Genomic DNA, 56,999 nt, shown 5'->3' on the forward strand with positions numbered 1-56,999 from the left:
CGATTCCGAGTGCCGCTGCCACGCTCTGATCCATGCTGCTCCCTGCTGTTCGGTGTGACTTTGTTGCCGTCCATGTGTGCAAACAGCCGTCGGGCCGTCCCCGGCCGGGCAGAACAAAAGACCGGCCCGAGGACCGGCCTCCGCCTTGCGTCCTAGTCGCAGCCGCCTCCGCCGGCGTCTCCGCTGGAGTCCGAGGAGCCGGCGAAGACCGCACCGCCCCACGAACTGTCGGAGTCGGACGGATGGGGCCGCCGTCTGGCTGATCGCCGGCCCCGCTTCTTCCCAAGGTCCTGCCGGGTGCCTTTGAGCCGGACGGCCACGATGATCGGCAGTGCGATGGCGACGATGATGAGTACCGCTCCGATGGCCTCCATGCCTTGTTCCTTCCCCACGGACCAGACGGGCCTGCACGCCCTGCGGCGGATGCCTGCGCCCTTGATCGGCACGCTACCAGCTGCCCCGGCTGCTATCCGGCGGTGGCACGCCGGGATCATCCTTCGATGCACATCCGCGGCGGAAGATTCAGGAAGTTACGGGGCTTCGGTCGGTGCAACCGCAACCGCCCACTGGCCTTCGGCACCAGTGCCGTCGACAGTCACATTCACCATGCCGGCCGGGAGCTTCATCCGGGTGTTGACGGCCGGGCCGCAGTCGGCGCTGCCGGCGCCGAGCGGGCCGTCGGCACTGGAGACCTTGAGGTCAATCGAGCTCGCACCTTCGCACACCATCCCGATGCGGTACCAGCCGGCCTTCGCGGGTGTGAATTCGAGGCCTCCATCCTGGCCGGGTCCGATGCCGCCCGCCGCCTTGAAGGCTCCCGGAGACCCCCAGATTTCTTCGTCAAAAGCCTTCTGGGCCCAGTCCTCCAGCGCCGGCCCGGACATGGTCGGAGTGGACGGGGCGGTAGAGGTGGAAGGTGCCGCCCCGGGTTCCTCCCCGGCCCCTGTGCACGCGGATAATGACATGAGCAGGGCCGCTGCCGCGCAGGCGACGAACACCGAATGACGCATCATGGCGCCAGCCTAGCCTTCAATGCGCAGCCGCGGCGGCAGCTTCGCCGCACCGGCGGCGCCGACGGCCTCGCCGAGCGCGCGGCCCGTGGCCTTCTCCGGGCGTACCGGGTCCTTGTGGATCGGCTCGATCCCCGCGCGATGCGAGGGCGAACCGATGAGCCGGGTGTGGTCACCCTTGCGCATCCAGTACGGGGTGGCCGCCAGCAGCGGGGCGTTCTCGATGACCGCGGTCGCGTCGAAGGTTTCCCCCCCCCGGGGCGAACGGGAGGTCCCGGAGCATGTCCCGCGACACCCACTTGTCCGGGCCGGGCGCGTCGTTGAGGGCGAAGTCGGCGCGCAGCCCGTAGAACGCCTCGCTCATTAGGTGCCGGCCGGGGAACCATGCCTCCCAGGAGGCGACGCCGATCCTGGCGGCGGGGGAGTCCGCCCCGGTGCCGGGGTAGGAGCGCAGCGCCTCGGCCAGGCTCCGGTAGATGCCGGCGCGTGGGTCCTTGCCCCGGCGGTGTGGTCCGGGTGCGGGGCCGCCGGGCACCAAGTCTGCGCCGTGACGGTCACCAAACTGCTCCGGGGCAGGGGGGCCAAGGTGCAGGACAACGCCAACACGATGGAAAGCGACCAGCATCCGAACCGGGACGGGTGCCCTTGTTCTAAGAGCCGGAGTTCGACTCAGTATTCGTTCTGGCTATCATCCAACCCCTACGGAACACTGTCCCCTCAGACTTGTCTTCCGGGGTATTTTGACGGCAGTGGGGAAGGCCGGGTCTGGCGACGGCGCGGAGACCATGCTGGCGTTCGAACACCGGGCGGTAGAACTGGCCTCGACCGCGGCGGACCGTGGACCGGGGCCGTGGCCTCGTCGGCCAAGGGAACCCGGTGGACAATATGTTCGGCGGTCCGATGGGGAAATCGGGGGATTAGGCGACGTCGGCGGCCGCGGTCAGGTACTGGGCCGCCGTGGGCCACATATGGGCGGACGGGCATAGTCCGGTCACCGGATGGGCCGACCGCGGCCCGGTGGGTACCGTGATGGGGTGGGTGTGAACGAACTTAGCGCCCGGATCCAGGACAGATACCGCGTGGAACTCGCCGGCTTCCGGCAGGAGGTCTTCGGCCCGGAGGGCCGTACCTGCGCCCACGACGAAACGACCAGGACCGGCGGATACTGAGGCCGGAACCCTGAGCGGCGTTGCCCAACGCCTCAGCACGGTGTAGTACCGGCTGTTCCTGGGCGGGGATGGAAAGCCCATGCCGAAGCCGGACTACTCTCAGGACCTGGGTCTGCGGATCGACGAACTCTGACCAGGGCCAGCGCCGCCGGGAAACACTGGGCCGTTGCGTATCAGGGCAAGTTGAATTCCCAGGAGCCTTCGCAGTCGGCCGAGGGGTCCGGGTTGACCGCTTCTCCGGTTTCCGCATCGGTGTACATGATCCTGGACATTTCGGCACCGGTCCTGGCCTCGAACAGCCGGTCGTGGAAGAACCAACCCCGCACCATCGTGTATGGGATGCCCCGGCCGGGCCGGAGGAGGTAGGTCCGGCTGTCGTCAATGGTCCGCAGAACAACGCCCCCGGTCGCGCCGGCGGCAACTTCCCGCTCCAGCCTGGACATCAGCCCGGGCAGTTCGATGTCGCAGCTCAGGTCGGCCCGGACGCGAACGGCCGAGGAGCCGGAGACCCGGCCGTCGATGGACACGGTGATGATGTGCTCAAGGTCCGGGCCCAGGGGAGCGGTGAGCTTCTCGGTCAGACCTTTGGTCGGCATGAGACCTTCAGGGATTTCGAATGGCCAGGATCCCGTGTCCTCGGGGTCGATCCCTGCCCAGGTCAGGGCCGCCAGGTCCAGATCGCTTAGCCACGTCACTGACCCTCCGGAGAGGCAGAGGTCGCGGGCTGCCTTAAAGGCAAGATCTGTTGCCGCTGTCTCCTCAAGACGCCCCCCGATCCTGCTGCCGTTGAGCAGTTTCTGCCCCACCTGCTTAAAGACCCCGCCCATCTCTTCCCGACGTCCGCGGACCTGATTGATTAGTTCGGTCATCCATACCGGTGCCGGTGCTTCCCCGGTCTGCCACCTCAGGGCGTCCGCGTAGGTGACAGGCCTGGTGATGTGGCGATTCCGCATGTGGTCGGCAATTACGGACTGCCGGACCTTGAGGAGGGCGGATACTCCGTGCTCGACCAGCGCGCGGTCAGCGCGCTGGCGGTACTGGCGGCGCGCCTTGCGCGCTGCCTTATCTTTTGCTGACTCGGTCGGATGCTGGTTGTCCATGGATACCCCGTGTTCCGATCCCTGAAAATACTTAGCCTATGGCCGGGCCTGCCCTCGCCGGTAGGGGAACAAGACAGTGGTTACGACCTGCATGCGCGCCCCGGCACTCGTTACGACACGCCCTGCGCCCAGGCTCACCACGGTAAAGGTGCTAGCTGGCGCTGTTATCGGCTCCATCAAGTCCTGGCCGAACTCTGAGTGGAGACGGATGGATTGCGCCCGGGTGCCTGATAGCTTTCGAGGGACGGGGCCCGGCGTGTCATCGGACGATCGCTGGTGGAAGCCATAGATGTCGCCAACGCCCTCGATGAAACCAGTGGATTTTTGAGGGGCAGTTCCAAGGGCCCGGTAGGGGGTGTGCACAACGTGCACACTTATGCCGCCGTACTGCCCCGTATATCGGCCGGACCGCGCCGGATCCGGCCGGTTTCCGCGGGTGGCCTGTATCCGCGGGGGAGGCCGGTTCGATTCCAACCTCGGGCACAGTGTTTCCCAACGTCAGAGGGGTTTCTCCTCGATGTGTGCGTGCACTTTGTGTGCGGATCTCTCGGACTTCGGTTCCGGGGGTGGGCGGGGTCCAGGCGGGCTATGGAGTTGTCCGGACGGGGAGTTGGTGATCTGTCCCGCGGCGGCCCCGGTTGCGGCGGGGCCGTTGGTGGTTTGAATCCCTTTCTTTTCTGCCGGTGCCCGTGGTTTTCCTGCAGACACCTCTCCATGCGCTCGGACCGCTCGGGTGACATGACCGGGGCACGGACAGGCGTCGGCTGCTTCGCGGGCCCTCCCGGGGTATGGCCGCTGCCGGGCTGCATCGTGCCGATCGCCGGTCCCGCTGCCTGCCACGTCCTGATCCCGGCCGAATGCGTATCGCCACAAGTTTTCCCGACTAGGCTTTTGCGGGCGGAATTGAATTGATGCGAATCCCAGTCGCCGGCTTCCGCAAGGAATTTTCGCCAGTGGGGGGGCGCGATCGGGAGTGTCAGGGTGGGGGACCGGCTGACGGGACAGCAATCACCGGTCGAGCGGCAGCAGCAATATGGGCAGTGACGCCGCCTTGGTCTCGGCTATGTCCACTAGTCCGATGCATTGACCTCTTCGCTTTCGCCAGCCCGAAGGACAGCATTCCATACGTCCGACCACGGTGTGGCACCCGGGATACTGTCGTCGCAGTCGATTTGCCGGACACGCCGTAGTGCCGCAGCGGGTCCGGCCGGCCGCGGACGTAGCATGGGAGATCCTGCGCCGCGGGGACGCAGGTTTGGGGAAAGCAGGCGGCATTATGCGCGGTCGCACCGCCATCCGGTTTGTCCTGTCCGTCCTGTCCGCGGCCGCACTGGCCCTGGGCCTGCTGGTCCCGGCCGGGCCGGCCTCGGCTGCCGTGGCCTACAACGTGTACCGCGGTCCGAACCTCAGCCGGCGCGTCATGCTCACCTATGATGACTGTCCGCGGACGCTGGGCGCCTTCAAGAGCGTTGTCGGTTACGCGAAAAAGAAGAACATCGGTCTGGTCATCGCGCCGACCGGCAACTGCATCCGCCGGTTCCTGGACCGCACCGGCGTTAACATCGCCCAGTACGCCCGCGACCGCGGCCAGTATGTGATCAACCACAGCATCACGCACCCGGACCTGCGCAAGCTCAGCTGCGCCGCCGTCGCCCGCGAAATCTCGCGGGCCCCCGGAGCGGGAAGCAACTACGGCCGCCCGCCCTACGGCGCGGTGAACGCCAAGGTCCGCTGCGGTTATGCCCGCGCCGGGATGAAGATCTGGCTCTGGGGCACCGATACCCGGGACTGGACCGGCAAGAGCCGCGCGCAGGTGGTGGCCGCTGCGGCCGGTGCCGGCTCCGGCGGGACCGTCCTGATGCACATGGCCTGGAACGGCTTCAGCCCGGCCGCCATCGGGCAGATCAGGGCCCGGCTCGCCGACCGCGGCCTGAAACCGTGCCGGGCCTACCGGGGCATGGACAACCGGGGCCGGATCATTCCCACTACCAAGAAGCTGCCCTCACGCCTGCCCTGCTGAACTCCCTGCAGGCTGCAACTTCCGCCCCCCGGCGAAGCCGCGTGTGTGGCAGACCCCCGGACCCGTCTCGGACGCCACGGTCATGGACGATTCGAAGACCAGCCGCTAACCGATCTGGCACGGGCAGGCCTCCTATGTTGTCGGGGACCGGATTGTCGAAATCTACGACATCCGCCACCCGCTCGAGCCCCGGCAGTCACCGCGGAACCTGCGCGTCTCCCCATTCCACCGGCGCCAGACAGACCTGGGCGCCTTCTTCCTTGAAACCGCCGGGTGGGAGCGCCCGCACTGGTACGAGGCGAACGCGGGCCTGCTCAAGACCCTGCCGGAGGACTGGCAGCCGCCGGCCCGCGACGACTGGTCGGCGCAGTTCGACTCCCCGATCGCCGCCGCCGAGGCCCACGCCACCCGTACCAACGTGGCGATGTACGACATGACCGCGCTGAAGCGGCTGGAGGTCTCCGGGCCCGGGGTGCTGCAGTTGCTGCAGCACCTGTCAACCGGCCAGCTGGACAAGACCGTCGGCTCGGTCACCTACACCCTGATGCTGGACGAGGCGGGCGGCATCAAGAGCGACCTAACCGTGGCCCGGATCGAGGACACACTCTTCCAGGTCGGCGCCAACGGCGGGCTGGACCTGGACTACATCGCCCGGCGGGCCGCCGCGCAGACCGAGACGGACCCGCTGCAGTGGGTCCAGGTCCGGGACACCACCGGCGGCACCTGCTGCATCGGGGTCTGGGGTCCGCGCGCCCGCGACATGGTCCAGCCGCTGACCCCGCAGGATCTGTCCAACGAGGGCCTGAAGTACTTCCGCGCCGCCAGCACCACCATCGCCGTCGTGCCGGGCCGGATGCGGCAGGTTACCGGGCGATCCCTTTATTTGCAGGGCGGGAAACCGGTTCGAGTCCCATCTCGGGCACAGAGTTTCCCCAAGTCAGAGGGGTTTCCTTCACACCTGAACCAAGGTTTTCAGGCTCGTCCTGTCGGACAGGCACTCTTCCAAGTACTGGGGTCCGGTGCCGGCGGCGTGTCCTCGACGGATTCTGGACATAGAAACCCGCTGTTCGATGTCGCGGACCGAACAGGGCCGTCAACGACGCGGACTACCTGAAGACCTGGAGGTTCGGGCCGGAATGCGGCGCCAGTCTCGTGGACAAATGCAATAAGTGACTGCTCCGGGCCGCGGCCGGCACGGACGGACCCCGCCCATCAGCGTCCCTAGCCGGATCGGCCTTCGCGGCCTAGGGTGATCGTGTAAGGACTATCAGGAAGGAACGCTGTGTTTACCCTGCGGATAGAGCACACCGTCAGAGACTTCCGGATGTGGATGCGGGCGTTCGACAGGGACCTGCTTGGCCGCGGGGCCGCCGGTGTCAGGTCGTACAAGATCTCCCGGCCGCTGGATGAGAAGAACGTCGCGATCCTGGAACTCGACTTCGACACCGAAGAGGCTGCCGCAGAATTCCTGCCACGGCTGCAAAACGAGGTGTGGAAGAGCGACCTCATGTCTCAGGCGCTGGCCGAAGCGCCCGTCACCAAAATCGTCGAGACGATTGCCATGGAGAGCCTGGCCGCACCCTAGTGCTGTCTTCCAGCAGCCTGCCGGCACGCCCCGAACCTTACGATCGACGGAGCCGATTTCCTACTCACCTGTCATCAACCCTCAAGAACAATCCTGCTCATCCGGCACGGGTTGCCCGGTTCGTCCTGATCTGCGATCCCGAAAACAGCCAGGTCCCGGTCTGTCCGGCCCGGTAGCCGTAACTGCACGAAGAGCCGGGCTGCCGTCTGCTGGTCAGCCTGCAGCCGTTAGAATTTTTCGGACAAACGCCGGTAACAGCGCAAATGTCTGCTCGAACTCGGCGAATCGCGCCCGCTAGGAACACGCCTCGCTGATACTGACCTCACACCTGGGCTTTGCCCGCTGGGGGACGTGTTCGGCGATCAGGTCGTCGCCGCAGCAATGATCGACCGAATCGTCCACCACGTCGAAGTCGTCACGCTCAAGGGGTCCAGCTATCGGCTCAGGAACCATCAGATCGACTCGATGTCCTCGACAAGACCCGAAACTGCGGCAGAATAGTTCCCGTCAACGTGGCTCACTTTTCCACCCACGAAACGGCTCACTATTGGACCGGCGCTGACACGCCTCAGGACGGGGATTGTTCCCCCATCCTCCTTCAGGTATGAGCAGGCTGACCATGGTTTTCCATGCCAATACCCGACACAATCCGCCAGTCTGGAAATGTCTGCGATGATTTTCCGCATTCTTCGCCTGCATCCTTGACTGTGGAACTGTTGTTTGTGAACCTGCGGAACGACACATTCCGGGCACTGAACGAGGCATTCCTCCAGGCACCGTTGGGGCTATCTCTGGAGCTAGCGTAGGCCGCCGGGCTCGCGCAGGCGCCGCAGGCTTTTCCGACGGCGCGCCCTCGGTGAACTGCCGATCATGCCCGGACTTGGCGATGGTACGAACGTCGTCGGGGTGATCCCCGTGCGCCTGCAGCAGGCCGCGAACCCCGTCCATCGGATGCGTGGAGTGCCCGATAGTGAAGACGGCCCGCCCCTCATCGCATGATGCTTCGGTGCTTCCTTCGCGGACCGTCCGTCCGCGCACCCGGTGCCATGGCCGTGCCCGGCGGTCCCGGGTCCGGGCGCATTACAGAGCGCCCGGCCGGCAGGCACCTCCTGATGTCTGAGGACTCGGATCCTTATGATGGCGGGGCGGGCGGAACAGGTCGGGCTGAGGACAGTCGCATGGGGCGGCAGCGCCTGCGACAGCCACCCGGGAATCGGGCGGCATTATAAGCGATCATTGCGCACAAAATCGCCGGACATAGTAATTTAATCAAATCGATGTAATAATTAGATGCGGGTTGCCCACCCGGACGGCGGCGTGAGAGTCCATCGTGGGGGCATTGATGACTACGTCAATGCGTGCAGGCGGCCGGGTGCCGCCGGGGATTCAAGGGGAATGGTCGGCATGGCAGGGCGGTTTGAAATATACGCGGACGGCACGGATTTCAGGTTCCGGCTGACGGGAGAGGACCATGAGGTTCTGGCCGTCTCCGGTCTGTTCCGGGACAAGGCCGGGGCGGCGGCGGCCATCTTTGCAGTGCGGGAAAACGCCGCGGCAGGGCAGATCGTGGAGAAGTCGGCACCGTCCACGGCGGAACCCGCCCAGGGCGGGCGCCATGACCGGCCCACGGGGCGTCGCCGACTGGCCGGGGCGCCGCTGCATGCGTGAGCTGCGCAGAGGGACCGTCCCGGCTGTGCGGTCGAAGCTGAAGGTCCTGGTCCGGCTCGACTTGGACATGGCCGCGGCGCACATCCAGGTCCGCGGCACGGTCACGGAGCACAACCTGGGGGTGGTCTACACGGTGGCACGGCGCGCCTGCACGTTCGCTGGCGGCCTGGCCGTGGTTCTTGACCTGCGCCAGGCGGCGGTAGGCACCGGTCCGATGGCGGACCTGCACTCGGCTCGCGGGGCGGGGCAGCTGCCCCCAGCCACCGGTCCGGCGTCCGTGCCGTGCCGGCTCGAGCTCCTGGAGCCGGCCGCGGCGTAGGACGGCAGCCGGCGACGCCCGCACGGTAACTGCCGGCGGGCCGCCTGACGGGGCCCACCGGTGCGTCCTGTCTGGAAAGTCCCAGCCACCGTGCCGGTGCCCTCAGGCGTCGTCCGGTAGGAACGCACCGTGGACGCAAAAGCGACCTGACCCGCCCCGACAGCCAAACTTCGCCGGCCGGCCGCCGCAGGGGAAAAGGAGACCGGTCTCGCCCGGGAGTTCGGCATCGGCCGCGAAACACTGTATCACTACCATGGAACCGACAGGCTAGTGCCGCCGCACCGATTCTCGCCGCCGGTGCGGATTCCGGTGCGGGCAGCGGGTCGGATCCGCAGATAGCTGGGCGTGACGGGCATGCGGTTATCCACGCCGTCGTTCGCGGTGATTAAGCTGGCGGTATGAATGGTTGCTTTCCCGGGCGTTTTGACCGGGTGGTGCTGATCTACAATCCGGATGCCAGCAAAGTCCCGAGGTATCTGGCCGAACAGCTGCGCGAGGACCTCGCCCTGCGGCTGCCGGATGTGCCGGTCCAGGTGCGGCACACGGAATCGGCCGGCCATGCCCGCGAACTGGCGCGCGCCGCCGCGGAGGACGGCGGGCCGCTGATTGTTTCCGTCAGCGGCGACGGCGGATTCAACGAAGTGGTCAACGGGGTGATGGATGTGCCGGGCACCGGGGCAGTGTGCGCCGTAATGGCCGGCGGCAATGCCAATGACCACCGCCGCAGCACCCGCCGGCAGGGCCTGATCGACGCGATTGCCGGGGGTGAGGTTCGGCGGATCGACCTGCTGAGGCTGCGGGTTTGCACCGGGCCACAGGAGTGGTCGCGCTATGCACACTCCTATATTGGGTTCGGCCTGACACCACTGATGGCCATCGGGATCGAAGAGGGCCAGAAGGGGGTGTTAAAGGAGCTCGTCTCGGTAGCCCGTACGGTCGCCGGATTGCGGCCCTTCGAGATCACCCGGGACGACGGTGCCCGGGCGAGGCTGGACAGCCTGGTGCTCGCCAATATCCAGGACATCGCCAAGTATGGCAGGCTGAGCGAGTCCGGCGATCCAGCGGACGGGAAGTTCGAAGTGGTGATGCTGCCGCCTGCCAGCAGGTGGCGCATGGCACTGATGACCCTCCGCGCGGTGACGGTGGGCCTGGGCGAACAGCCCAGTGTCAGCCGTTACGAATTCAGCACCACGGACAGCATCCCTGTCCAGACCGACGGTGAAATCATGACCGTCGGCGCCGCGTCGGACGTACTGGTGGAGTCGGTGCCCGGAGCCTTGGCCGTTATCGGCTGAAGGCGTCCAGGTGGCTGTCCGCCTGAACGGAGCTTCCTGCCGTTGGCCGGATACCTGCCGTCCGTTCAGCGGGACTGATGGCGCATTCGGTTCCGGTCCGTCGGGTTCTTCTGCGCGCCCGCCCTAACCTGGATGCTCCGGGCGGCACCGGTCGCGGCGGTTAGGAGTCCGCCGCCGACGGCCGCGATGAACAGGGCCAGGCGACGATTGACCGCGCTCCCGAAGCTGAAGTACCGCAGGGTGACCTGATCCTGGTTTTGGGCGATGACGATGATCAGCAGCACCAGACGCATCAGGTCGGCAAAGGTGGCCGTCCAGATCATGCCGGCCCGGGTAACCCGCGGCTTCTCCTCCAGGTCCCTGTCGCCGCTTCGGGTCGCCTGGGTTTGTCCTTCCGACCTTCGGCACGACAGTTACGTCGGAAGCGCCGGACTTTCCGGGGCCTCGTGAGCGGCGGCCTCTCGTGTGGGAACGCCGTGTGCGCGGTTCGAAGGCCATAGTTTCTCTCCTTTCGTGGCAGCTGTCTCGTGGCAATGGGCGGGTTGTCGGCTGCTTCCTGCGAGATACCGTGGTAGGACACAACCGGGCTGAAATTTTCAAGAAGCCGGAAATGTCTTACGGGGATCTCTTGTATGCCCGGCTTGCGAGACGCCCTGGCATTCCGCCGTGCCCGACTCCGGGTGCGCTGAGTATTTCCAATTGATGTTCAGCCCGAGCCTGCCCACTTTTCGCCGTATGGGACCGTGCGGTCACAGCGCGGACGGGTTGCGGTCCGGAAATCAGTTGCCGCGGGCGCGTTTCACGAGGAGGGCCGGGTTTCGCGCCTGAGATCACCCGCGGCGATTCCCGTCCCGGGCCTGGACAGCCGCCAAGCCGGACTGCGCTATTGCCGCGCATTGTGGCTTCCGGTTACCCGGGGTCAGTCGGGGCGGTAGATGTCGGCGACGGGGCAGTGGAAGGGGTCGGTGGCGGCGATGCCGACGCCGTTGAGGTAGCGCACGATCGTGGCGTAGGAGGAGATCAGGCCGGTTTCGGTGTAGGTGATGTCGTGCGTCCGGCAGTACCGGCGCACCATGGCGGCGGCTTTGCGCAGGCTGGGTCGGGGCATGTCCGGGAACAGGTGGTGTTCGGTCTGGCGGTTCAGCCCGCCCATGAGCAGGTCCATGATGATGCCGCCGCGGATGTTGCGGGACGCGGTGACCTGGCGGGTGACGAAGTCCGGCCGGGCCGACTTGGGGTAGATGGGCATGCCCTTGTGGTTGGGCGCGAAGGAGGCGCCCATGTAGAACCCGAACACGGCGATCTGGACGCCGATGAAGGCCAGGGCCAGGCCCACGGGCAGGAACAGGAAGACGACGCCGAGCAGCAGCGCGAAACGGGTAACCAGGAGCGGGATCTCAACCCAGCGGCGGTCTGCGGCCCGGTTGCGGATAAGGTACCTGACCGAATCCACGTACAGGCTGAAACCCAGGAACAGCAGCAGCGGAAACAGCAGCCAGCCCTGGACCCGGGTCACGTGGACCATCATTCCGCGCCTGCCGGCAGCTGCCTCGGGGTGGAAGGCGACGGCGCCGGTGTGGATGTCCGGGTCCTTGTCCACCTGGTTGGGGAAGCCGTGGTGCCGGGTGTGCTTGCGCACCCACATGGCGTAGCTGATGCCGACCAGGCCGGTACCGATAAGTCTGGCCGCCCATTCATTGACCCGTTTGGAGGCGAAGACCTGCCGGTGGGCCGCTTCGTGGGCCAGGAAGCTGAACTGGGTGAACAGGATGCCCAGCACCGCGGCGATTATCAGTTGGGCCCATGTGCGGCCCAGCAGCGCGAAGCCCGTCCATGCCGAACACAGCAGCAGCATGAGCACGCCAAACAGGGTGATGTAGTAGCCGCGCCGGCGCCGCAGCAGGCCCGCGTCGCGTATCCGGGCAGCCAGCGCCAGATATCCGGCGGCAATAGCGTTCGGCTCTTTGGAAGTCGGGGCAGGCCCGGCATGGGCATCTTCCGGACGGGATGCGGAATGGTGAGCGTCCATGGGTACCTCGAAACTGCCAAGGGGCCTCCATGATCCGCAGTACCGAACCGCCGGCCCTGAGCTTTCAGGATACCTTCGGCGCCTGCTTTTGGGCCAGCAGAACGTGACTTGGGTCTCGTCCGACGCCGTCATCGTCCGGAAGCTGCGCCGGGCCCTTGGACGGCGGGGGTGTCGGGCGCATCCTGAGAGGGAACCATCCGGTGCGGGCTGAAGGACGGCTACCAATGACGCGATCAACACGAATCGAGGCCCTGCGGGGGCGCGGGCTCTGGGCCGACGGCCTTGGCCGGGCGGCAACCAGGGCCGGACAGCTGCTGCTGCTGCTGGCCGCCGCAGGGGTTGGCGTGTACGGCCTGACACGGCTCAAACTGGTCGTGATACCGCTGATGGTCGCGCTCATTCTGGCGGCCGCCCTGAACCCCGTCGTCGGATTCCTTCGGCGCAGGGGTTTGCCCGACGCGCTGGCCACGTGGGTTACGTTCCTGGCCGCCGTCGTGGTGCTGGGCGGCGTTGTCACCGGCATCGTTTTCGCCGTTCGCAGCGAGTGGGACGAGCTGGCCGCTGCCGCTGCCGCGGGGCTGCAGGAGCTGCGGAAGTTTGTCGTGTCCGGGCCGTTCCCCGTCGACCAGGCGGCGATTGACCGGGCGGTCGCGGCAGCCGCAGATTTTGCCACGAGCAGCCGGTTCGGTGCCGGCGCGCTGGTAGGTGTCTCGACCGCTGCGGAGGTCGTGACCGGCATCCTGTTCGGCGCCGTCGTGCTGTTCTACTTCCTGAAGGACGGCGGACGGATCTGGGCCTTCTTCCTCAGGCCATTCCACGGCGGTCACCTGGCCAAGATGCGCAGGTCGGGGGTCACGACGCTTCAGGTGCTGGGCCAGTACGTGCGGGGCACCGCGATCATTGCCCTGACGGAATCCGTCGTCATCGGCGTGGCGCTTCTGATACTGCGGGTGCCCCTGGCACTGCCGCTGGCCGTCGTCGTGTTCCTCGGCGGTTTTGTCCCAGTGGTCGGAGCCACCGTGGCCGGGGTCCTGGCCGCCTTGGTCGCGCTGGTCGCCAACGGGCCCGGCGTGGCCCTGATTGTTGTGGCGGTGGTGGTCGGCGTGAACCAGCTCGACGGCCACGTGCTCCAGCCGATCGTGATGGGCAGGTCGCTGCGGCTGCATGCGCTGGTGATCCTGTTCGCTCTGGCCGCCGGCGTCATCCTGGCCGGGATCATCGGCGCGGTGCTGGCCGTGCCACTGACGGCCGTGGCCTGGGCGGTGATCAAGGTCTGGACGCAGGCCCCCGCCGATACCCTGCCGGCCACAACCCGGGAAAACGGCCGCTCCACGGCGCTGTGGAAACCAATGATTGCCGAACGCAAGGCCATCAGGGCTGCCGGCATCGGAAGGATGTCTCGCAGCGGCCAGTAAGCCACCGGAAGCGGCCCGGCAGCCGCAGAACTGTTCGATGGGGGCGGCCGGCTCTGGGGCGGCCCGAACCTGTCACGGCGGCGGAGCCCATAGCCCTTTCTTCCTCTTGAAAATGGCGTAGAGGGCTGCGCCCATAACGGCCATCAGGGAGAGCGTGCAGGAATAGCCAGAGGACGGGCCTGCCCGGGCATGTGGTCGAAATTCGTGCCGTAGATGGTAGCGGGCCGGCCGCACGACCACGAACAGGGTGTCTTCGTAGCGTTCGATTTTGGAGCGCCGGCGACCGGTGAAGGCGTCCTCGACGGCGAGGTGGTGGAGGCCGAATTCCGCCGCCACGGACTGCCGCTCTGCCGGTTCCGGCCGGTAAAGGCCGATCCACGCCATGCCGCCGTGTTAGTGCATTACATGGTAGGTCTCTTCCAGGCCGGCCGGAGCAGCGGTCCTGTGACCGCCGATATAGACCGCGTTATCGATCACTGTCATTAGCTGAACGCCCTCTTCGTAATTGTGCTGCAATTCTCTGCATCAAGCCGGGAGCCTGCCGCCGGGGGAATAATCCTATGGCCGGAAAGATTCCATCTGGGTCCGGTGGCGTCTGTGGGAGCCGGTGACCGGGACAGCCGCGGGGCGCGGGGGAGGCGGGTGTTCCGTGGCCCGTGCCCGGGGGACGTTTGAGCGTTCCGGTGGGAACATGGGTTTATGAGCATCAACGTTTCCTCCGGAACGCCGGCCGGGGACACCTCGCCGGGTTCAACGCTGCGGCTGACGACCGTGGTGGCGGTTTCGCGTGAAGTCTACGCAGGTCAGGCCCCTGAGAGGTACACGGTTTCGGCCGTCTTTTCCCGGCGGGTCAACCCGGCCGAGAGCCGGCTCATCCAAGGCCCGACGGCCCACGAGCGACTGGCGGAGCAGGGCTACGGACACGTCAGCCTGGTGATCGATGACCGGCGGCTGGAGATTGTGAACACCAGCCTGGAAGAGCTGAAAGCCGGTTTGGCCTCGGTGATCGGGGCCCTCGTTCGGGAAATCAGCGAGCAGACTCGGCATGAGCAGCAGCAACGGGACGACGAGACCCTGTCCAAGAGCAGGGCCGACGAGGCCCGCCGGAAGGAGATTGAGGCGTTGGCAAGCGAGATTTCCTTCGAGTAGGCCTATTCTGTGAATCATCGCAGCCACGGGACGGTGGCGGCGAAGATCAGTTCCGCACGGCAGCAGGCCACGTGTTCGGTATAGCGGACGGCCTCGGGTCTGGACCGGGGATGCCGCGGCCGGGACTCGCCGATCGCCTCCAGCAGACGGTTGTCCCCATCCCGGGCGTCAGGACCACGCCCGGGGCCGGCTGCGCAGTCCATGGCCGGATGGATCCTCGAACCTGGTCCCCGCGGGTGCGTCCTGTCCCAGGTCTTCTCCCATGTCCCGTCCAAGGTTCTTTTCCGCAGCTGCACGCGCACCGTCTTCCACGCCCCATAGCGTTCGGGCAGATCCCGCCACGGGGCGCCAGTGGACAGAATAAACAGGATCACGTTGACCACCTTCCGGTGGTTCCGCCGGTCTGAGTGTGCCGGAGGAATAGGAACAATCCTGGCGATGACTGCCTGGCCTGCGGAGGAGTTCCAGGCGGGGCAGTTTGGATATTCGGCCCATCCTGCCTGCTGTTTCGGGACAGGACAGTCCCCCTGCCGGGCGCCGATAACTGTCCCGCCACAGATAAACGGCGGTGGATCGGCTGCGGGGCGGCTTTTAGGTCTAGTGTGAAAAGTGTCGGCAACAAGGCCGGCGGGCGGCAGGGATTCACCATGAATACAGCTATTTCCGGACCAGAACACTTCTCGCAACCCCTCGAAATTCCCTGTGCCCCTCCGGCAGTCCGTGACGCCGGCCATCTTCCTGTGGATGGGGATGCGGTTGAAAGCGTCAAACTTCATCGGCGCCGCATAAGCCCGGCCGGGGGCCAGGCAGCAGGAAAAGCGTTAGCGCAGTATGCCGCGGCCAAGTCCCTGCGCGGCAGGAAGGACAAGCCCGCTCTCTCCAGGCTTCCGGAGGATCCGATTCAAGGGGAATATCAGCTGGAGGTCTACCTGAGCGGCGGGGCCAAGACACGCGTCCACATGCCGCGCATGGATCTCCGAGACGCCCAGACGTGGTCGGCGAGACAGATTGACTCCGCCGACGCCAGCTTCGCTGCAATCTACATTCCGGAATACGGCAGCGACCGGTTCGGCTCTGGCTCCCTGGTGTCCAACTACAACAGGGATGTCGGCTGGTACCTGTAAGAACATGCAGCCCCCGAGAACGTTAGGTGGGCCAAGGGCCCAGCACTCGGCCAAATGCGGGGTAGTCGCCGGTACTGACGTGACCACGACCAAACCGTGAGGGACCCGAGACTTTTTGCGATGGCTCCTCTTAATCAGGCTGAAGAGCATTACGGCATACGGTGCCTCGGCCGCCAGCCACGGGTGTTCTCCGGATCCTGGGTCCCTTGGAATATACCTGCCAGCCAGCTCGTCGCTTGGCTACCGCCGCGAGAACAGGTTCGCGAACGGTAAGAGTGCGCCAATATGCCGATAACCGAGCGACGTAATTCCACAGCCATCCGGCGATGGCGGGCGAAACATTTGCAGGGGATCGCTTCCGGCAAGGGGAGCAGTCTGGATGCGGGCAACGGGGGGTGCAACGTGCACACTTTCGCCGTCGTGCCGGACCGTACATCGGCCGGACCGGGCCGGATCCGGCAGGCGCTCGCGGGCGCCCTGTGTTTGCGGGGGCGGGAAACCGGTTCGAGTTCCACCTCGGGCACAGAATTTCCCTTGGTCAGAGGGGTTTTTCCTCGTCGAGTGCGTTCACTCTGTGCACGGAAGCCTCTGGCTTTCGGTTCCAGGAGGTGTGCAGGGTCCCGGCGGGCTATGGAGTTACCCGGTTGGGGTAGTTGCGGGCCTGCCCCGTGCTGCTGGACTATGCCGACGTTTTTGGCGCTTTTGGAAAACCGATACGGGGTAGACATTGGCCCGTTCTACGATTTGTGGCGCGGAGCGCGCGCCGGCCCGATGGCGGGACATCGTCCGGCCGCCGTGTAAACGGCTGGCCCGGAATGGCTTGCTGTTGGCAGGCTGGATGGTCTTGGCCCGGATACAGATGAGCCGGGTCCCTGACCAAAGCGCGGACGGTCCTCAGGCGTCGGCAGCGGCAGATGCCGCCCCGCTGGCCCCATGGCGGGGGTCAGTGTCCGGGGACAAGCTGCTGGCCGCCGTCGACATCGTAGGTTGCCCCGGTCAGGGCAGTGTTGGCCATGATGTGTACGGCCAGCGCGGCGACATCGGCCGGTCCAATGACGCGACCGATCGGCAGCGTGGCGCGCAGCTCTTGGCGACGCTCGTCCAGCCCTGCGCCGAGGAGCGATGCCGACAAGGGGGTGTCGACGAAGCCGGCGGCGATCACGTTCACCCGGACGGGTGCGATTTCGAGCGCCAGGTTGGCGGCCAAAGCGGGAAGCGACGCCGTGACCGCCGAAATGACTGCGAGCCCCGGCCCCGGGCGGCGGCCCCCGGTTCCGCTCATGAACAGCAGCGTGCCGCCTGGCCGGACTTTCCCTGAGGCGTAGCGGGCGACGCCGAGCATCAGCATGGCAGACGACTCAAGAGCGCGGCGCGCCTGTCCGAAGTCCATGTCGGCGAGGCGTGCGTAGTAGGGGCGTCCGGCGGTCACCATGACGTGGTCAATTGGGCCCGGGAGCTGCTCGAGGAATTTCGCGAGGGCCACCGGATCGTTGGCGTCGAACGTCGCAGTGGCCAGAGCCCCGAGCTCGCGCGCCGCGTGGTCCAGCCGCTCCTGGTGGCGCCCGGTCAGAATCACACCGGCTCCCTCGGCCTGGGCGCGCCTTGCTGTTTCCAGCCCGATGCCGGCGCTGCCGCCGATCACTACCACCGTTTGCCCCGGCAGCTCCGGTTCACGCGCGGCTGGGGGAGTGGCAGCCGGGGTGCTCATCGGCTGTCCTTCCCTGTATCCGGTGTTGCTCGGCCCGCGCCGGCCGGATTGCGTATGTCCGCGATCTCTCGGCGAAGTGCCTTCAGCGCGGCGATATAGATTTCCGAGAACGTCGGGAAGGGCTGGATCGTGTCGCGCAGGACATCGAAGGGGACACGGGCCCGGATTGCCAGTGTCGCCTGCTGCAGCCATTCGCCCGCCTCCGGTCCGAGCGCGTACGCGCCGGTCAGCCGTTCGCCGTCGCTGTGCAGGGTCAGGAAGCCGTTGCTCTCGGCATACGCACGTGTGTAGGTCGCGGTTTTGGCCACCTGCGAGACGGGGACCGTGGCGCTGAAGCGGTCGGCGGCGGAGCCTACCGCCGCGGCTTGAGGGTCCGTGTAGGTGACCCGCGGAACGGCCTCATAGTTTGCCTCCCGCGCCTCACCGAGGATGTTCGCGGCGGCGACGTCGCCCTGGTACTTGCCCACGTGGGTCAGCGGCCAAATGCCGGTTACGTCGCCGATTGCCCACAGCCCGTCCGCCACGCGCAGCTGCGCGTCGACCGGAACACCACGGGCGTCCGGTTCTATGCCCACGGTCTCCAGGCCGATCCCGTGGACCCGCGGTCGCCGCCCCGTGGCGACGAGCAACCGGTCGCCTCTCAGCTCGCGCCCGCCGTCGATCTCCACGACATAGTCCTCACCTTCGCGCCGCGCCGCCGTCGAGCCCGCGGACAGCACGAGTTCGATGCCCTCGCGCCTCAGGACTTCGCCGAGGGCCTCGCCCAGCGGTGCCGGTTCCCGGGCGAGGACGTGCCTGGACCTGTCGATGACCGCTACCTCGCCGCCGAATCGGCGCACGGCCTGGGCCATTTCGACGCCGACCGGGCCGCCGCCGAGGATGAGCAGGCGGCGAGGGACGGCCTTCATGGAGGTCGCCTCGCGGCTGGTCCAGACGCCCTCGAGCTCGCGGAGGCCCGGCACCGGCGGCACCACGGGATCGGCACCGTTGGCGAGGACCACGTGGTCGGCGGTGTGCCGTACGCCGTTGACCTCGACCACGCCCGGACCGGCAATCCGCCCGGTGCCGCGCAGCAGGTCGATGCCCTGTTCGGCCAGCCAGCGCTCCTGTCCGGCATCGGAGTAGTCCGAGACCATGTAGTCGCGCCAGGCGAACGCCGCCTCGACGTCGGCCTCGGCGGTGGCCGCCGCGTCGCGTGCCCCATGGACCGCCTCACCCGGCCGCAGCAGCGTCTTTGACGGGATGCACGCCCAGTACGAGCACTCGCCGCCCACCAGTTCGCGCTCCACCACGGCCACGCGCAGTCCGCCTTCCGCCAGCGCGCCGGCGCAGTGCTCGCCCGGCGAGCCGCCGCCGATCACGATGACGTCGTAGTCGCTGCTCATTCCGGCAGTTCCTCCCCGGCCCGCTCGCGCACCATGTAGAGCGCGTACCAGTCAGGCCAGTTCGGATCTTCCTGGCCCGTCCGCTCCTCGTGCCTGCCGTGCGCTGCGGCGGCCCTCCGGAGAGCTTCGGCAAGATCGCCCACGGATTCGTACGTCGTGCTCATCAGCTTCTCCCTTTAGCGGCCCGGAAGCCGGGTCTTGATTTCCTGGAGCACCCAGCCGTTGCCATCCGGATCGCTGAATGAGGCGAACGAGCCGTAATCGCGGTGTTCCGGAGCCGGCCCGTCGACGCGTCCCTTCTTCCCGGCATGGTGGAAGATGCCCGTGGCGTCGTGAAACGTCTCGCTGACATCGACGCCGCGCGCGATCAGATCGGCACGGGCCACGTCGATGTCGTACACGGCCAGGTGCAGACCCTGCAACGAGCCCGGCGGCGCTGAGGTAACCCCCTCGCCGAAGATGATCGAGCAGCCGGAACCCGGGGGCGTGAACTGCATGAGCCGGTAGCCTTCCTCCACGGCTCCTTCGGCGTCCAACCGCCAGCCAAGTCCGCCGTAGAAGCGCTTCGCCCGGTCCACATCCGAGACCGGCACGACCACGACCTCGAGCCTGAACTCCCCGGACTTCACCGGCGGGCTGCCAGTTGCGCTTTGGCTGCTTTCGTCGACGGTACTCATCCCGGCCTCCCTCGATGGGGCGCGCCATGAAAGGGCGGCACCGGACTCACCGGCGACCCGGAATAGGCGTGCCGGCGGCGGGCTTCAGGCCAATGCTGCGGGGCTTGCGCTGCGGGGGTCGCCATGCGCTTTTCCTTGTCGCCCCCCGGCCGATCTTCGCCCGAGGACGCTGCCCTCGGGAGCCTACCTTGGCCTCATCCGGGAGGAAAGTCAAGGGAGCCGCCCACCCTTGTTGACCTCCCGCAACCGGCGTATGCTCGCAGCCGTTTAGCCGCTCGCGCCGCAGCGTGAAAGGCGTTTAATCGTGCGCTCTGACATTGCACCTGGCGGTTCCCGGTGGATCGTTCACCAGAACATGCCATTCTTCCGTGCCTGACAGTTCTTCAGACACTGCTGGTGGCCTCTACCGTTCTTGGTGCCACCGCAGAAATATTCCGGTGGGACGTCAAGTGCCTGTCCATGCACTGAGTGCCCTGCAATCTATGCCAGAATCTCTGCCGACCTGGAGCAGGCGGGCAAAGGTGTCGCCCGCCAGTTGAAAGACTTGACGACCGTTTGCGATCTCGACCCTCCCCGTGGCTTGTGCCCACCGGGCTGATTCTTCTCAGCTTCCTTCCCATCTTGGGCGGGGCGGCGCGTCTCACGGAGTTGACGATCGGTGCCGAGATCACACCGCAGAACGAGCGGTTCTTTGATGCACCTGTACCGGTGTTTCTTCACATCGTCAGTGTCACCGTGTACTCCTTGCTCGGCGCGTTTCAGTTCGTTTCCTCACTGCGTGCTCGGAGCTGGCACAGGGTCGCCGGGCGCGTGCTCGTGCCTGCTGGCTTGCTGGCAGCGTTTTCCGGCCTCTGGTTGGCGCTCGTTTACTTCCTGGCGAATGACGGCACCATCCTGCTTATCTTGCGGTTGATCATCGGCTCGTCCAAGGTGGTGAGTATCGCCCGCGGGTTGTCCTACATGATGCGATCGCGGGACTTCGTTCGGCACCGCGGGTGGATGACTCGTTCTTACGCAATCGGTGCAGCCGCCGGCACTGAGGCACTCCTCATCATCGGACCCGAAATCCTTTTCAACCCACCGGATAGCACGGCCCAGGTCGTGTTCACGGGCGCGGCGTGGGTTATCAACCTCGCCGTGGCCGAGTATGTCATCCACCGTCGGGCTCGCGCGGCTGCCGACGACGATCCAGGGGTCTATGCGGTCACCGCGATCGACTGAGTCTGCGGCGTACGCAGCTGCACTCCCTGTGAGCCGGACCCGCACCACACCCGCAAGCCTGATCGTGCGCTGGGGGGGGCACGGTCCCGGTCAGTTGCCGGGTTGCCCTTGACTGCGGGCGAGGGGTTATCGCGCGGGCCCCAAGTATTCATTTGCTCCGGAGAGGATGAGGCAGGCGGCCAGCGGAAGGTGTGGAACGGGACGGTGACCTTGTGCATCAGCTGGCGGATGAGCGGCGCGGCGGCTGCCAGGCTCCCGAGTATCCCGATCTCTTCCCCTGCCGCGTTGAAGACCATGGGCATGGCGATCCCGCCGCTGTCCTGGACGTGAAGCTCGCCGAGCACTGCCGGCATGGTTCTGTAGGTGTTGGCGGTCGCCTTCAGCGTGACCCTGGGGCCATCCTGGTTGTTTCCCACGTCCACCCCGTCGGGGAGCGGGAGGTGCATCAGGAATTCGGCCTGCTCGTTACCGGCAGGATGGGTGGCCAGGTACTGGCGGTCGAGAGTCTTCAGACGACCCCCTGCATGCGGAATCCTGCGCATAGCTCACCGGCGGCCGGCCGCGGTCGGGGAGTAGCGTGGAGTGATGGACGTCAACGAACTCAGTGCCCGGATCCAGGAACAGTACCGCGGGGAGCTGACGGCTTTCCGGCAGGAGCTCTTCGGTCCCGAGGAGATTCTTGTTGTCCGCGGCGAGAGCGTGCCGGAGCAGCGTTTTGCCAGCATGGGACGGGTGGTATCGCTGGAGGAGCCCGGGGTCAGCCTGACCCTGGTCGGCGAGGTGACCGACCTGGGCTGGACCGCTGAGGATCCGATCGTGTCCGGTGCATGCGTGACCGTATCCATCGCCGGCCATGACCGGGGCACCGACGCCCGGGCATCGCTCCCCGCGGACGAGACGGATGCCTGGCTGCAGGCGGTCATTGGTGCGGAGAGGGTCAGGCACGCCTACCGGGCCGGGAGCCTCAGCGGGGCGGACGGCCGGCCCGGCACCGTCTACTACCGCCTGTTCCTGGACACTGAAGGGAATCCGATCCCTAAGCCGGACAGCTTCGAGGAACCGGAACTGCGGCCCATGGACGAACTCTAGGGGCAGGTCCTGGTGATTTCCCGATAGAGCCGGCAGCACGGCCGCAGCGGCCTACCTCGCTTGGGCCGGTGCGACCGCAACCGCCCACTTGCCTTCGGCATCGGCGCCGTCGACAGTTGCTTTCAGTTGGCGAACCGGGAGATTCATCATGGCGTTGACGGCCGTGCCGCAGTCGGTGCTGCCGGCGCCGATCGTCCCGTCGGCGCTGGAGATCTTCAGCGTGACCGTGCTGGGGCCTTCGCACACCAGCGCGATGCGGTACCAGCCGGGTTCCGCGGGCGTGAACTCCAAGGCTCCTGCCGCACCGGGCGCGATGCCGCCTGCCGCGCGGGTGGCCCCCGGCGTCTGCCAGAACTCCTTGCCCAGCGTCTTCTCTGCCCAGTCCAGGTGCTCGAGCTCAATCACCACCGGAGCGGTCGAAGTGGCCGGAGCCGCCCCGGGTTCTTCACCGGCACCTGCCCTCCGAAGAAGGCACCATCGGGGCAACCAGTTCCCACTGGGCATCGGAAAGAACGGAATAGCGCGATTTCACCCATCAATCATGCAAACACGCTTCGACGCCGATTAGGAGAGACGCCCTGGAGTGCCAATAACGGCGCAATAACGGCGCGATAACGGGGATGGGGGTTCACTGAAAAAGCATATCGAACACTTGCAGCTTGATGGGGTTCTTGGGGAGAAAAGCGATGCTCACTGATCGAATCCGCCATTCCCTGGCGACCCTGACCAAGCTCATGGCAGGGGAACGAGGAAGAACATGGCGATTATTAAGGATCCGCACCTGTTCAACGAGCAGAGCCTGTTCGTCGACCTGGAAGGGGTGCTGGGCTGGCGCCTCTACCTGAAGATCGAGGGGTTCAATTTCGCCGGCTCAATCAAGCTCAAGCCCGCGCGGGAGATGGTCGAGCGCGCCGAGCGGGAGGGGCTGATCGGCCCCGGCTCCACCCTCGTGGAGTCCTCCTCGGGCAACCTCGGCGTCGCGCTCAGCATGATCGCCGCCAGCAAGGGATACCGCTTCGTGTGTGTGATCGATCCGCGCTGCAACCCGGCAACCCGGCAACTCATGGAGTCGCTCGGAGCACAGGTAGACCTGGTCACCGAACCGGATCCCGTCGACGGTTTCCTCGGAGCCCGGCTCAACCACGTGCGGGAACTGTGCGCGTCCGACGAGCGGTACATCTGGCTCAACCAGTACACCAATCCCGGCAACTGGGGAGCGCACTACCGCTGGACTGCCCCCGAGATCTCCAATCAGTTCCCCCAGCTGGACGTGCTATTCGTGGGAGCCGGGACAACGGGGACCTTGATGGGCTGCGCGCGGTACTTCCGTGAGCACCGGCCCGACGTCCGGATTGTCGCGGTCGACGCCGCAGGATCGGTCTCGTTCGGCGGCCAACCGGCCACCCGCCTGATCCCGGGACTCGGCATGGGCGTGCGGCCTCCGCAGCTCGACGAGTCCTTTATCGATGACGTGGTGATGGTCGAAGAACCGGACACGGTGCGCGCCTGCCACCGCCTCGCGGCCGCCGGCTTCATGCTCGGTGGCTCCACCGGGACCGTGGTCCACGGTGCCATGTCCTGGCTCGCCGGCCACGACGCCCAGGACCTGACGGCGGTGGCCATCTCCCCGGACATGGGCCGTCCCTACCTGGACACTGTCTACAACCCCGACTGGGTGCACGATCATTTCGGGGCCGAAGCGCTAGCAACCGCCGATGTGACAGGGGCTCCGGGCCGACGGTCCGACCCGGTGTCGGAGCCACAGCACACAGCACCCGTGGCCGATTATGCCGCCACCGCCGCACTAGGGAGTTTCCTGCAGTGAAAGTGCGCCTCGACAACCTGCAGGGCGCTCCGTGTTCCACACCTCCCACGAATCCCCCCATTCCTGGGACAACCGCGGCTCCGGCCGGGAACGGCTCTCCAGCCACGCCGGCCACGGGTGCGGCCGTTGCCTTGGAGCGCCGGCTGGCCGATCTTCTCGCATCGGTGGTGGAGAAGGACAACGTCCCCGTGGACGCCAACTTCTTCTACGAATTGGGCGCGGACTCGCTGGTTATGGCGAAGTTCTGCGCCAGGGTGCGCAAGCAGCCGGATCTGCCCCAGGTGTCCATCAAGGACATCTACCAGAACCCAACGATCTCGGCTCTGGCCGCGGCCCTTGCACCGGCGGAAGAGGCGGCGGCGCAAGTGCAGGTGCAGGACCGGCTGGCCGAGGTGCTGTCCGGCGTGCTGGACGTCGAGCACGTGCCGGTGGATGCCAACTTCTTCCAGGACCTGGGCGCGGACTCGCTGGTTATGGCGAAGTTCTGCGCCAGGGTGCGCAAGCAGCCGGATCTGCCCCAGGTGTCCATCAAGGACATCTACCAGAACCCAACGATCTCGGCGCTGGCCGCGGCCCTTGCACCGGCGGAAGAGGCGGCGGCGCAAGTGCAGGTGCAGGACCGGCTGGCCGAGGTGCTGTCCGGCGTGCTGGACGTCGAGCACGTGCCGGTGGATGCCAACTTCTTCCAGGACCTGGGCGCGGACTCGCTGGTCATGGCGAAGTTCTGCGCCAGGGTGCGCAAGCAGCCGGATCTGCCCCAGGTGTCCATGAAGGAGATCTACAGCAACCCGAATATCTCCGCGCTGGCAGCGGCCCTGCAGGTTCCCCCGCAGCAGGATAAGGAGACGGAGCCCTCGCCGGCCGTCGCCTCCGTTCCGGAGATGCCGCCGCCTATGGACGCACGGACCTGGGAATATGTCGTCTGCGGCGCCCTGCAAGTGCTCGTCTACATCGGCTATTGCCTGCTCGCCGGACTCATCACGGTCGTGGGGTACCTGTGGTTGTTCCCGAACGCGGCGTCGGGTAACCACGACTGGTTGAGCCATGGCACGCCCTTCTGGGAGCTCTACTTCCGATCAATTGCCTACACCGCTGCGACGTTCGTACTGATGTGCATTCTGCCGGTGGCCGCCAAGTGGATTTTCATTGGGCGCTTCCAGCCCAGGGAGATCCGCATCTGGAGTCTGGCCTACTTCCGGTTCTGGCTGGTCAAGGCATTGATGCGCACCTCTCCTCTCTCGCTGATGGCCGGTTCGCCGCTAACCACCTTCTACCTGAGGGCCATGGGGGCAAAGGTCGGCCGCAACGTGATGATCATGACCAATCGGCTGCCGATCTGCACCGACCTGCTGACGATCGGCGAGGGGACGGTGATCCGCAAGGACGCCCTGCTCAACGGATACCGTGCCCACGGCGGAGTCATCCAGTTGGGTGGGGTCACGCTGGGCCGGGACGTGATCATCGGCGAGGGGAGCGTCCTGGACATCGACACGTCAATGGGTGACCGCTCGCAACTTGGCCACCGGTCCACTCTCTACACCGGCCAAACCGTGCCCGACGGCGAGCGGTGGCACGGTTCGCCGGGCAGGCCCGGGACTGCGGACTACGCGACGGTCGAGCCGACGCCCTACCGGCCGTGGCGGCGGGGATGGTTTGCCGTGTCCCAGCTCCTAAGCACGATCGGGTTGGGCCGCACTATGTGGGGACTGGTGATCACGCTGGTCATCCTAGCGAACCCCAACATCGCGGGCCTTCTGGAGCCGAAGGAGTGGGCGTTCACCAACTGGGTCTTCTACGCGGACGCCATCGCCTACGCCGGACTGGCCGTTTTCGGTGGAACGGTCGTGGCGTTGGTCCTCATTAGGACCCTGCCGCGGCTGCTCCAACTCGCGCTGAAGCCCGACACGGTGTATCCGCTGTTCGGGCTGCGTGACGCGGCGGCACGGGCGGTTTCCAAGATGACCAACAGTCCCATGCTCGGGGCCTTGTTCGGCGACAGTTCCTACGTAGTGAACTACGTGCGGGCGATCGGGTACCGCCAGCCGCAGGTCCAACAGACGGGCTCGAATTTCGGCACGGGGTTCAAGCACGACAACCCGTTCCTTTCGACCATCGGCACCGGCACGATGATCGCCGACGGGGTGTCATTCATGAACACCGAGTACTCGGCCACGTCGTTCAAGCTCAGTGGTGTGGCGATCGGTGCTCACAACTTCCTGGGCAACGCCGTTCTGTACCCCGCCGAAGCCAAGACCGGGGACAACTGTCTGCTCGCGACCAAGGTCATGGTCCCCGTCGACGGGCCGGTGCGCCAGGACGTGGGCCTGCTCGGATCGCCGGCGTTCGAGATCCCCCGCTCCGTGCTGCGGGACACCCTCCCCGAGGAGCAGAGGAGCCGCGCCGACCTCCGCCGGGACCTGGCGGCCAAGAACGGCCACAACCTGCGCACCATGGCCCTCCTGATGCTGGCACGGTGGTTCAACGCCACGCTGGCCCTGCTGGTGATGTTCGCCGGCCTCGAACTGTCCGACCAATTCGGTTTCCTTGCCATCAGCGCGTCGTTCGTCGTGATGCTCGTGCTCGGCGTGCTGGTCCCCATCGGCATTCAGCACCTCGCAACAGGGTTCCGGCGGCTCCGGCCCCAGCTGTGCTCCATCTACAACCCCTACTTCTGGTGGCACGAGCGGTACTGGAAGCTGCAGGCCCAGAGCCGGTACGCGGCGCTCTTGAATGGAACCCCGTTCAAGGCACTGTTCTGGCGTCTGCTGGGTGTGCGGATCGGCTCCCGGGTCTTCGACGACGGATGCGGGATCGTCGAGCGGTCCCTGGTGACGATCGGCTCCCGCTGCACGCTGAACAACGGCACCACGATCCAGTCCCATTCCCAAGAGGACGGGATGTTTAAGTCCGACTACAACGTCATCGGAGACGACGTCACGCTCGGCGTCGCCGCCTTTGTCCACTACGGCGTGACCATTGAAGACGGTGCCGTTGTCACCGCCGACTCCTTCGTGATGAAGGGGACGACCCTCTCTCGGGGAACCCTGTGGGGTGGCAACCCGGCCGAAGAGGTCCGAACTGCCGCCATGTTCCCCGTCGCACTGGAAAGGCCCGGATCATGACCACTACCTCTGCGCTTACCTGCCGAACCGTTGCCGACCACTCGGGCCCGGGCGACGACCGGACTGCCCCCGCAGGTGCCGCGCCGACGGCGATTCCCAGGTGGACACAGGACCGCCAGCGGGGTCAGGGGCGGGTCGAAGTGACGGTTCCCGAGGAACTGCGCCAGGCCGTGCGGACACTGTCCCGCACGCTGGACGCGACCCCTGCGTCGATCTGGATGGCAGCTCATGCACGGGTGCTCCAGGCGCTGTCCGGTGAAACAGAGGTCACCATCGGCTGCATGGACGCGTCGGGGACCTGGCCATGCGAACTCGATCTGGGACTAGGCTCCTGGCATGCGCTGGTCTCCGCGGCGCGCATCCGGCAGGTCCAGGCCCACGCCGAGCGGGCCGGGGGGCCGCAGGCGGGGCAGCCGCCGGCTTCCGGGACGTACGAGGTGGTACTCAGCACCCACCATGACGAGGATTCCGAGCTCGCGGAAGGCCTCGTCCTGGGAGTGTCCCTCCGCGGCGCAGCTGGCGACGCGTTGAGCCTGCGCTACCGGCGCAACGTCCTGGATGAAGGCGCAGCCCTCCGGATCGCCGGCTATCACCTCGCCGCACTCCGCCATCTGGTCGCCGAACCCGAGGCGGATCCTGCTGACGCCGACCTCGTCGGCCTGGATGAGCGGCGCTTCCAGCTCGAGCAGCTCGCCGGGCCCGAGCGGCCTCGGCCCCAACGCCGCTTCCACGAGCTGTTCGAGGAGCGGGTCCGGCAGCATCCCGAGCGCATCGCGGCGGTCCAGGACGCGCGGGAGTGGACGTACGCGGAGCTGAACGCCCGCGCCAACCGGGTCGCCCGCGCCCTGCTCGCGCGGGGGCTGCGGGCGGAGGACATCGTGGCGGTCGTCGCCGAACGGGACCTGGAGTGGATGGCCGCCGTCATCGGCATCTTCAAGGCCGGAGGCGCGTACCTGCCGCTCGAACCGCACTTCCCAGCCGACCGAATCGCCAGAACGTTGACCCGTGCCGGGGCTCGGGTGGTGCTGAGCGAAGGCGGCAGCACCACCACGCTTGACGTGGCACTCGACGGGATGTCTGCAGTGACGAGGCTTCTGTTCGAAGACATCGAGGCCGAGGGGCACGCCGCGGACGATCTCGGCATGGACGTGCAGCCGGACCAACTCGCCTACGTCTACTTCACCTCGGGCTCCACCGGCGAACCAAAGGGCGCGATGTGCGAGCACGACGGAATGCTGAACCACCTGTACGCCAAGATCGAGGACCTGGGGATCGGCCCCGGCGACGTCGTCGCCCAGAGTGCCCCCCAATGCTTCGACATCTCGCTGTGGCAACTGGTCTCGGCCCTGCTCGTCGGAGGCCGCACACTCATCGTGGAGCAAGACAGCATCCTCGACGTCGAGAGGTTTGTCGACACAGTGAAACGGGGCGAAGTGGCGGTCTTCCAGGTCGTCCCGTCATACCTGGATGCAGTGGTGGCGTATCTGGACGGCAAACCCCGGGCCCTGCCGCACCTCCGCTGTGTCTCGGCGACCGGGGAGGCCCTGAAACGTGAACTGGTCCGCCGCTGGTTCGACGTGATGCCGAACGTTAAGCTGGTCAACGCCTACGGACTGACGGAGACCTCGGACGACACGAACCACGAGGTGATGAGCGCCGCGCCTGCGGGCGGCTCGGTGCCACTGGGCCCGCCGATCCCGAACGTCCGGATCCACATCGTCGACGAGCAGCAGCGGCTCGTGCCGCTCGGAGCGCCGGGCGAGATCGCCTTCTCCGGGGTGTGCGTGGGCCGCGGCTACATCAACGACCCGGAGCGCACGGCACAGTCCTACTTCACCGACCCCTACGTGGCCGGTTCGCGGCTCTACCGGGCTGGCGACTACGGCCGCTGGTCCCCGGACGGCAAGCTGGAGTACATGGGCCGGCGGGACAACCAGGTGAAGATCTCCGGGTTCCGCATCGAGATCGGCGACATCGAGAACGCGCTGTTGCGGGTTCCCGGAGTCCGCGACGGCGCCGTCGTCGTCGGCGAGAGTGCCGGGCAGTCCAAGTTCCTGGTGGCCTTCTACTCCGGCAACCGGCCCCTCGAGGTCGATGAAATCCGCAACGGGATGGCTACGCGGGTACCAGGCTACATGGTTCCGTCGGCGTACAGGTGGCAGGAAAGCCTGCCCCTGACCGGAAACGGGAAGATCGACCGGAAGGCATTGACCCGCATAGCGGGGGAGGTCGTTCCCGAGACCGGCGCCGCCACGGAAGCCCTTTCAGCCACTGAGCAGCGGCTCGCCGAGGCATGGGCGACGGTGCTCGGCCTACCGGCGGGCCGGATCGGCAGGCAGGACTCGTTCTTTGCACTGGGCGGGACCTCGCTGTCCGCGGTGAAGCTCGCCGTCCTGCTCAAGCGCGCGGTGTCGATCAAGGACATCATGCAGACGCCCGTCCTGGCGGATCTGGCGACCCTGCTTGAGGCCTCGTCCCTGACGGGCGCTGCCGTTCCGTCCGCCCCGCGCGCGGCGGGAGCCGCGGCGGAGCCCGACTCCATGGCCCCGGTGGGAGGGCCGGTGGCCAATCCCACCCGCTACCCATAAAACGAAAGGACCTCTGATGTCGACTCCTTCACCCAGGATCCAGTTCGAAGTGGAACGCCAAGCCGGACGGGCGCCGCTGCTTGTCGTCGAGAACGGCCACGACCCCGTGCGGTGGGCCGACGAGAACCGTGAGGCGCTGCGTGCGACAGTGGATGAGCACGGCGCCGTCCTGGTCCGGGGCCTGGGCCTTCGTGATCCAGCCGAAGTGGCCAATGCCTTCCAGCGGTTGGTTCCAAGTGGCCTCATGCCGGACCGCGAGGCTTTCGCCACCAGGCAGCCCTACTTGGACGGCGTGTACTCATCCCTCACGTGGCCCGCGAACCAGCCCATGTGCATGCACCACGAGCTTAGCTACGCGCTCGAGTTCCCCGGACTGATGCTCTTCGCCTGCCTTCAGGCACCCCGCGTCGGTGGGGTGACCGGTGTGGCGGACGCCCACGCCGTGCTCGACGCCATACCCCAGGACATCGTCCGGCGGTTCGAAAGCGAGGGGTGGCTGCTCGCCCGAAGTTACAACGAGGACATCGGTGCCACCTACGAGGAGGCGTTCGGGGTCTCCGACCGCGCCGACGTCGAGAGCTACTGCCGGGCACACGAGATCGAGTTCGAGTGGCAGCCCGACGGGGAGCTGCGCACCCGGCAACGGCGCCCTGCCGTGGTTCGGCACCCGGAGACCGGCCAACGCTGTTGGTTCAACCAGGTCGCGTTCCTGAGCGAATGGACGATCGCACCCGAGGTGCGGGAGTACCTGCTGGACGTCTACGGTCCCGACGGGCTGCCGTTCAACACCCGCTTCGGCAACGGCGAGCCGATCGGCGAGGACATCGTCGCCCTTCTGAACGAGGTCTACGAGGCCCACACCCTTCGAACCCCCTGGGAGACGGGGGACCTCATGCTGGTCGACAACATCCGCATGGCCCACAGCCGCGAGGCGTATGAGGGACCTCGGGAGGTCCTCGTCGGTATGGCCGAGCCGCGCAACATATTCGATCTCGATACCCACACCCAGGACGGTGCACGATGACAGAATTCGCCACTTCCCCAGTCGCAGCGGCCGTAGAGCCGAAGACGGTTCCACCTTTCGCGGTCATTGCAGGGGCCCAGGTACAGCAGGTGCTCCAGGGGCGGGAGAAGCAGATCGTTGAGCTGGTCGAGCAGACCTACCGGGTGCATGCAGCTGGAGACTCGGTGAACCCCCCGTCCTACTTCCTGCGCTTCCCGGACCGGCCCACCTCGCGCATCATCGCCCTGCCCGCCTCGATCGGCGGACAGGTGGACGTTGACGGCATCAAGTGGGTCTCCAGCTTCCCGGACAACGTGGCGTCGGGGATTCCGCGCGCCTCAGCGGTGTTGATCCTCAACGACCGGGCGACGGGCTACCCCTTCGCGTGCATGGAGAGCTCCATCATCAGCGCCTCCAGGACGGCTGCATCGGCCGCCGCGGCCGCGGACTGGCTCAGCCGGGGACGCGGGCGTCCCAGACGCATCGGGTTCTTCGGCGTTGGCCTCATTGCCCGCTACATCCACACCTTCCTGAACGCGACCGACTGGTCCTTCGACGAGATCGGGGTGTTCGACCTCTCGGGCGAGAGCGCGGAGGGTTTCAAGGGCTATCTCGAACGCAGCGGCACCCGGGCCCGGGTGACCGTGCACGACGGCCCCGAGCAGCTGATCAGAAGCAGCGACCTCGTCGTTTTCGCCACGGTGGCGAGCCGGCCGCACGTGTCCGACACGACGTGGTTCGCGCACAACCCGCTGGTGCTGCACGTGTCCCTGCGCGACCTGGCCCCGGAGATTCTGCTGGCGTCGACCAACATCCTCGACGACGTCGACCACTGCTTGAAAGCCGGGACGTCGGCCCACCTCGCGGAGCAGATGGTCGGCCACCGGGACTTCGTGGACGGCACCTTGGCCGACGTCATGGAAGGCAAGGTCTCGCCGTCGGACGACCGCCCCATCGTGTTCTCGCCATTCGGCCTGGGCGTGCTCGACCTGGCAGTGGGCAAGTACGTCTACGACGAACTTGCCAGCAGCGGCCAGCTCCGGGTGGTCGAGGACTTCTTTTCCGAGTTGCGTCGGTACGGCTAACCCTGTGCGGCGCCAACCGCATTCATCGATTCGCACCCACCGAGGAGTGACACAATGTTCTCGTTACCGCAGATGCTGGGGAATGTGTCCAAGGCCTACGTCCAGTCGCCTGATGACTGGGCGCGGTCGGTCACAGACGTCCTGCGGGACGCCGCGATCTACCACCAGGCCGGAAACGGCTTCTACCGCGCCCAGTGTGACGCGTTGGGAGTCGATCCCGCCGCGATCAACGACATCAACGACCTGCAAGACCTGCCCTTGTTGCCGGTCGGCATGTTCAAGCGTCCCGACGCCCAGGTGCTGCTCACCTGCTCCCTGGCCGACGTCGAGACCGAAACCCGCTCCAGCGGAACCCGCGGTGCCCCCTCCGTCGCCCCCCGCAACAGCGAGACATTGACCCTGGCGCTGATCGGCCTGATCGGGACCTACCGGGAGTTCTTCAGCCTGTCCGGGGGCGCGGGACTTTTCTTGAACCCGTCGGACCCCGAAGCCTCGGAGATGGGACTGCTCAAGGACTTGAACATCCTGAACAGCGTCTTCGACCACCACGCATACCTTGTTGCCGACCAGGCGTTCGACGTCAGCGAGGCCCTGGAGCACCTGCGCCGGTGGAAGGGCCACATGACCCGGCACATCGTCGGTCCGCCGTTCCTCATCGGCCGACTCCTCCGGTTCGTCGAACGGGAGAAGATCAATGTGCACTTGGACCCGTACAGCATGATCATTACTCTCGGCGGGTGGAAGCGGTACACGGCCGAGGCCATCCCTGACGAAGGCTTTCGGGAGCGGTGCCACGACTTGCTCGGCGTGCGCACGGAGAACGTGCGCGACATGTACGGGCTGATCGAGTCGAACATGCTCGCTGTCGAATGCCACCTGCATCGCAAGCACGTTCCGCCGTGGTGCTACATCTCCATCCGGGACCCTGGTCAGAGCGGCATGGAGCTCGCCCCGGGGGAGACCGGCACCATCGCCGTACTGGACGCCCTCAGCACCAGCTACCCCGGTTTCCTCCTCACCGACGACATGGGCGACGTCGAGACGGGCACCTGCGGGTGCGGCAGAACCGGCCAGGTCATCAACTTCCGCGGCCGGGGGCACGGCGGCGGGCTTGGCCACTGTCCCGTCAGCATCGAGCGCTACCTCGGTTCGGCCACCACCACCAACGATGAGGCGCCGGCTCTCGTGAAGGCCTGAGTTCGCTGCGGCTCAGCCGGCGCCCTCTTCTGTTGCCGCGCCCTGGGCGAGGCCGCCCTCGATGCCGCCGAGTGAGACCGTCGCGCTCATGAGCGTTTCGGTCATCTGCTCCAGTACGGCCATGTCGACGTTCTGGATGGTGTCGCAGGCCCGGTGGTAGCACTCGTCGTACTGCTCCCCGGCCTGCCCGCCGAAGGTGCGCGCCTCGGCCTCGCTCTTGGTCCCCGCGTCGCCGGTGAACAGGCCCCCGGCCGGGATGCCGGCCTTCACGAACGCGTCGTAGTCCGAATCCCCGATGAACCCGAACGGCAGCGTCTGGACCCCCTCGGCCCGCAGGATGTCCTGGAACACCCGTTCGATGGCGCCAGACCCCTCGGGCCCGGCCTCCTTGCTGTCCGAGCCGTCGCCGTCGTACACGAAGGCCACCGCGTTCGGTGAGCCCACCACGTCGACGTTCAAGTACGCGACGTGCGAGGCGGCCTCCTCGCGGGAGAGTTGCTCGACGTAGTATTCCGAGCCGTGCATTCCGTCCTCCTCGCCGCCCCAGAACGCGAACCGGATCCGCTCCCGCGACACGGCGCCCTCCTCCGCGAGCCGCAGCGCGACCTCGAGCACCGCGGCGACCCCGCTGCCGTTGTCGTTGAGCCCGGGTCCCTCCTCGACCGAGTCCAGGTGCGCGCCGAGTACCAGCATGCCGCCGGTGCCACTGCCGGTGTCGGTCAGGATGTTGAACGCGTCCACGGGGTTGCGCCGGCCGTAGCTGAACTCCTGCCGCCGCGGCTTGTACCCCGCCGCACGCAACTGCTCCTCAACGTACGCCGCGGACGCCTCGTAGCCCCTGGTGGCGTCGGCCCGGTTCCCACCATTCGCGTCCGCCGCCGCCTGCAACGCCTTCAGGTGCCGGGTCAGCGCACTGGGCTCCACTACTTCCTGCACGAATGAAGGGTCCGGCGGGGCCTCCACCCTCACAGGCGGCCGTGGCTCGCCAGAACATGCGGCAACACCGCCGGCCAGTGCCGCGCACAGCGCAACGGTCCACAGCCGGGTGCGGTGATGAGGATGGTTGTGGAAACGCTGGGGAACGGATTCTGCACGTCGCATGTGGTTTCTCCCCAAGTCTGCGTCCTGGTCGCTGGTGGCAAATACTACACTTCGGCGGTCCGCCAGAAACAAGCTGCAGCCCACAGCGGCGGTAACCATCGTCTTTCGAACCGTTGCGGAACACCGGCGGCGCACCGGGTGTGCGCCAACGCCGCGGCCATGTCCATCCATCATGCCCTCCGTGTCGCTTGCGATCCTTGGACGGCCTACACTACGGAAACGTCGCCGGACGTTAGATTGGTTCCACATAAGTGTTTGCTGTGTTTCATCGCTTTCGCAGACATCGGTCCGAGGCATCCTTGCCCCGCAGGCGGACCGGGAGCGCCATTATGGTGTTGGCGGCAATGCCGCAGTCAGTGCTGCCGACGGCGAGCGGGCCGTCGGCGCTGGAGATTTTCAGCGTGACCGTGCTGGGGCCTTGGCACACCAGCGCGATGCGGTACCTGCCGGGCGCGGCGGGCGTGAACTCGAGGGTTCCCTCCTTGCCGGGGCGATGCCGCCTGCCGCGCGGGTGGCCCCGGCGTCTGCCAGAGTTCCTTGCCCAGGGCCTTCTCTGCCCAGTCCAGATGCTCGCGCTCAATTATGACCGGAGTGGACGGCGTGGCGGGCGTATCCCCGGGTGCTTCTCCGGGCACCTGCACACGCGGACAGTGACATAAGCAGGGCCGCTGCTGCACAGGTGCGGATCGTCGAAGGGAGGGCCATGGCGGCAGCCCAGCAGCCTTCAAAGCGAACGCGGCGGCAGCTTCGCAGTGTCGGCGGCACCCAGCTGGCGACGCCGATGCTGCGGCGAAGTCCCGTCCGGGTTGAACGTGGCCTCGACGGACTTCATCCGGTGGTACTGCTCTCCGGCTCAGCAATGTCACCGGCACCCATGGCTTCGTACATCGATTCGTAGACGGCCCTCACCGGCCTGTCGGTCACGGTCGGCTCCGACGTCGTGCCAGTGGGGTGAGTTCGTGTGCGCCGTAGCTGTTGTCGTCGGGGTTGACGGTGACGCCGGGCGCGACGAGCTTGTCGATGCGGTCCAGGATTTCGGTAGGCAGAGTGACCTCGGCGGCGGGGAGGTAGGACCCCAACTGCTCCATGGTGCGCGGTCCGACGATCGCGGCCGTGACGCCTGGATGGTTGATCACGAACGCAATGGCCAGTTCGATGAGCGTAAGCCCGGCCTGTTCGGCCAGCTGGGCGAGTTCTTCGACGATGTCGAGCTTGCGCTGGTTGGCTGGGCTTGTCATATCGAAACGGGCGCCCGGGCGGGCACTGGAGGTGGGCGCGGATGCGGAGTCTTTCCGCCACCGTCCTGAAAGCCAGCCGCCGGCCAGCGGGCTGTAAGTGAGGGTGCCCATTCCGTGGCGCTGGACGGCGGGCAGGATGTCTTCTTCGATGCCGCGGACCAGGATGGAGTAGGGCGGCTGTTCGGTGACGAACCGTTCCAGGTTGCGCGCCTTCGAGGCCCATTGGGCCTCGACGATCTGCGATCCGGAGTAGGACGAGGAGCCGATGTACCGGATCTTTCCTTGGCGGACCAGGTCGGTGAGTGCGCCGAGGGTTTCTTCCACGTCGGTGTCAGGGCTGGGCCGGTGGACCTGGTAGAGGTCGATGTGGTCGGTGTTCAGGCGGCGCAGGGAGTTCTCGACTTCGCGAATGATCCAGCGGCGGGATCCTCCGCGCTGGTTCGGGTCCTCGCTCATGGGCATGAAGAACCTCGTGGCGAGGAAGACATCGTCGCGGCGCCCGGACAGCGCCCCGCCGACGATCTCCTCCGAGGCCCCGCCGGAGTAGACGTCGGCGGTGTCGACGAAATTGATCCCCGCGTCAAGGGCGCGGTGGATGATGCGGGTGCAATCGGCGCGGTCGTCGTTGCCCCAGGGGCCAAACATCATCGCACCGAGGCACAGGGGGCTGACCCGCACGCCGGTGCGGCCAAGGGAACGGTATTCCATAAGTGGCTTCTTCTTTCTGGTCAGGCTTCGGGGATGATCATCGCGAACCGCTCCGGGTGGGCCTCGTCGGGGTCCGGTCCGTTTCGCACGCCGGTGTCGAGCGCGTCGATGGATGCGAGTTCCTCAACGCTGAGCTCGAAGTCGAAGACGTCGAAGTTCTCGGCGATGCGGACAGGGTTGGTCGATTTCGGGATGGCCGAGCGGCCCTGCTGCAGGTGCCAGTGCAGCATGACCTGCGCCGGAGTCTTACCGTGCGCCTGCGCGATGGCGGCGATGACCGGGTCCTGCATGACGTTCCTCCGGCTCTCACCCCACCCGGGGTAGAAGGTGATCCCGCCGATCGGCGACCAGGCCTGGGTGACGATGCCGTTCCCGGCGTCGGCTGCCTGGACATCCGGCTGGGTGAAGTAGGGGTGCAGCTCGATCTGGTTGACCGCCGGGACGATGCCGGTTTCGGCCAGCAGCTGTTCCAGGTGGTGCGGCATGAAATTGCTGACGCCGATGGCGCACACTCGGCCGTCGGCGAGCAGGGCCTCCAGCGCCTTGTATGCGGCGATGGACTTCCCGAACCGGTCAGGAGCGGGCTGATGCAGGATGAGCAGGTCCAGGTGGTCCACGCCAAGCTTGCCGGTCGCCTTCTCCCAGGCATGCAGCGTCTCGTTGTAGCCGTAGTCGCTGACCCAGACTTTGGTTTCGATGAATACGTCCGTGCGGTCGACGCCGGAGCGGCGGATGCCTTCGCCGACCTCCCGCTCGTTGCCATACGCGGCGGCGGTGTCGATGTGCCGGTAGCCGGCGGCCAGTGCGGCCTCGACTGCGGCTGTTGTCTGTTCCGGCGGGCTTTGGAAGACGCCGAGCCCGAGTGCGGGCATGTTGACGCCGTTGTTGAGTGTGATGTTCATGGAATCCCGGTCCTGTCGTTACGGGCGGATGAGTACTTTGAGCGCTTCGCGGCCGGCCATGGCCCGGTAGCCGGTGGGAATCCTTACTAAGTTGTTGGCCGGTTTCCAGTCAACGCCGGCCAGGCATTTTTTGGGAGTCACCGTTGATCCGGGTATTGACAGACCCCCTTTCGGGGTTGGCTGTTCAGCGGGCCGGCACGGCCAGCGGCGTGGGCTGTTCCGCGGATAGTGCCTTGGCGCGGTAGGCAGCCAGGTCTGCGGGCAGGATGAGCGCCGCGGTCACGGCCAGAGCAAGCAACAGCAGGACGCTGCCCGTTGTCAGCGCCGCGCTGACCTGTGCCGCGAGGTGCGCCGCAGCCAGACCCTCCGTAGGGATGGTGGCCGCGGCCGCGACCGCGATGCCCAGCCCCAGGCAGGTGCCCACCTGGTGGAAGGTGTTGACCAGTCCGGACGCGGCGCCGGCGTCGGCCGCGGGAGCACCGATGATCCCGAACGATGTCAGCGGCGCGAAGGCGAACCCCTGGCCTGCACCGATGAGGACCATCGGCAGGGCGACGCCGGTCCAATAGGACGAGCCGACCCCGGCGCGGCTGAGCCACAACATCCCGGTGAGGGCGATCACAATTCCGGCCAAAAGGGCAACCGAGCCCGGCAGCCGACGCACCAGGGGCGGGATGCCCATCGCGACGGCGAAGTTCACGGCGGTCATCGGCAGGAACCCGAGACCGGCCTGCAGCGGATCGAAACCGAGCACTTCCTGCATGAACTGGGTCGTGAAGAAGAAGAACCCGATCATCGCCCCCAGGTACAGGAACCGCGCCACGTAGGCGCCCGTGCGGCGGCGGCTCGCGAACAGGCGCAGGGGCATGATCGGCTGGGCGGCCTTGCGTTCGATCAGCACGAACACAATCAGGAGTACGACGCCGGCGCTGGCGGCCGCGGCGGTGACCGGCGAGTTCCAGCCGGCTTCGGCGGTATTGATGATCCCGAACTCGAGGGCCCCGACGCCGAGGGTGGCGCTGAGGGCACCGAACAGATCGAAGCGTCCGCGCGCCCGTCCGGTCTCGGAGAGGAAACGGGGTGCCAGCGCGATCATTGCCGCACCGATGGGCACGTTGACAAAGAACCCGGCCCGCCAGGAAATCCAATGGGCCAGCGCGCCGCCGATGACCAGTCCCAAGCTGGCGCCGATCCCTGCGGTGGCACCATACAAGGCGACGGCGCGGGTGCGCTCGCGGCCTTCGGGGAAGCTCGCGGTGAGCAGGGACAGCGAGGCCGGCGCGACGATAGCCGCCCCGATGCCCTGGACCGCCCGGCCGGAGATCGCCCACCATCCCGCCGGGGCCAGTCCAATCAGCAGGGACGCGAGGGAGAACACCACCAGCCCCAACACGAATACGCGCCGTCGCCCGAGCAGGTCTCCGGCCCGGGCACCGAGAAGCAGCAGGCCGCCGAAGACCAGCGTGTAGGCGTCCTGGACCCACGACAGCTCGCCGGCGCCCAGGCGCAGGTTGGCCTGCAGGCTGGGCAGCGCGGTGAAGATGACCGAGTTGTCCAGCAGGATCATGAAGTAGCTGGCCAGGATGACAGCCAGGATCGCCGCCGGGTGGGCAGGCCTTGTGGGTGCAGGTTTCGTGCTGTCCATGCAACCGTGGTTCCTTAGCGTCAGGAAGTCACGCCCGTTCCGGGTAATGCCAGTGCCTCCCTCGGTGAGCGGTCCCGGCGTAGCGTGGCAGGCATGACACATAGCGACGACGTGCGGCAATTCCTGACCTCCCGCCGTGCCCGGATCACGCCCGAGGAAGCCGGGCTGCCCGCCTACGGCGGTAACCGGCGCGTCACCGGGCTGCGCCGCGAGGAAGTCGCCATGCTGGCCGGGATGAGCATCGACTACTACATCCGCCTCGAGCGCGGAAACCTCTCCGGCGCTTCGGACAGCGTCCTGGAAGCCCTCGCCCGCGCCCTGAAGCTCGACGACGCCGAAACGGCCCACCTTTTCGATCTGGCCCGCGCCGCCACCGTTTCTCCCCGGGTCCGGCGCAAGCGCAGCCCGCACACGGTGCGGCCCAGCGTCCAGCGTGTCATCGATGCGATCACCACGGCCCCGGCCTGGGTCCGCAACGACCGTGGGGACGTCCTGGCCGCCAACGAACTCGGCCGCGCCCTGTACCTGGACATGATGGCAGAAAAGAGCACCCCGCCGAACAGTGCACGGTTCACCTTCCTGAACCCGAAAGCGCGGGATTTCTTCGCTGATTGGGAACGCAGCGCCGACGACATTGTCGCCGTACTTCGGTCCACCGCCGGGAAGAACCCCTATGACAAGGACCTCACCGACCTGATCGGCGAACTCTCAACCCGCAGCGAAGAGTTCCGCACCCGCTGGGCCCGGCACGACGTCAAGTACCACCGCACCGGCCGCAAACGCCTCCACCACCCAATCGTGGGCGACCTGGACCTGAGCTACGAAGCCCTCGAGCTCCCCGGCGACCCGGGGCTGAGGATCAACGTGTACACGGCCGACCCCAACACGCCGTCGGAAGACGCCTTGAAAGTCCTGGCCAGCTGGGCCGCCACCCAGCGGGACACCACGCAGATCCCCCTCAAGGAGAAGAAATGACCAGCGGCCCCTCCACCGTGCTCATCGTCGGCGCCACCGGCAGCGTCGGACGCTACGCGGTAGCCGCGGCGCTGCGCCAGGGTTACGCCGTGCGGGCCCTCGTGCGTAACAGGGCCCGCGTGCTCCCGGATAGTGTCGAACTCGCCGTCGGTGACCTGACCCGCCCCGACACCCTCGGCCCTGCCGTCGAGGGTGTCGGGGCGATCGTCTTCACCCACGGATCCACCACCAGAGAACGCGACGTACGGGATAACGACTACGCCGGCGTCGCCAACATCCTCCGCGCGCTGGGCGGCCGCCGCGTCCGCTTCGCCCTGATGACCGCCATCGGCACCACCCGCCCGGGTGTCGCCTACGCTCAGTGGAAGCTGCGCAGCGAGCGGCTCGTCCGTGCCAGCGGCAACCCCTACACGATCGTGCGGCCCGGCTGGTTCGACTACAACCAGCCCGGACAGCGGAAGATCGGCATGCTCCAGGGCGATAAACGACAATCCGGCTCACCGGCCGACGGCGTTATCGCCCGGGACCAGATCGCCCGCGTCCTCATCGACAGCCTGCACCTCGATGCCGCCGACCACAAAACCCTCGAACTCATCGCCGACCACGGAACCGAGCAGGACGACCTCACCGCCGTCTTCAACACACTCACGCCCGACCCAGGTGAATCTCTCGACGCGGCCGAAGATACTGTCGACCTACCTGTCACCGGCGAACCCGCTACGCTCCGTCAGGACCTCGCCGCCATCTCGGCAGGAGACCACAGAGCTCACGGGTAGAGTCTGAGCTGCTTTCCGGCGGGGACCGGGGTGATCCGGCATCAGGTACGCCAGTCGAGGGCGCCGCCGGTTTGCCCCGGCGCTCATTGCCGCGTCGCTGGGGGAGGGGGACTTCGTCCGGCGGCTCCACGGGCCGTTCCCCTGACTGACCTTCCTGACCCGCACGGAGCAGGAGCAGTCTGCCGCAGAAGCCTTGGACGTGGCACGCGGCTGCGCCACCGTCGGGCACTTTGGCCCGCTCGGCGTCGTGATCCCGGTCTGGGAGGCGACCGCGGCGGCCGTTGCCGATGGAATTCCGTTCATCACGCGCGAGGCCGAAAAGGGCTGGCAGGACGCCAAAGTGACGGCGGCCAACCTGCTGGCCGTGGCAGGGGACTATCTGACGGCCCATCCCGACGGGGGATGATCACAGTCCCGCGGTCAGCCGACGTGAACCCAAGGGCGCTTGGTGACGTCTGGTTCTGCTTCGCGCAGCACCTCGCGGGTGACGGGTGCGATCTCGCCTTCGCCCAGGAACAGGAAACGCAGGAGGTTGATGACGGGGTTCCCCTCGGTCCACCGGAAGTAGATGTGCGGCATCAGGCCTGTCACGTCCCTGATGTGCAGCAGCACGGAGGCGATGGTGTTCGGCACCACGGGCCCGTGCACCTCCAGGATGGGGTAGCCGTGCCGGATGACGCCACGGACCTCCAGGGCCGTTTCGAAGTCGGAGGAATCATCCACGATCACTTCCAGGAACAATGCCTGCCGGTCCACGGGCAGGTGGCTGACCTTCATGGCCGAAGCCAGTTTGTCCCGGTAGGCTTCGGCGTTCAGGCGCAGGGGCTCGTGGGCGATGATGACGATGGGTCCCTCGTCGGCGTCGGCGACGAATTCCAGTGCCTGCTGGTCAAGACGGACGTGGGTGGCGTGGAGTTCGAAGGAACGCAGGATCCGGGAGAGCAGCGAGATCACGATGATGCCCAGAATGAAGAAAGTCGCGATCCGGATACCTTCGGGCCGTTCGAAGATGTTGGCGACCGTGGTGTAGATGAACACTATCGCGATGACCCCGAATCCGGCGGTGCGCCGATGTTGCTTCCGGCGGCGGGCCGAAAGTGTGACGGCAACTGCTGCGGAGGTCATCAGCACCAGCACGCCGGTGGCGTAGGCGCCGCCTTGGGCGTCGACATCGGCCTCGAAAAGATAGGTGATCAGGAACCCGGTCACGGTGAAAACCAGTACCAGTGGCCGCACGGCCCGGGCCCATTCGGGGGCCATCCCGTAGCGGGGCAGGTACCGCGGCACAAGGTTCAGCAGCCCTGCCATCGCGGAGGCACCGGCGAACCAGAGGATGGCGATGGTGCTCAAGTCGTACACTGTGCCGAAGCCGTTACCCAGGTACTCATGGGCCAGGAACGCCAGGGCGCGGCCGTTGGCTTGGCCGCCGGGCTCGAACTCCTGGGCCGGGATCAGGACCACGGTGGTGAAGCTCGTGGTGACCAGGAAGGAACTCATGATGACGGCGGCCGTCGTCAGCAGGCGCCGGGCCCCCTTGATCCGGCCGGCAGGATTCTCCTCGGTGTCGCCGGCGTGCCCGCGGATCTGCGGCATCACGGCGACCCCGGTTTCGAAGCCGGAGAGGCCCAGGGCCAGTTTGGGGAAGACCAGCAGTGCGATCCCGACAACCATGAATGGGCTTCCATGCGAGGTGGTGAGGGCAAGCCACCAGTCCCCGACGGCCACCGGATGGGTAAAAACCTCGACTACAGTCGTGGCTACCACCACCACGTTCAGGCCCAGGTATATGGCTACCAGGGCCACGGCGACGCCGATCGCCTCCCTGAAGCCCCGGAGGAACACCGCAGCAAGCAGAGCCAGCAGGAACAGTGTGACGGGAACGTTTTGTCCCTGCAGCCAGCCGGGGGCAAAGGGGTTCTGAATCGCGTGGGCGGTGGCGTCGGCGGCGGAGAGGGTCATCGTGATCATGAAGTCCGTAGCGGCGAACCCTAGCAGGACCAGGACCAGGAACTTGCCGCCCCAGCGCGGCAGCAGGCGTTCGAGCATCGCAATGGATCCTTCTCCTCGGGGGCTTTCGTCGGCAACCCGGCGGTAGACAGGAAGGGCGCCCAGCACGGTGACGGCCACCAGCACCAGGGTTGCAAGCGGGGAGATCGCACCCGCGGCCAGCGCGGCGATGGCCGGCTGGTATCCCAGAGTGGAAAAGTAGTCGACGCCCGTCAGGCACATCACCTGCCACCACGCATGCTTCTTCAGATGGGAACCGCTCACCGCGCCCGGCCCCAGATGGGATCCCTTGGCATCCTGCAGGCCGAACAGCAGCCAGCTCCTGAACCTCGCGCCGGCCCCGGGACGTGGCGCCGAAGGATCCGCCGGCGGCAAGCTCAACGTGGTCATCTGATCCTTTCCGCGCGATGCCCGGCACCGCGGCCACCGACAGCGGCAACACCGGCCAGCCCGCTGTGCGGCTGTCTACCGTTCCATGACAGCACCGGCCGGGCTGTTCCGTGACGGTCCTAACGCTTTCCTTACGCGAACCAGCCGGAAATTAACGCCTGCCTAACGCAGTGCGTGACGAGGGCAGCACTTTGCTTCAGGAGCCGGCAGCCAGTCCGTGGTCAGGTTTCGTCCAGCCAGGTTGGGGATACTTGGCCACTGGGCAGGACTGGCGCCTGAAAACAGATCGACAGGCTAAGGGCGGTCTTCCTTGTTTCGCTGAAGCTGGAACCGCCCGGAGGCAGGTTTCGGAGGTTATATGACGTTGCTGGTTGATGAAACGGTCGCTGTGACTGAGCGGCAAACTACTGTGCGCCCAAGGCTTGAGGGCCTGGACGTTCTTCGCGGGGCTGCCATTGGTGCGGTGCTGCTGGGGCACTCCTGGCCCGGAATATTCCAAGGTGCCGGCATCGTGGGCGTCATTGTCTTCTTCGTGCTGAGCGGTTACCTGATCACGGGCGTACTGCTCAGGGATGTGGAACGTCATGGCAAGATCCGGTACGGCCGCTTTTATGCGCATCGGGCCTTCCGCCTGTTGCCGGCGCTGCTCTGCTTCCTCAGTGTCTACGCCATCGTGGAACTGACGGCCGACGTCCTCGGGGACCGGTCCAGGGGAATCATCGGCTATACACTGCTCGCCGGTTTCGGCTACCTGAAGGACATACCGCTGCCGTTCGACGTCAGCATGGCTATCGGACCACTCTGGACACTGTCGGTAGAAGAACAGTTCTACCTGATCTGGCCGGCACTGCTGCTGCTCGCCCTGCGGCGCAACCGCCAGGTACGGCTCATCGGCTGGTCTGCCGCCGTCGTCCTGTCCCTCATGACGGCGAGCGTGCTGGCGATGCTGATCCTGGCTCCGGACCTTCACTCCCTGGTTTACGCGCTGCCGACGACGTGGGGGCTGGGGCTGATCGTCGGTTCGGCGCTGCGCCTGTACCGGGACCGGGTGTTTTGGTGGTTCTCCGACTCCAGGTTCAGGCTGTCGGCCCTGCTTGGCTCGACCCTCGTCCTGGCCGCGCTGATGTTCTTTCCCAAGGCCAACGAAACGCCGGCCTTCTTCTTCGCGGGAGGTCCGCTCGCTATGGCTGCCGCGGCCATACTGGTGGTCGTGGCTGCCTCACGCACCCGTGCGATGCCGAAGCAGACGCGCGCTTTGCAGGCGCTGGGAACGGTTTCCTACGCGGCGTACCTGTGGAACTACGTCGTCATTCTTTGGCTCCATGGATCGACAGCTGATTTGCCGCCAATTGTGGCTGTGTCGGCAATCCTGCTGACCCTGCTCCTAGCGGTCGTCAGCTGGCACACGGTCGAAAGACTGGGACGTATGGCGCGGGACCGGTTCGACAAGTCCCGTCCGGACCAGCGGCAGGCCGCCAGCGCCCTTGTTGCCTAGTCCGGACCTGGCTGAAAACGCCGGGGAACTAAGCACCCTGGCCGGCTGCTCAGCGCGGTCAGCAGACGAACTGGGCTGGGCGTAGGTGTGACCTAGGTGGTCCGGCGGTTGGGGAGGATGCCGGACCCGCGCCACTGCACCGGCCGGGTGTGCGGCGGCGTGGTCCCGGAGAGGCGGGCGCGGCCGTTGAACGGTTGAGCCGCTACGGTCACCTTGCGCACACCGGCCCGGGATTTCCTGGTGGAACAGCACGCCCCGGTCCTGTCAGGTTCTTTGCCTCATACTGTCAGGGTCTTCATCCCCGTTCTTCAGCCTTCTTTAGGTAATGGGCGCTAGTTTCGGCCTGACGCGTGGATGGAAGTCCGATGGGATCAACGCATTCTTCATTTGGTGGCGGGGGCAGCGCAGGCCGGGCATCGTCGAGCGTGCCGGGTGCGTACCGGGCCGGCGGTGGGCCGGAAGCAGGCCGGCAGTGAACGGGCCGGTGGACGGGCCGGGCCGGCGGGAAGTGCTCGCCGGCGCGCTGGCGGCCATTGCCCTGGCCGGCTGCGGCGGGGTTCCGCGCGGCCGGCTGGCGGCGGCGGCACGGGCGGTGCCGGCCGCCGGTTCTGCGCACCGGGCTCCCGCAGGGGCATTCAGCTATCAGGCGGAGAACCGGCTTCCGGGCACCTCTGGCGGGCGGGGCCCCGAGCGCTGGATCAGCGACGGACGGCTCGAGGGGTTCCTGGACCGCACCGCCTCCACTCCCGGGCACCGCGTCCTGCGGCTGTACGCCAGCTCCATCCTGGGCGCGGCAGGCATCCAGGCGTTCCGGCTGGGTTACTACGGCGGCACCGGCCGGCGGCTGGTCTGGGAAGCCGGCCCGGTCCGGATCCGGCAGCAGCAGCCGCTGACGGTGGACCAACAGACACGGATGGTGTCCTGCCCCTGGGAAGCCACGGCCGAGATCGACACGGCGGCCTGGCCGGAGGGTTTCTACCATCTGGTGCTGACCTCGCCGGGGGCCCGTGACCACCTGATCCCGCTCGTGGTGGAATCACCGGCCCTGCACGGCCGCACCGTGATCGCCTTCAACGACACCACCATGCAGGCCTACAACCACTGGGGCGGCTACTCCCTTTATGGGGGCCCGGACCACAGGTTCGCGGACCGCGCCTACAAGGTCTGCTTCGACCGGCCGTACCTGGACTTCGACGAACCCGACAAGCACGACACCCCGCTGGTGCGGGCTGCCGAGGCGCTGGACGATGACGGGCTGTCGCTGGGCTACACCACCGAGTCGCGCCTCGCGGCACATTCCGGGCTGCTGGCCGGCAGCCGGGCCGTGCTGTTCTCCGGGCATTCGGAGTACTGGTCCGTGCCGATGCGCCGCGGCATCGAGGCCGCCCGGGACAGCGGGACCAATGTGGTGTTCTTCGGTGCCAACAGCTGCTACTGGAAGACCCGCTCGGTGTCTTCGGCCCTGGGCCCGGGCCGGGTCATCGCCTGCTACAAGAGGGCGTGGCTCGACCCGCTGCTGCACAGCCGCCCGGACCTGGTGACCGTCCGCTGGCGGGACAGCCCGAGCCCGGATCCGGAAAGCCGGCTCACCGGTGCCCTCTATGCGGACCTGCACGCCGTCGGGGAGTTCACCGCCGCCGAACCGGGCTTCTTCGCGTTTGCCGGCACCGGGGCGTCCCGCCGCCAGGGCTTCCCCGGCCTGGTGGGCGGGGAAGTGGACCGTGTCCTGCCCGGCTACCCGGTACCCCGAGACCTGCGCATCTTCGCCCACTCACCGGCCTCCGGCGACCGCGACCGGCACGGCTGGTCCGATGCCACCGTGTACATCGCCAAATCCGGCGCCGGTGTCCTGAACCTGGCCTCCATGAACTGGCTGCCGGCCCAGGCCGATCCCCGCACCCCGGAGCCGTCCCGCCGCATGGGCCTGCGTGTCACGCAGAACATTATCCGCGCCGTCGCCGCCGGGCCTCTCGGTCCCCGCATCGTGGCCTGACCCGCGGGATCCGCACAACGTCGTGCCGCCGCCGCTGCAGGGTACTCCCGTACGGCAGCCGACGGTAGCCGGCGGTCAGAAACCGGTGGAAACGAAGAATTTTCCAGGCGGGGGAGCTGCCGGCCTGTGCCGTGGCAGGGCCGTATGTCGATGACGTCGCCGCGGGAGAGTCTTGTCCAATCGCGCCGGAGGGCTCTCCTCCGGCCGTCCACTCATGGTCAAATAGGAGGGTTAGACCGGCTGCCCGAGTCCGACCGCGGCCTCGGCCATTTGGAAGGAAGCAGCGCATGACCGATTCCCAGGAACGTCCCCCAATCCCCACGCCGGGAAGCGCCCAGGGCCTGGACCGCAAGGTTGAAGGTGGGTGCCCTGTCGCACCTGACAGCGTTACCTCGCACGGCAGCGAGAGCGAGAACCCGGCGATCGACTCGCCGCAGCCGAAGGCGCACCGGCCGCGGACCGTCGCGGACTGGTGGCCGAACCAGCTCGACCTCTCTGTGCTCCACGCCAACAACCCGGCGGGAAACCCGCTCGGCCCCACGTTCAGCTACCGCGAGGAATTTCAAAAGCTCGACGTCGAGGCGCTCAAGCAGGATATTGTCCAGGTCCTGACCACTTCCCAGGACTGGTGGCCTGCGGACTTTGGCCATTACGGCGGACTGATGATCCGGATGAGCTGGCACGCTGCCGGCACCTACCGCGTCCACGATGGCCGCGGCGGTGCAGGGGACGGCGGCCAGCGGTTTGCACCACTTAACAGCTGGCCGGACAACGCCAACCTCGACAAGGCCCGGCGGCTGCTGTGGCCGGTGAAGCAGAAGTACGGCCAAAAGCTCTCCTGGGCGGACCTGCTCGTCCTCGCCGGCAACGTGGCCCTCGAGTCGATGGGCTTCAAGACCTTCGGATTTGCCTTCGGCCGCGAAGACGTCTGGGAGCCCGAGGAGATCTTCTGGGGGCCGGAGGACACCTGGCTCGGCGACGAACGCTACATCGGCGAGGGCCAGATGGCAGAGGAGGTCGGCTCCACCGAGATGGGGCTGATCTACGTCAATCCCGAGGGGCCGATGGGCAATCCGGACCCGCTCGCGGCCGCGGCGTTCATCCGCGAGACCTTCAAGCGCATGGCGATGAACGATGAGGAGACCTTCGCGCTGATCGCCGGCGGGCACACGTTCGGCAAGACCCATGGCGCCGGTGACGCCGACGCACACGTCGGGCCCGAGCCGGAGGCCGCCGACCTCGAGGCTCAGGGCCTGGGCTGGCTCAGTAGCTACGGGACAGGTAAGGGGCCGGACACGATCACTTCCGGGCTTGAGGTCACTTGGACGGACCGGCCGACCGAGTGGAGCAACCGCTTCCTGGAGATCCTGTTCGAGTACGAGTGGGAGCTGGTCAAGAGCCCCGGTGGAGCCAGCCAGTGGGTGGCCAAGGACGCCCCGGAGATCATCCCGGACGCGCATGACCCGGAGAAGAAGCACCGGCCGACCATGCTCACCACCGATCTTTCGCTGCGCTTCGACCCGGCCTACGAGAAGATTGGGCGGCGTTTCCTGGCGAACCAGGACGAGTTCGCGCTCGCATTTGCCAAGGCCTGGTACAAGCTGCTGCACCGCGACATGGGTCCCGTCGGTCCCCACCTGCTCGGACCGTGGGTCCCCGAGCCGCAGCTCTGGCAGGACCCCGTCCCGCCAGTCGACCATGAGCTGATCGACGAGCAGGACATCGCTTCGCTCAAGGCCCGGCTCCTGGACTCGGGCCTGTCCGTCTCGCAGCTCGCCGGTACGGCATGGGCCGCGGCGTCCACCTTCCGCAAGACCGACAGGCGCGGCGGCGCCAACGGCGCGCGGATCCGGTTGGAACCCCAGCGCGGGTGGGAGGTCAACGAACCCGAGCAGCTGGCCACGGCGCTGCAGGCGATCGAAACGGTGCAGCAGCAATTCAACTCCGCGCAGACCGGGGGCAGGAAGGTCTCGCTGGCAGACCTGATCGTCCTCGGCGGCTGCGCGGCGGTGGAGAAGGCTGCCAGCGACGGCGGCTTCACCGTCACCGTGCCGTTCCGGCCCGGCCGCACCGACGCCTCCCAGGACCAGACCGACGTCGAGTCTATCCAGTACCTGCAGCCGCGGGCGGACGGGTTCCGCAACTACGTGCGCCCCGGCGAGAAACTCGAGCCGGAGACCCTCCTGCTCGACAAGGCGTACCTGCTGGGCCTCTCTGCACCGGAGATGACAACGCTCATCGGCGGCATGCGGGCCCTGGGTGCGAACGTCGGCGGTTCGGCCCACGGCGTCCTCACCGACAGGCCCCAGGTCCTGACAAACGACTTCTTCGTCAACCTGCTCTCCCCAGGCACCCGGTGGAAGGTTTCGGAAACGGAGGAAAACGTTTACGAAATCAGCGACGTCACCACCGGCGAGCTGAAGTGGACCGCCACGCCGGTCGACTTGGTCTTCGGCTCCAATTCCCAGCTCCGGGCGCTGGCCGAGGTCTACGCGAGCGACGACGCCAGGGAGAAGTTCGTCAACGACTTCGTGGCGGCCTGGGTGAAAGTCATGGAGCTCGACCGCTTCGACCTGCACTGACCGAGTCGTCCGGGGCCGGCTGCAGTTGCGACCGGCCCCGGAGCGGCCGGCTGATTGTGTCCAGGGGGTCATGATCAGCCGGGGGCCGATCATGTCCGTCTTGCCGCGGGTGGGTCCGTGCTCACGGGGCTTCTTTCAATGGAGCATGACGACGAGGTGCCAGAAGCTATTTGGGTTGGCGCTGATATTCAGGTGGCTCGAGTCAGTGGCGGCGTTTGGCCCTGACGACCACATCGTGGACCAAGGTCGGGTGGCCGCCTGGACCGGACACGGTCCGGTGCGACTCCTGCGCGGTAGCGATCTCCCAGACCGTTGGGTCCAGACGCGCCGTGATGTCGGCAGCTGTCACCGAGGCTGACGCGGGCGGCTCACCGCCATCGAGTCCATGCCCAGGCTCGCCGGTGGAGCCATGGTGGTGGAGGTGGCCAACGATGAGCAGGGTGCCCGCAGGTGCGACCCAGGCCGCAATGCGGTCGTAGAACTCCAGTTGAGGCATCTCGGGGTGCGCGTAGTGTGTGGTGACCAGGTCGTACTGTGTGTCCGGCTCCCAGACGGAAAGATCCGCCTGGACCCACTGCACTTGCCCGGCAACGCCACTGGCGGCCGCGCGCTCCTCCGCGAGATCGAGTGCCGCGGCTGCGACGTCCGCTGCGGTGACCTGCCAGCCGCGTGCGGCGAGCCAGATCGCCTCGGCACCGGCACCGCAGCCGGCGTCGATGGCCGTTCCGGGTGTGAGGTCGCTGACCTCCTGAAGCAGGTGCGGGTTGGGCCGGCTGGTGCTCATGGACGCGGCACGGCCGCCTTGCCAGATCTGGTCCCAGTACTTCTTATCGAACGAGTGCGTCATCAGGCGTCTGCCTTCGCGGTTTGGGCGTCGGCCAGCGTGGCTACTGCCCGATCCAGGTCTTCCATCACAAGGTCGGAGTTGATGTGCTGAGCCGCGCGGGCGCCCTCTGCGGCGGCACCACTGACCTGCGCGGCCAGATCGGTGGCGTTGCCTGCGACCCAAACGCCTGGAACGGCGGTCTTCCCGAAGGCGTCAGCTTCGATGAAGGAGCCGGCCGGTTGGGTTTTCGGCTCGATGCCGATTCCGGCGAACGGCTCCATGCGGGCAACCATCCGGGTGGCCACGACTACGGCATCGACATCGATGACCTGACCATCGACCAGCCGGACGCCGTTCAGGCGATCGCCGTCGATCTCCAGTCGCGAGATTGCGCCGGCGACCACTGGAATGTTGAGCGCATCCAGCTGCTCGCGCTCCTGTGGCCCGAGCTGATGGATCCCCGCGAACAGCACGACGTCGGCACTCCAGTGGCGGAACAGGAGCGCCTTGTGCACCGCCATCGGCCCCGTGGCCAGCACGCCGATCCTGCGATCGCGGGCCTCCCAGCCGTGGCAGCAAGGGCAGTGCAACACTCCGCGGCCCCACTGCTCCCGTACCCCGGGGATGTCGGGCAGTTCGTCCACCAATCCGGTGGCGATCAGGAGACGTCGGGTCTGGAGGGCCGCCCCATCGCGGAGCACGACCGCGAACCCGTACGACTTGCAGCGGACGTCGACCACTTCACCCGCGATGATCTCACCGCCGTACCCCAGGACTTCCTCGCGTCCGCGAGCCAGCAGCTCCAGGGGGCTCACGCCCTCCAAGGCCAGCAAGCCGTGCACCCTGTCGGCGGGCGCGTTCCTCGGCTGACCTGCATCGACCACGGTCACCGAACGGCGGGCGCGCGTCAAGGTCAACGCGGCGCTGAGGCCTGCGGCGCCGGCCCCCACAACCACCACGTCTCTGATCAAGTCCTCTTGCTCTGTCATGTCCGGCCTCCAAAGAATCTGCAGGTTCCGGTTCAGCAACCTGCTTCTTGATGATGGCTAGCGGTAGGTTCAAAGCGCAAACATTTTTGCCAAATGGCAAAATGGAAGCATGGACGAAACCGACCGTACCCTCAAGGCAGTGGGGCCACGGCTTAAGCATCTGCGTCAGGGGCGCGACATTACCCTGAACGACCTCGCCGATGAGACCGGGATCTCGATCAGCACGCTTTCGAGGCTCGAAGCCGGACTCCGGCGCCCCACGCTTGAACAGCTGCTACCCCTGGCCCGCGCGTACGGGGTCACTCTGGATGAGCTTGTCGATGCACCGCCGACAGGGGACCCGCGCATCAACCTGCGTCCGATCCCCACCAACGACGGCCGCACGATCCTGCCCCTGAGCCGCCGGCCCGGAGGAATCCAAGCCTACAAGTTCATCCTCCCCGCCGGACGCGACGACGACGAGCCTGACCTGCGCACCCACGAAGGCTACGACTGGGCATTCGTCCTCAACGGTAAGCTCCGGCTCGTGCTCGGGCAGTACGACCTCATCCTCAAGCCCGGCGAGGCCGCCGAATTCGACACCCGCACACCGCACTGGTTCGGAGCCACCAGCTCAGGACCCGTGGAGTTCCTAAGCCTCGTTGGCAAACAGGGTGAACGGGCGCACCTCCGGGCCGCACCGAAGCGCCACCTATCCAACTAGATGATTTGTCACCGGCCCGGCATGCTCGACCGGGCGCCGCGACGCAGGCGAGTGTGCGCCCGGCGCGCGGCGATCAATGGGGACACCCCCAGCCGGTGCCGCCGGCACGAATGACTTCCGGCGCCTGCTGCCGGCGGCCGCGGGCCGCCGCCGCCTATATGCGCTCCCGGGCTTTGCCGCCGCATTGGCCTGCGTGCTCGCGGAAGCGGCGGAACGGCGCAGCGCCATCATGTGCCGTGAGACGGTGTGGTGGCGCTGCCACCGGCGGCTGATCGCCGACCACGCGCTGCTGCTCGACTGCGCGGAGCCGGTGCACCTGATGCCGCCGGGCCGGATGACGGCGCATCAGCCGCCCGAGGGTGTACGGGCGGCGGGGGAGCAGTTGATTTACGACGCCGTACCCGGCTGATTGCCGATTCCCGCGGTGGGCAGTTCCTCCGTGCCCTGCCCGTGTGGTCCGGGTGCGGCACCCTGGGGCGGTCCTTCCGCCCGCTCCAGGGGCCTGGCCGGCACGGCGGCTGGCCTAACCGGCCAGCCAGGTGTCGGGGCCAAAGAGCTCGTAGTGGATCCTGGCGGCGGGAATTCCGGAGTCGATGGCTTCGTGGCGGATCTTTTTCATGAAGGCCACCGGTCCGCACAGATAGAGCGTGGCGTCATCCGGCAACTCGACCTCGCGCAGGGACATGAACCCCGGCCGGGCATCGCCTTCGGGCTGCTCCAGCCACAGGTGCAGCGTGGCGCTGTCCAGGCTCGCAACGTCGTCAATCATCTGGTTCCGGAGGGCCCAGTTCTCAAGGCGGGTGTCCGCATGGAGCACCAGGATGTCCCGGTCCGTTTCCTGAGCTGCCACGGACCGGAGGATCGATGCGGTGTGGGCACAGCCGATGCCTGCGGAGGCCAGCACCACCGGCCCGCCGTCGTCCTTCAGAGTAATCTCGCCGAAGGGGTTGGACAGTTCCAGCGTGTCGCCGGTCTGGACCCGCTGGTACAGGATCGGGGAGACCTCCCCGCCCTCGATGAGCTTCACGGTGATTATCCGCCGTGTTCCCGCATCTGCCGACAGCGAGTACTGGCGCACTTGGCGGGTGCCGTCATCTACCGGCACCTTGACCCCCACATATTGTCCGGCATGGGCGGGTGTGGCCGGCGTGTTATCGGCCGGTTCGAGGGTGAGCGTGACGGCGTGCAAGCCTGCTGGGCGTTTGTCCACGACACGCCAGGGGGTCCACATTTTGTCATTGGCCTGCTCGTTGTAGAGGCCCTTTTCCAGCTTGATCAGGGCGTGGGCCATGAGCCAGTAGACCTCGGTCCAGGCCGTTGCCATGTCCGGAGTGAGTACGCCTTCCAGATCCTCGGCGATTGCCGCAAAGAGGTGCTCGTAGACGACCTGGTACTGTTCCTCCGTTACACCCAGGGAACCATGTTTGTTGGCGATGTGGGTGAGCATCTGTTCCGGCAGGGTGTCGGGGCTGTCCACCAGATGCGCGGCGAAGACGGCGATGCTGCCGGCCAGCGCCTGCTGCTGCCTGCCGGACAGTTGGGTTTTCTCGTCACTGTGCCGCCCAGTGACCCGGGGCCGCTGGTTGCTGCGGTTGAACATTCCGTCCAGCAGTTCGGGATGCGCTGCAAAAAGGCGGGCGTAGAACTTGGGTGTGATTTCCTCGATCCGTGAACCAACGAGGGGCAGGGTTAGTTCAATGATCCGCAGGGACTTTTCGGAGAGCATTAGGAATCCTCGGCTAGCGATCCGGGGCCGTGGCCGAACCCGGCACTGAATCCCGATCTGGAAGTTGCAAACATCGGGCTCACTATACCGCGTGGAAGGATCAGGGCAGATCAGCGCCCCTCCGCCCGGATACCGGCGGTGCTGAAAACCGGGTCCGTCTGCTGTTGTACAGATCCGTGATGACCATGCCATCCGGTTCCCGGCCGAAGGCTCCGCGGGAGCAGCGCAGTGCGTGGCGCTGGCCATGTCCTCCAGCATGGTGGATACGATCCCCCTGTCCACCGCTGGCGCCGCTGCCGAGGCCGGTTCTCGACCCGAAGAGCGCCCGCGCATGACGAAGGTCTTCCTGCATTGGGAATTCTCAATGATCCTGACCGGCCCCCCCTGGTGATGGTTCCAGGCTCGTGCTGCCGGCCATGCTGCAGGATCTCATTGACTTGCCAAGCTGCAGTTCGACGTTCGCCTGGGCTCCATAGACAACCGGCGGAGCATGGTCAGCGATTCCAGGCCTCAAGGCTTGGGGCGAAAGCTGCCACGCCGGACCCTGCCGCGGCCAAAACCTGGGATCGCGTCACGGAATTCGATGGCTGGACGGTGTTCCATTACGCAACCATCCGGCGGATCGGCCCGGAGATGCCGCGGTGGGGCCGGGTAACAGGGGCGGGAAGCCCGGGTTCAGTACTCGCCCTTGATCACAAAGTAGGAGCCGCGGATCACCCCGGCCAGCTTCGACTTTTGGCGCGCGAACTTGAACTTTGATTCGAGCTCCTCGGGAACCTCCATGCCCTCGGCAAGCTTGAACCCCACGGCGCGCTTCGTGCCGTCCCCGATCCCGTACATCACGTTGACCGACAGCCCGGACTCGTAGAACACATATGCCATCCGGATGCCGTCGACTTCGAAGGACGTAACCTCCAGCGGAGCGGCGGAGATCACGATGTTGCGCTCCTGGGCGAGGATGCGGTTCACCCAGTCGAGCGTTTCCGGCTCCTCGCCTGCCGTTTGGACGGTGAATACGTGATCGTACTTGTTCTTGTAATAGCGTGCCTCGTTGGCACGCAGTCCTGCCAGCGCCTCCGCCACTGGGGACGATTCCACGCCCACGGTGGACACGTTCTGGAAGTCTACGGTGTATGGCATGCGCCCTCCTGGTCATGGTTCATTGCTCTCCCCACCCTAGCGTCCGGCACCGCGGCAGGGCTTCTCCGTTCCTGCTCGATCCGGACCGGTGCATCCGCCTCTGCCGTCAGGTCCCCGGCCATTACCCGGGTGCGGACCCGACATGCCCCCGGTGTCGTCATCAGGCACCGGCGAGCAGGGCCAAGGACGTGCGGATCCAGCCCGGAAGGGTGCACTCATTGGCCAGGGTGAAGCACGGATATCGGTTGTGTCGGCCATCGCTGGAGCATCTGCAGGACAGCAACCGCCCGGCGTTCTGCAGCCACGACGTAGGAGCAGGGGTCTGCCCCCGGGGTGCGCCGTCGCAGCGGGCACCCCGGGATCGTATGTTAGGCGGCGGTGATGCGGACCGGCAGTGATTCGAATCCGCGGAGCACGTTGTGCAGGATCGGCACCGGCGCCCCCTCGGGTTCGATGGTGGCCACGCGTTCGAGCAACTGCTGCAGGACGATCTCCATTTCCAGGCGCGCGATCGGCTGGCCGACGCACTGGTGCAGTCCCATGCCGAAGGCCACGTGGCCGGAGGCGCTGCGGTCGAGGTCGAACTCGTCGGCGTTGTCCCCCCACTTGCGCGGGTCACGGTTGGCGGCGCCGATGAAGACCAGCACCTTGGCACCGGCCGGGAGCTTCACCCCGCCGAGTTCGGTGTCCACCGCCACGGTGCGGTGGAACTTCTGGAATGGCGATTCCACGCGCAGCGCCTCGTCCACGGCGAACCTGGCCAGCTTGGGGTTCTGCCGCAGCCGTGCCCAGGCCTCGGGATAGCGCGCCAGCACCGAGAGGGTGTTGCCGATGCCGAAGACGGTGGTGTCGACGCCGGCCGAGAGCAGTGCGCGCACCAGCAGCGTGGCCTGCTGTTCGGTGATCAGCCCGTCCCGGACCCGGTCCCAGATGCGCGCGCCGAAGCCGGTGTCGTTGAGGTTCTCCCGTTCGCAGTTGCGCATCACGGCAGCGGCGTGTTCGTCGCCGTGCGCGAAGGCCTGCTGGAAAATGTAGTTTTCCGGCCCGAAGGCATTGAAGACCATGTTGCCGTAGGGCAGCAGGTGTTCTCGGCCCTCGTCGGGGATGCCGACGGCGTCCGGAAAGACCCGCAGCGGATACTTCTCCGCCAGGTCGGTCACGGCGTCGAAGCGGTCACGGCGGGCCAGCTCCTCGGTCAGCTCGACGGCCGGCGGGGTGAAGGGCTCGCGCAGGGCCCGGACCGTGCCGGGGTTGATCACCCCGGTCAGGGCCCGGCGCATCACGGTGTGGATCGGCGGGTCCGATTCCAGGATGCTGGGCGGACGCCAACCGGAGTCCTTGCGGATGTCGCGCGGGCCGAGGCCGCCGGAGGAGATGTAGGTTTCGAAGTCGGTCAGGACCTCGTAGACCTCCTGGTACCCGGCGACGGCGTAGCTGCCGGTCGTTTCGAGCCAGGATACCGGGCCGGCATCGCGGAGCCGGGCAAGGAAGGGATAGGGGTCGAGGATATTGGCCGTATCGAAGGGATCGTCGGCCAGTACGGTTGGTTCGTGCATCATGGCGGTCAAGACTGCTCCTGGAACGTGCGGGCTATGGGCTAGAGATCGAGGACAAGCCGCGGACATCCGGCGGCGGCGCGGGACACGCAGACGAGCATGACCTCGCCGGCCTCGCGGTCCTCCTCGGTCAGGACGGAGTCGCGGTGTTCCGGCTCCCCGGAGATGATCTGCGTCTCGCAGGTTCCGCACAGGCCGCCGCGGCAGGAGGACAGTACCCGGATGCCGACCTCCTCGACGGCTTCGAGGATGCTCTTGTCGGTCGGCACGGTCACCGTGGTGCCGGTGCGGGCCAGTTCGACCTCGAATGCTTCGCTGGCCGCGCCGGCCCCGAGGGATGAGGCAACGAAGCGCTCGGTGTGCAGGGCCCCCGGAGGCCAGCCCATGCAGCGCTCCTCGATGGCGCCGAGCAGGCCCGAGGGTCCGCAGGCATAGACGAGCATGTGGGCGCGGGGCAGTCCGAGGATGGCATCGAGGTCCATGCGCCCGGTTTCGTCCTCGGCGATGATCTGGATCCGCTCCGGTCCGTAGCGCTCGAGCAGCCGGTCCGCGAAGGCCATGGTTGCCCGGCTGCGCCCGCCGTAGACCAGCCGCCAGTCCTTTCCGGCCCGCTGGGCGGCTTCGAGCATGGGGATCAGCGGTGTGATGCCGATACCGCCGGCGACGAACAGGTAGCGGCGGGAGTCCAGCATCGGGAAGTTGTTGCGCGGTGCCGAAATGGTCAGCGGGCTGCCGGGCAGCAGTTCATGGACCGCCTGCGATCCGCCGCGGGAATCGGGCACCCGGAGCACGCCGATCCGCAGATGGTCCAGCTCCTCCGGGGACGAGCACAGGGAATACTGGCGCACCAGGTCCCCGCCGAGGTGGACGTCGACGTGCGCCCCCGGCTGCCACGGCTGGAACGGCTCACCGTCCAGCCGCCTCAGGACCAGAGACACCACCTGGTCGGCGACGGTCTCCACCTGGTCGATGACGACGTCGATGGTCGCCATTGCCGTTTCGGTCGTCGCTGCTGCCGTTGCGGTCATCGGTACTCACTTCCTTGCTGTGGTGTGCCGGCAGCACGGTGCCGGCGGAAAACTCGATCGGGCGGGGGTGTGCGTCGGGGCGCCCACCCCCGGGGCTAGACTTCCAAGCCCAGCCGCTTGCGGTCGCGCTGCTGGTTGATGAATAGCATGGACAGGATGCCAGCACCGACCATCATCGCGCCGGTGAGCACGAAGGCGTGCTCGTAGCCGGCGGCAGGGGTGGATGCCGCCCCGATCAGGATGCCCACGATGGCCGGGGCCAGCAGGCCGCCGCTGGTCAGGATGGCGTTGCCGTACTGCAGCATGGCCCCGCGCTGGCCGATGGTGGTTGTTTCGGCTACGACCAGGTAGGTCAGCGCGAAGATCGAAGGGGCGGTGCCGAAGCCGAACATAAAGCACACGATGGCCAGCCACGGCTGGTCGGCCGTGGTACCGG

Annotated in this window: 52 protein-coding genes and 3 pseudogenes (2 of these 55 running past the window's edge); 27 read left to right on the top strand and 28 right to left on the bottom strand. The window is 66.8% G+C overall.

The window, feature by feature from the left end:
- The 5 genes from LVY72_RS14620 to LVY72_RS14640 all read right to left on the bottom strand — a co-directional run.
- A protein-coding gene (locus LVY72_RS14620; protein ID WP_237822135.1) for a hypothetical protein crosses the window boundary here: on the bottom strand, window positions 1–34 show its 5' portion. Its footprint begins 248 nt before the window's first position; the window shows 34 of its 282 coding nt (coding positions 1–34); it begins with the start codon at window positions 32–34; its stop codon lies beyond the left edge, outside the window.
- A 118-nt stretch (window positions 35–152) separates the two neighbouring features.
- Window positions 153–374 carry a hypothetical protein gene (locus LVY72_RS14625; protein WP_237822137.1) on the bottom strand — a complete coding sequence of 74 codons (222 nt, stop codon included), beginning with the start codon at window positions 372–374 and terminating at the stop codon, window positions 153–155.
- Between the two features lie 156 nt (window positions 375–530).
- On the bottom strand, window positions 531–1,013 hold the full coding sequence (locus LVY72_RS14630) for a hypothetical protein (protein ID WP_237822140.1): 483 nt from the start codon (window positions 1,011–1,013) through the stop codon (window positions 531–533).
- A 9-nt stretch (window positions 1,014–1,022) separates the two neighbouring features.
- Window positions 1,023–1,196, bottom strand: a complete 174-nt coding sequence (locus tag LVY72_RS14635) for a hypothetical protein (protein ID WP_237822142.1) — start codon at window positions 1,194–1,196, stop codon at window positions 1,023–1,025.
- Entirely contained in the window at window positions 1,183–1,545 is a 363-nt protein-coding gene (locus LVY72_RS14640; protein ID WP_237822143.1) for a hypothetical protein, read from the bottom strand. Before LVY72_RS14640 ends, LVY72_RS14635 begins: the two co-directional genes overlap by 14 nt.
- 505 nt (window positions 1,546–2,050) lie before the next feature.
- On the opposite strand from LVY72_RS14640, the gene LVY72_RS24415 reads away from it, so the two are divergent.
- Window positions 2,051–2,179: a hypothetical protein gene (locus tag LVY72_RS24415; protein ID WP_269092538.1), complete on the top strand. Its 129-nt coding sequence runs from the start codon at window positions 2,051–2,053 to the stop codon at window positions 2,177–2,179.
- A gap of 173 nt (window positions 2,180–2,352) precedes the next feature.
- Here the strand turns inward: LVY72_RS24415 and LVY72_RS14645 are convergent, their stop codons facing one another.
- Window positions 2,353–3,279, bottom strand: coding sequence for a hypothetical protein (locus LVY72_RS14645; RefSeq protein ID WP_237822145.1), 927 nt, complete (start codon window positions 3,277–3,279; stop codon window positions 2,353–2,355).
- Window positions 3,280–4,555: 1,276 nt separating this feature from the next.
- Here LVY72_RS14645 and LVY72_RS14650 point away from each other — a divergent pair.
- From LVY72_RS14650 to LVY72_RS14680, 7 genes and pseudogenes are all read left to right on the top strand, one after another.
- A complete protein-coding gene (locus LVY72_RS14650; protein ID WP_237822147.1) occupies window positions 4,556–5,299 on the top strand; it encodes a polysaccharide deacetylase family protein in 744 nt (247 codons plus the stop codon).
- Window positions 5,300–5,453: 154 nt separating this feature from the next.
- Window positions 5,454–6,146: pseudogene (locus LVY72_RS14655) on the top strand (sarcosine dehydrogenase); the annotation flags it as partial.
- A gap of 435 nt (window positions 6,147–6,581) precedes the next feature.
- The gene (locus tag LVY72_RS14660; RefSeq protein WP_237822149.1) at window positions 6,582–6,884 is read left to right on the top strand and encodes a hypothetical protein; all 303 of its coding nucleotides are present in this window, start codon (window positions 6,582–6,584) and stop codon (window positions 6,882–6,884) included.
- A 298-nt stretch (window positions 6,885–7,182) separates the two neighbouring features.
- Window positions 7,183–7,385: pseudogene (locus LVY72_RS25010) on the top strand (ATP-binding protein); the annotation flags it as partial.
- A gap of 903 nt (window positions 7,386–8,288) precedes the next feature.
- Window positions 8,289–8,552, top strand: coding sequence for a YegP family protein (locus LVY72_RS14670; protein WP_237822151.1), 264 nt, complete (start codon window positions 8,289–8,291; stop codon window positions 8,550–8,552).
- A gap of 25 nt (window positions 8,553–8,577) precedes the next feature.
- The gene (locus LVY72_RS14675; protein ID WP_237822153.1) at window positions 8,578–8,871 is read left to right on the top strand and encodes a hypothetical protein; all 294 of its coding nucleotides are present in this window, start codon (window positions 8,578–8,580) and stop codon (window positions 8,869–8,871) included.
- A gap of 398 nt (window positions 8,872–9,269) precedes the next feature.
- Window positions 9,270–10,166 (top strand): diacylglycerol/lipid kinase family protein, encoded by an 897-nt coding sequence (locus tag LVY72_RS14680; RefSeq protein WP_237822155.1) that lies wholly within the window; start codon window positions 9,270–9,272, stop codon window positions 10,164–10,166.
- 65 nt (window positions 10,167–10,231) lie between these two features.
- Here the strand turns inward: LVY72_RS14680 and LVY72_RS14685 are convergent, their stop codons facing one another.
- Window positions 10,232–10,489, bottom strand: coding sequence for a LapA family protein (locus LVY72_RS14685; protein ID WP_237822157.1), 258 nt, complete (start codon window positions 10,487–10,489; stop codon window positions 10,232–10,234).
- A 596-nt stretch (window positions 10,490–11,085) separates the two neighbouring features.
- A complete protein-coding gene (locus LVY72_RS14690; protein WP_237822158.1) occupies window positions 11,086–12,195 on the bottom strand; it encodes a fatty acid desaturase family protein in 1,110 nt (369 codons plus the stop codon).
- A 224-nt stretch (window positions 12,196–12,419) separates the two neighbouring features.
- Between LVY72_RS14690 and LVY72_RS14695 the strand changes: the two genes are divergently transcribed.
- Window positions 12,420–13,610 (top strand): AI-2E family transporter, encoded by a 1,191-nt coding sequence (locus tag LVY72_RS14695; RefSeq protein WP_237822160.1) that lies wholly within the window; start codon window positions 12,420–12,422, stop codon window positions 13,608–13,610.
- A gap of 216 nt (window positions 13,611–13,826) precedes the next feature.
- Here the strand turns inward: LVY72_RS14695 and LVY72_RS14700 are convergent.
- Window positions 13,827–14,093, bottom strand: a pseudogene (locus LVY72_RS14700) (CorA family divalent cation transporter); the annotation flags it as partial.
- A gap of 216 nt (window positions 14,094–14,309) precedes the next feature.
- Between LVY72_RS14700 and LVY72_RS14705 the strand changes: the two are divergent.
- A complete protein-coding gene (locus LVY72_RS14705) occupies window positions 14,310–14,759 on the top strand; it encodes a hypothetical protein (protein ID WP_237822162.1) in 450 nt (149 codons plus the stop codon).
- A gap of 14 nt (window positions 14,760–14,773) precedes the next feature.
- Here the strand turns inward: LVY72_RS14705 and LVY72_RS24420 are convergent, their stop codons facing one another.
- A complete protein-coding gene (locus LVY72_RS24420) occupies window positions 14,774–15,493 on the bottom strand; it encodes a transposase (RefSeq protein ID WP_372463715.1) in 720 nt (239 codons plus the stop codon).
- Here LVY72_RS24420 and LVY72_RS14715 point away from each other — a divergent pair.
- The gene (locus tag LVY72_RS14715; RefSeq protein ID WP_237822277.1) at window positions 15,407–15,883 is read left to right on the top strand and encodes a hypothetical protein; all 477 of its coding nucleotides are present in this window, start codon (window positions 15,407–15,409) and stop codon (window positions 15,881–15,883) included. The two genes, LVY72_RS24420 and LVY72_RS14715, sit on opposite strands and share 87 nt — an antisense overlap.
- 943 nt (window positions 15,884–16,826) lie before the next feature.
- Here the strand turns inward: LVY72_RS14715 and LVY72_RS14720 are convergent.
- The 4 genes from LVY72_RS14720 to LVY72_RS14735 are packed head-to-tail and all read right to left on the bottom strand — an operon-like array spanning window position 16,827 to window position 19,653.
- The gene (locus LVY72_RS14720) at window positions 16,827–17,591 is read right to left on the bottom strand and encodes an SDR family oxidoreductase (protein ID WP_237822164.1); all 765 of its coding nucleotides are present in this window, start codon (window positions 17,589–17,591) and stop codon (window positions 16,827–16,829) included.
- Window positions 17,588–18,976, bottom strand: a complete 1,389-nt coding sequence (locus LVY72_RS14725) for a dihydrolipoyl dehydrogenase family protein (RefSeq protein ID WP_237822166.1) — start codon at window positions 18,974–18,976, stop codon at window positions 17,588–17,590. Before LVY72_RS14725 ends, LVY72_RS14720 begins: the two co-directional genes overlap by 4 nt.
- On the bottom strand, window positions 18,973–19,140 hold the full coding sequence (locus tag LVY72_RS14730) for a hypothetical protein (protein WP_237822168.1): 168 nt from the start codon (window positions 19,138–19,140) through the stop codon (window positions 18,973–18,975). The genes LVY72_RS14725 and LVY72_RS14730 overlap by 4 nt, the downstream gene beginning before the upstream one ends.
- Before the next feature lie 12 nt (window positions 19,141–19,152).
- Window positions 19,153–19,653, bottom strand: a complete 501-nt coding sequence (locus LVY72_RS14735) for a VOC family protein (RefSeq protein WP_237822170.1) — start codon at window positions 19,651–19,653, stop codon at window positions 19,153–19,155.
- A gap of 582 nt (window positions 19,654–20,235) precedes the next feature.
- Between LVY72_RS14735 and LVY72_RS14740 the strand changes: the two genes are divergently transcribed.
- Window positions 20,236–20,874 carry a DUF2306 domain-containing protein gene (locus tag LVY72_RS14740; protein WP_237822172.1) on the top strand — a complete coding sequence of 213 codons (639 nt, stop codon included), beginning with the start codon at window positions 20,236–20,238 and terminating at the stop codon, window positions 20,872–20,874.
- Here the strand turns inward: LVY72_RS14740 and LVY72_RS14745 are convergent.
- Window positions 20,850–21,416, bottom strand: coding sequence for a hypothetical protein (locus LVY72_RS14745; protein WP_237822174.1), 567 nt, complete (start codon window positions 21,414–21,416; stop codon window positions 20,850–20,852). The two genes, LVY72_RS14740 and LVY72_RS14745, sit on opposite strands and share 25 nt — an antisense overlap.
- A gap of 43 nt (window positions 21,417–21,459) precedes the next feature.
- On the opposite strand from LVY72_RS14745, the gene LVY72_RS14750 reads away from it, so the two are divergent.
- Entirely contained in the window at window positions 21,460–21,963 is a 504-nt protein-coding gene (locus tag LVY72_RS14750) for a hypothetical protein (RefSeq protein ID WP_237822176.1), read from the top strand.
- 51 nt (window positions 21,964–22,014) lie between these two features.
- Here the strand turns inward: LVY72_RS14750 and LVY72_RS14755 are convergent, their stop codons facing one another.
- The gene (locus tag LVY72_RS14755; protein ID WP_237822178.1) at window positions 22,015–22,368 is read right to left on the bottom strand and encodes a hypothetical protein; all 354 of its coding nucleotides are present in this window, start codon (window positions 22,366–22,368) and stop codon (window positions 22,015–22,017) included.
- 352 nt (window positions 22,369–22,720) lie between these two features.
- Here LVY72_RS14755 and sbnA point away from each other — a divergent pair, with 352 nt between their 5' ends.
- From sbnA to LVY72_RS14785, 6 genes are all read left to right on the top strand, one after another.
- Window positions 22,721–23,788, top strand: a complete 1,068-nt coding sequence (gene sbnA / locus LVY72_RS14760; RefSeq protein WP_237822179.1) for a 2,3-diaminopropionate biosynthesis protein SbnA — start codon at window positions 22,721–22,723, stop codon at window positions 23,786–23,788.
- 2 nt (window positions 23,789–23,790) lie between these two features.
- A complete protein-coding gene (locus tag LVY72_RS14765; protein WP_308190822.1) occupies window positions 23,791–26,910 on the top strand; it encodes a Pls/PosA family non-ribosomal peptide synthetase in 3,120 nt (1,039 codons plus the stop codon).
- Between the two features lie 140 nt (window positions 26,911–27,050).
- Window positions 27,051–29,498, top strand: coding sequence for a non-ribosomal peptide synthetase (locus LVY72_RS14770; protein WP_237822184.1), 2,448 nt, complete (start codon window positions 27,051–27,053; stop codon window positions 29,496–29,498).
- A gap of 16 nt (window positions 29,499–29,514) precedes the next feature.
- Window positions 29,515–30,522 carry a TauD/TfdA family dioxygenase gene (locus LVY72_RS14775; protein WP_237822186.1) on the top strand — a complete coding sequence of 336 codons (1,008 nt, stop codon included), beginning with the start codon at window positions 29,515–29,517 and terminating at the stop codon, window positions 30,520–30,522.
- The gene (gene sbnB / locus LVY72_RS14780) at window positions 30,519–31,586 is read left to right on the top strand and encodes a 2,3-diaminopropionate biosynthesis protein SbnB (protein WP_237822188.1); all 1,068 of its coding nucleotides are present in this window, start codon (window positions 30,519–30,521) and stop codon (window positions 31,584–31,586) included. Before LVY72_RS14775 ends, sbnB begins: the two co-directional genes overlap by 4 nt.
- A gap of 54 nt (window positions 31,587–31,640) precedes the next feature.
- Entirely contained in the window at window positions 31,641–32,783 is a 1,143-nt protein-coding gene (locus tag LVY72_RS14785) for a LuxE/PaaK family acyltransferase (RefSeq protein WP_237822190.1), read from the top strand.
- Between the two features lie 12 nt (window positions 32,784–32,795).
- On the opposite strand, the gene LVY72_RS14790 is transcribed toward LVY72_RS14785, so the two are convergent.
- From LVY72_RS14790 to LVY72_RS14805, 4 genes are all read right to left on the bottom strand, one after another.
- Window positions 32,796–33,719 carry a M20/M25/M40 family metallo-hydrolase gene (locus LVY72_RS14790; RefSeq protein ID WP_237822192.1) on the bottom strand — a complete coding sequence of 308 codons (924 nt, stop codon included), beginning with the start codon at window positions 33,717–33,719 and terminating at the stop codon, window positions 32,796–32,798.
- A 1,085-nt stretch (window positions 33,720–34,804) separates the two neighbouring features.
- The gene (locus LVY72_RS14795) at window positions 34,805–35,830 is read right to left on the bottom strand and encodes an aldo/keto reductase (RefSeq protein WP_237822194.1); all 1,026 of its coding nucleotides are present in this window, start codon (window positions 35,828–35,830) and stop codon (window positions 34,805–34,807) included.
- Between the two features lie 20 nt (window positions 35,831–35,850).
- Window positions 35,851–36,732: an aldo/keto reductase gene (locus tag LVY72_RS14800; RefSeq protein ID WP_237822196.1), complete on the bottom strand. Its 882-nt coding sequence runs from the start codon at window positions 36,730–36,732 to the stop codon at window positions 35,851–35,853.
- Window positions 36,733–36,916: 184 nt separating this feature from the next.
- Window positions 36,917–38,377, bottom strand: coding sequence for an MFS transporter (locus LVY72_RS14805; RefSeq protein ID WP_237822198.1), 1,461 nt, complete (start codon window positions 38,375–38,377; stop codon window positions 36,917–36,919).
- A 93-nt stretch (window positions 38,378–38,470) separates the two neighbouring features.
- Here LVY72_RS14805 and LVY72_RS14810 point away from each other — a divergent pair, with 93 nt between their 5' ends.
- The 3 genes from LVY72_RS14810 (at window position 38,471) to LVY72_RS14820 (ending at window position 40,534) form a co-directional block, all read left to right on the top strand.
- Window positions 38,471–39,352, top strand: a complete 882-nt coding sequence (locus tag LVY72_RS14810; protein ID WP_237822200.1) for a helix-turn-helix transcriptional regulator — start codon at window positions 38,471–38,473, stop codon at window positions 39,350–39,352.
- A complete protein-coding gene (locus tag LVY72_RS14815; RefSeq protein WP_237822202.1) occupies window positions 39,349–40,128 on the top strand; it encodes an SDR family oxidoreductase in 780 nt (259 codons plus the stop codon). The genes LVY72_RS14810 and LVY72_RS14815 overlap by 4 nt, the downstream gene beginning before the upstream one ends.
- A 193-nt stretch (window positions 40,129–40,321) precedes the next feature.
- A complete protein-coding gene (locus tag LVY72_RS14820) occupies window positions 40,322–40,534 on the top strand; it encodes a hypothetical protein (protein ID WP_237822204.1) in 213 nt (70 codons plus the stop codon).
- A 14-nt stretch (window positions 40,535–40,548) separates the two neighbouring features.
- Here the strand turns inward: LVY72_RS14820 and LVY72_RS14825 are convergent, their stop codons facing one another.
- Window positions 40,549–42,525, bottom strand: a complete 1,977-nt coding sequence (locus tag LVY72_RS14825) for an APC family permease (RefSeq protein WP_237822206.1) — start codon at window positions 42,523–42,525, stop codon at window positions 40,549–40,551.
- Window positions 42,526–42,913: 388 nt separating this feature from the next.
- Between LVY72_RS14825 and LVY72_RS14830 the strand changes: the two genes are divergently transcribed.
- The 3 genes from LVY72_RS14830 to katG all read left to right on the top strand — a co-directional run bounded on the left by LVY72_RS14830 (window position 42,914) and on the right by katG (window position 48,595).
- Entirely contained in the window at window positions 42,914–44,020 is a 1,107-nt protein-coding gene (locus tag LVY72_RS14830) for an acyltransferase family protein (RefSeq protein WP_237822209.1), read from the top strand.
- A gap of 472 nt (window positions 44,021–44,492) precedes the next feature.
- Entirely contained in the window at window positions 44,493–46,013 is a 1,521-nt protein-coding gene (locus tag LVY72_RS14835) for a N,N-dimethylformamidase beta subunit family domain-containing protein (RefSeq protein ID WP_237822211.1), read from the top strand.
- 287 nt (window positions 46,014–46,300) lie between these two features.
- On the top strand, window positions 46,301–48,595 hold the full coding sequence (katG, locus tag LVY72_RS14840) for a catalase/peroxidase HPI (protein WP_237822212.1): 2,295 nt from the start codon (window positions 46,301–46,303) through the stop codon (window positions 48,593–48,595).
- Between the two features lie 202 nt (window positions 48,596–48,797).
- On the opposite strand, the gene LVY72_RS14845 is transcribed toward katG, so the two are convergent.
- Complete coding sequence (locus tag LVY72_RS14845; protein ID WP_237822214.1) at window positions 48,798–49,442, bottom strand: class I SAM-dependent methyltransferase; 645 nt, start codon at window positions 49,440–49,442, stop codon at window positions 48,798–48,800.
- Window positions 49,442–50,410, bottom strand: a complete 969-nt coding sequence (locus LVY72_RS14850) for an NAD(P)/FAD-dependent oxidoreductase (protein WP_237822216.1) — start codon at window positions 50,408–50,410, stop codon at window positions 49,442–49,444. Before LVY72_RS14850 ends, LVY72_RS14845 begins: the two co-directional genes overlap by 1 nt.
- Window positions 50,411–50,519: 109 nt before the next feature.
- Here LVY72_RS14850 and LVY72_RS14855 point away from each other — a divergent pair, with 109 nt between their 5' ends.
- Complete coding sequence (locus LVY72_RS14855) at window positions 50,520–51,113, top strand: helix-turn-helix domain-containing protein (protein ID WP_237822217.1); 594 nt, start codon at window positions 50,520–50,522, stop codon at window positions 51,111–51,113.
- Between the two features lie 76 nt (window positions 51,114–51,189).
- Window positions 51,190–51,522, top strand: a complete 333-nt coding sequence (locus LVY72_RS14860; RefSeq protein WP_237822219.1) for a DUF488 domain-containing protein — start codon at window positions 51,190–51,192, stop codon at window positions 51,520–51,522.
- Window positions 51,523–51,636: 114 nt separating this feature from the next.
- Here the strand turns inward: LVY72_RS14860 and LVY72_RS14865 are convergent, their stop codons facing one another.
- The 5 genes from LVY72_RS14865 to LVY72_RS14885 form a co-directional block, all read right to left on the bottom strand.
- Entirely contained in the window at window positions 51,637–52,839 is a 1,203-nt protein-coding gene (locus LVY72_RS14865) for a globin domain-containing protein (RefSeq protein WP_237822222.1), read from the bottom strand.
- Between the two features lie 675 nt (window positions 52,840–53,514).
- Window positions 53,515–53,979 (bottom strand): DUF8821 family protein, encoded by a 465-nt coding sequence (locus LVY72_RS14870; RefSeq protein ID WP_237822224.1) that lies wholly within the window; start codon window positions 53,977–53,979, stop codon window positions 53,515–53,517.
- A 368-nt stretch (window positions 53,980–54,347) separates the two neighbouring features.
- Window positions 54,348–55,538, bottom strand: coding sequence for a cytochrome P450 (locus tag LVY72_RS14875; RefSeq protein ID WP_237822226.1), 1,191 nt, complete (start codon window positions 55,536–55,538; stop codon window positions 54,348–54,350).
- Between the two features lie 38 nt (window positions 55,539–55,576).
- Window positions 55,577–56,563: a PDR/VanB family oxidoreductase gene (locus LVY72_RS14880; RefSeq protein ID WP_237822229.1), complete on the bottom strand. Its 987-nt coding sequence runs from the start codon at window positions 56,561–56,563 to the stop codon at window positions 55,577–55,579.
- 95 nt (window positions 56,564–56,658) lie between these two features.
- Window positions 56,659–56,999, bottom strand: the final stretch of a protein-coding gene (locus tag LVY72_RS14885) for an MFS transporter (protein ID WP_237822231.1). 1,027 nt of this gene lie beyond the right edge of the window; only the last 341 of its 1,368 coding nucleotides appear in the window; its start codon lies beyond the right edge, outside the window — the gene reads right to left on this strand; the stop codon is at window positions 56,659–56,661.

The organism is Arthrobacter hankyongi, assembly GCF_022012395.1.
GTDB lineage: Bacteria > Actinomycetota > Actinomycetes > Actinomycetales > Micrococcaceae > Crystallibacter > Crystallibacter hankyongi.

Bases quoted from the DNA above. Each gene is read 5' to 3' on its own strand.
- LVY72_RS14625 (WP_237822137.1), bottom strand. From the start codon at position 374: ATGGAGGCCATCGGAGCGGTACTCATCATCGTCGCCATCGCACTGCCG.
- LVY72_RS14630 (WP_237822140.1), bottom strand. From the start codon at position 1,013: ATGATGCGTCATTCGGTGTTCGTCGCCTGCGCGGCAGCGGCCCTGCTC.
- LVY72_RS14635 (WP_237822142.1), bottom strand. From the start codon at position 1,196: ATGCGCAAGGGTGACCACACCCGGCTCATCGGTTCGCCCTCGCATCGC.
- LVY72_RS14645 (WP_237822145.1), bottom strand. From the start codon at position 3,279: ATGGACAACCAGCATCCGACCGAGTCAGCAAAAGATAAGGCAGCGCGC.
- LVY72_RS14650 (WP_237822147.1), top strand. From the start codon at position 4,556: ATGCGCGGTCGCACCGCCATCCGGTTTGTCCTGTCCGTCCTGTCCGCG.
- LVY72_RS14670 (WP_237822151.1), top strand. From the start codon at position 8,289: ATGGCAGGGCGGTTTGAAATATACGCGGACGGCACGGATTTCAGGTTC.
- LVY72_RS14680 (WP_237822155.1), top strand. From the start codon at position 9,270: ATGAATGGTTGCTTTCCCGGGCGTTTTGACCGGGTGGTGCTGATCTAC.
- LVY72_RS14685 (WP_237822157.1), bottom strand. From the start codon at position 10,489: ATGATCTGGACGGCCACCTTTGCCGACCTGATGCGTCTGGTGCTGCTG.
- LVY72_RS14690 (WP_237822158.1), bottom strand. From the start codon at position 12,195: ATGGACGCTCACCATTCCGCATCCCGTCCGGAAGATGCCCATGCCGGG.
- LVY72_RS14695 (WP_237822160.1), top strand. From the start codon at position 12,420: ATGACGCGATCAACACGAATCGAGGCCCTGCGGGGGCGCGGGCTCTGG.
- LVY72_RS14705 (WP_237822162.1), top strand. From the start codon at position 14,310: ATGAGCATCAACGTTTCCTCCGGAACGCCGGCCGGGGACACCTCGCCG.
- LVY72_RS14715 (WP_237822277.1), top strand. From the start codon at position 15,407: ATGAATACAGCTATTTCCGGACCAGAACACTTCTCGCAACCCCTCGAA.
- LVY72_RS24420 (WP_372463715.1), bottom strand. From the start codon at position 15,493: ATGGCCGGCGTCACGGACTGCCGGAGGGGCACAGGGAATTTCGAGGGG.
- LVY72_RS14720 (WP_237822164.1), bottom strand. From the start codon at position 17,591: ATGAGCACCCCGGCTGCCACTCCCCCAGCCGCGCGTGAACCGGAGCTG.
- LVY72_RS14725 (WP_237822166.1), bottom strand. From the start codon at position 18,976: ATGAGCAGCGACTACGACGTCATCGTGATCGGCGGCGGCTCGCCGGGC.
- LVY72_RS14730 (WP_237822168.1), bottom strand. From the start codon at position 19,140: ATGAGCACGACGTACGAATCCGTGGGCGATCTTGCCGAAGCTCTCCGG.
- LVY72_RS14735 (WP_237822170.1), bottom strand. From the start codon at position 19,653: ATGAGTACCGTCGACGAAAGCAGCCAAAGCGCAACTGGCAGCCCGCCG.
- LVY72_RS14745 (WP_237822174.1), bottom strand. From the start codon at position 21,416: ATGCGCAGGATTCCGCATGCAGGGGGTCGTCTGAAGACTCTCGACCGC.
- LVY72_RS14750 (WP_237822176.1), top strand. From the start codon at position 21,460: ATGGACGTCAACGAACTCAGTGCCCGGATCCAGGAACAGTACCGCGGG.
- sbnA (WP_237822179.1), top strand. From the start codon at position 22,721: ATGGCGATTATTAAGGATCCGCACCTGTTCAACGAGCAGAGCCTGTTC.
- LVY72_RS14775 (WP_237822186.1), top strand. From the start codon at position 29,515: ATGTCGACTCCTTCACCCAGGATCCAGTTCGAAGTGGAACGCCAAGCC.
- sbnB (WP_237822188.1), top strand. From the start codon at position 30,519: ATGACAGAATTCGCCACTTCCCCAGTCGCAGCGGCCGTAGAGCCGAAG.
- LVY72_RS14785 (WP_237822190.1), top strand. From the start codon at position 31,641: ATGTTCTCGTTACCGCAGATGCTGGGGAATGTGTCCAAGGCCTACGTC.
- LVY72_RS14795 (WP_237822194.1), bottom strand. From the start codon at position 35,830: ATGGAATACCGTTCCCTTGGCCGCACCGGCGTGCGGGTCAGCCCCCTG.
- LVY72_RS14800 (WP_237822196.1), bottom strand. From the start codon at position 36,732: ATGAACATCACACTCAACAACGGCGTCAACATGCCCGCACTCGGGCTC.
- LVY72_RS14805 (WP_237822198.1), bottom strand. From the start codon at position 38,377: ATGGACAGCACGAAACCTGCACCCACAAGGCCTGCCCACCCGGCGGCG.
- LVY72_RS14810 (WP_237822200.1), top strand. From the start codon at position 38,471: ATGACACATAGCGACGACGTGCGGCAATTCCTGACCTCCCGCCGTGCC.
- LVY72_RS14815 (WP_237822202.1), top strand. From the start codon at position 39,349: ATGACCAGCGGCCCCTCCACCGTGCTCATCGTCGGCGCCACCGGCAGC.
- LVY72_RS14825 (WP_237822206.1), bottom strand. From the start codon at position 42,525: ATGACCACGTTGAGCTTGCCGCCGGCGGATCCTTCGGCGCCACGTCCC.
- katG (WP_237822212.1), top strand. From the start codon at position 46,301: ATGACCGATTCCCAGGAACGTCCCCCAATCCCCACGCCGGGAAGCGCC.
- LVY72_RS14845 (WP_237822214.1), bottom strand. From the start codon at position 49,442: ATGACGCACTCGTTCGATAAGAAGTACTGGGACCAGATCTGGCAAGGC.
- LVY72_RS14850 (WP_237822216.1), bottom strand. From the start codon at position 50,410: ATGACAGAGCAAGAGGACTTGATCAGAGACGTGGTGGTTGTGGGGGCC.
- LVY72_RS14855 (WP_237822217.1), top strand. From the start codon at position 50,520: ATGGACGAAACCGACCGTACCCTCAAGGCAGTGGGGCCACGGCTTAAG.
- LVY72_RS14860 (WP_237822219.1), top strand. From the start codon at position 51,190: ATGGGGACACCCCCAGCCGGTGCCGCCGGCACGAATGACTTCCGGCGC.
- LVY72_RS14865 (WP_237822222.1), bottom strand. From the start codon at position 52,839: ATGCTCTCCGAAAAGTCCCTGCGGATCATTGAACTAACCCTGCCCCTC.
- LVY72_RS14870 (WP_237822224.1), bottom strand. From the start codon at position 53,979: ATGCCATACACCGTAGACTTCCAGAACGTGTCCACCGTGGGCGTGGAA.
- LVY72_RS14875 (WP_237822226.1), bottom strand. From the start codon at position 55,538: ATGATGCACGAACCAACCGTACTGGCCGACGATCCCTTCGATACGGCC.
- LVY72_RS14880 (WP_237822229.1), bottom strand. From the start codon at position 56,563: ATGACCGCAACGGCAGCAGCGACGACCGAAACGGCAATGGCGACCATC.